We start from the raw sequence: 55601 nt of genomic DNA, 5'->3' as shown, positions 1-55601 counted from the left end.
TTCCGCCGCGGATGCGGGTGCCGCTCAGGAGCAGGTGCCGCCTGAGGACGACGCCGTGCGTCCGACCACGCTTGCCGGCCACGCCATCCTCATCGGTTACGGCCGGGTCGGCCGGATCGTCGGGCAGAATCTCAAATCGTCAGGCACGCCCTTCCTCGTCATCGAGGATTCCGACAAGCGCATCGGCGAATTGAAAGCGCAAGGGATCGAAGCCTTCATGGGCAATGCGGTGGCGCAGGAGACGCTCGATCTCGCCAATCTTTCGGCTGCGCGCAGCCTTGCCATCGCCATCCCGAACGCCTTCGAGGCCTGCCGCATCGCCGAGCAGGCGCGCAGCGTCAATCCCTCGATCCTCATCGTCGCCCGCGCCCATTCCGACGCCGAGGTCGACGAGCTGAAGCAATACGGCGCCGACACCGTCATCATGGGCGAACGCGAAATCGCACTTGGCATGGTTGACCGGCTGGCTCAAGTGCATCATGAGAGTGTTTCCTATGAAGACAGGCAGGAGCCTGCTACAATCATCCCGACGGGCACTGCTCCGCCGGAACGAGAATGAGAGATTGGCGCGCTTTTGAGCCGATACGGGAGTGACATCGCCGGGACGGAGGAGATGGAGCTGGATCAGCACCGTCTACAGAGCCGTATCGCTGCCTCCCTTCTCATCGCCATTCTTGCCTATATCGGCCTGCTTTTCGGCGGCAATCTCATCATTGCGCCGGCAACCGCCGTCAACACGCTTTCCTCTTCCGGCCGCGATCCGCAGCCGCCGCAACTGAGCGCGCGCGATGCCGTACGTGGGGTGCTTGCCGCCGAGCGCAAACTTGCGCCGAAACAGACCGCCTACGACGCTGGACCGCCGGCCCTTGCCGCCACCCCTGCCGTCGATTTTACCGGCTGGAACGTGACCGCTCCTCTTGCGGCATTCGAACCTCCGCTTCATCCGGCAGTTTCCAGGACCCATCAGCCGCGCGCACCGCCGATCGCCGCCTGAGGCTGGCGCCGCGCGGCGCTTCCGACCATTGACGACATGCCGCCAGCGCTCGCGCGCCGGCCCCCGATTATCTAAGGAATACAACATGCGCACTTCACCATGGCTGGTGTTCACCTATACGGTGATCATCGTGATCGGCCTATTCATCGCCCTGCCGAACGTCCTGCCGCAGTCCGTCCTTCAGCGCATTCCGGCATGGCTGCCGCATGATCAGGTGTCGCTCGGCCTCGACCTTCGCGGCGGCTCGCACCTCGTTCTGGAAGTCGACGAGGCTGATCTGACCAAGGAGCGGCTGCAATCGCTGCTCCAGGACGCGCGCCGCGTGCTGCGTGAAAAGGGCATCCAGCCGAAGGCCGTCGTGCGCAGCCAGAACCAGATCGTCGTGACGCTCGCCGATGCCGGGCAGAGCGATGCCGCTGTCACCGAACTTAGGACGCTCGCCAATCCGATCAGTACAGGCCTCAGCGCTGGGAAGGCCGATCTCGATGTCACCGCGAATGGCGCGACCATCACCGTCGGCTTCTCGCCGGCCGGCATCTCCGCCAATGTCGACAACGCCGTCCAGCAGAGCCTTGAAGTCATCCGCCAGCGCGTCGACCAGGTCGGCGTCTCCGAGCCGACGATCCAGCGTATCGGCGGCAACCGCGTGCTCGTCCAGCTTCCGGGCGCGCAGGATCCGTCGCGCCTGCGCGAACTTCTGGGCTCCACGGCCAAGATGTCGTTCCACATGCTGGCGCCTAACAACCAGCCCGGCCCCGGCGTCACCATGATGCAGGATGACGAAGGCCGATCCTATCCGGTGCTCGACCGCGTCGAAATCTCGGGCGACCGCCTTTCGGATGCCCGCGTTAGCTTCGATCCCAACACGCGCGAACCCATCGTCAGCTTCCGCTTCGACAGCGCCGGCGCAACCCGCTTTGCCGAGATCACCCGCCAGAATGTCGGCAATCCCTTCGCCATCGTCCTCGACGACAAGGTGCTGAGCGCCCCCGTCATCCGCGAGCCGATCACCGGCGGTTCGGGCCAGATCTCCGGCAACTTCTCGGCCGACAGCGCCACGACGCTTGCCGCCATGCTGCGCGCCGGCGCCCTGCCCGCCAAGCTGACCGTCATCGAGGAGCGCACCGTCGGCGCCGACCTCGGCGCCGATGCGATCAAGATGGGCATCTATTCCGGCATCGTCGGCTTCGTCCTCGTCGCGGCCTTCATCTTCGTGCTCTACGGCACCTGGGGCATTCTGGCCAACGTGGCCCTGCTGATCCACACGATCCTGACCTTCTCGGCCCTGACGCTGGTCGGCGCGACGCTGACGCTGCCGGGTATCGCCGGCGTCGTTCTCGGCATCGGCCTCGCGGTCGACGCGAACGTCCTCATCAACGAGCGTATTCGTGAAGAGACCCGCAAGGGCAAGGGCGCCTTTGCCGCCATCGATACGGGCTTCAATCGTGCCTATTCGACCATTATCGACGGCAACATGACGGCTCTGATCGCTGCGGCCATCCTGTTCTGGTTCGGATCCGGGCCGGTTCGCGGCTTTGCCGTGACCATGGCCCTCGGCCTGATCATCTCGATGTTCACCTCGGTCGCCTTCGTTCGCGTCGCGATGATCGAGATTACCCGCCGCCGCAGGTTCAAGGTGCTGAACATCCGGCCGTTGATCCCCTTCAGCCCTTATGACAAGCACATCCAGTTCATGAAGGCGCGCTTCTTCGGCGTCACCGTTTCGGCGCTGCTTTCGATCGCCTCCGTCGTGCTCTTCATCCATCCCGGCCTCAACTACGGCGTCGATTTCCGCGGCGGCATCCAGATGTCGGTCAAGACGAAAGAGGCGGCCGATCTTGCGAAGTTCCGCGAGGGTCTCGATAGTCTCGGCCTCGGCGAAATCACGCTGCAGACCTTCGGCGACAACAACAGCATTCTCGTTCGGGCGCAGCGGCAGGAAGGCGGCGAAGAGGCGCAGACGGCTGCGGTGACCAAGCTGAAGGCAGAAGTCGCCAAGATCGATCCGAGCGCCACTGTCGAAGGCACCGACGTCATCGGTCCGAAGGTCAGCGGCGAGCTTGCCTCGGCCGGCATCCTGTCGGTCGTAATCGCCAGCTTGGCTATGCTCATCTATATCTGGGTGCGGTTCGAATGGCCGTTTGCCGTCGGCGCCATCGTCACGCTGGTGCTCGACGTCACCAAGGCGATCGGCTTCTTCGCCATCACCGGGCTCGACTTCAACCTCACGGCCATCGCCGCCATCCTGACGCTCGTCGGCTATTCGGTGAACGACAAGGTCGTCGTCTACGACCGCATGCGCGAAAACATGCGGCTCTACAAGTCGATGCCGCTGCGCGAGATCATCGACAAGTCGATCAACGAGACCCTGGCGCGAAGCCTCTACACAAATGCGACGGCCTTCCTCGCCCTGGTGCCGATGGCGATCTGGGGCGGCAGCGCCGTTTCGAGCTTTGCGATCCCGATGGTCTTCGGCATTCTGGTGGCCGGCGCGTCGTCGATCTTCATCGCCGCACCGATCCTGCTGTTCCTAGGCGACTGGCGCCGCCGCCATGCCAAGGCGGCACTGGCAACCGATGCGGCAGCCGAAATCATCCCGCCGGAAGAGGGCCGCTCGCGCAAATCGGCGAGCTGAAAACGGGTTGTTAACGCATCCTTGAAGAGGGCGCCGGTTGCAGAGCCGGCGCCCTCTTTTTATTGTTGCCTATTGCCAGGATAAAATTATGCAGCAATTCAAGATATTACAGCGTCCGTCGCGTGGCTGAAAGAGAGCGCGACGCCGCAGCAGAGATCGGGGAAACCGCCAGATGTCACCCAACCCGACGAAACCGCTTGAGAGCAATATTGCCGGCGATAACGAGGAGCGCATCAAGCGCTTTCTCGCAACCGCCTCGCACGACCTGCAATCGCCGCTGCGCCATATCGCCATGTATGCCGAGCTGCTGCTCGACGACCTCGAGGAGACACTCGACGGCGAACAGCTTCAGAGCCTCAGGATGATCCTGGAAAAGGCGCAAGCCGCGCAACGCCTCACCAAGGCACTGATGAGCCTTGCCGGTGGAGCGCCGCAGGTAATTCCCGAAGAGGTCGAACTGAAGGCCCTGGCCGAAAGAATCTGGAGCGACCTCATCGAGGAGACGGGCGCGCGCGACGCGACGCTCGCCAGTCGGAGCCTCCCCTCCATCCGCACCGATCCCGCGCTGTTCGGCCTGGTGCTGAGGCAGATCATTTCCAACGCCCTCACCTATCGCAGCGCATCGCCGCTGCATGTGGCGATCGCGGCTGAGCAAGAGGGGGCGAACTGGTTCATCCGGATTTCCGATAACGGGACCGGCATCGATCCCGCCTATCGAGAGCGGATCTTCGAGCCGTTCTGGAAATTGCCGAAGGCGGGGGCAACCCCTGGCGCCGGTCTCGGCCTGACGACGGCGCAGGAACTTCTGAAGGCGCTTGGCGGCGATATCAGTCTCGAGCATTCGGACGAAACCGGCAGCCGCTTCACCATCCGCCTGCCCGCGGGCTAAGCAACGTATTGCAATCGCTCAGCTTCGTTTGCTGTCTTTGAAGCGCATCGCGATCTCAGATCCAGTGGACGTGCTTCAAATCCTTGTTTGCGCATGCCGCTATCGCGAACCGCGCCCGCTTTTGCGCTGCTCAAATGCTGTAATCGTCCTTCCAGAAATCCGGCACATCGTAGGTCACATATTCGCGGATGATGTGCTGCAGCGTCTGGACGTCGATCTCGTCCTTGCCGATGCGGAAGTCGACACCGTAATCCGGGAACTCCTGGAAATAGCCGCCCGATATGTCAGTCGAGACGACGCCGATCGGGCCGGTATAGCCGATACCGCGCAACTCCGGCACCGTCTCGCGGAAATCGGCATTGGGCAGAAGGCGATTGTCGAGCAGGATGAGATCGAAGCGCGCTGCGCGGATTTTTTCCAATGCGTCTCCGATCGACGGTGAATATTCGACTTCGACCGCCGGCTCGGAAAGATCGGCGATCTTCTTTTTGAGCGCGCGGAATTCGATGAACTCGTCGTCGACGAAGAGAACCTTGACGGCATTCTGTCGGACCGTTTTGGTGATCATTTCATTTTCCTCAGTCCCGAAGCCAATTTTCACGAAACCAAACCATTCCTCAGGGCGATTGCCACCATGTGGACGCGGTTCACGGCGTCGAGCTTACGCGCGGCCGCGGTGATGTGCGAATTGACCGTATGTTCGGATAGACCGAGAATGATGGCGATTTCGGCCGAGGTCTTGCCTTCGCTGGTCCATTTGACGATTTCCGATTCGCGCTGGGTCAACCGCCCGGACATCTCAGGCGTCAGGATTTCCTCGTAGAGCTTGTCGAAAATGCGCATGGCATCCAGAAGCATGTCGGCGATCTCGCCCTGATCCGGCTCTTCACGCTCACCGCTCAGCACGAGGCAATATCGCCGCCCTTCGGGTGTGAACAGCGGAATGAAGAGGAAGACGCCGCTGCGGAACTCGTTGAAAAGCCGATCGGAGGGATAGGTGTCCGGCTGCGTGCTCCTGCCATGGACGGGCGTCGCCAAAAACTGGGCGCTCTTTGCCCGAACGGTCCCGAGCGCCTCCCTCAACGTCGCAATGAAAAGGCCGATCCGTCGCTCGGCGACATTGGTGATGACGATATCGCGCTCGCCGAAAGGAGTCGAAGCCTCGGAAATGCGGGCAAGCGCGAAATTATCGAAGTGGTAATGCTGCGCCGCCGCTTTCAGCAGACGGAAAAAATCGGTGCGGTTGATCGCCCGGCTCAGCTCCGGTCCGGCATGAAAAGGAGTTGCCGCGGCATTGTTCATTCCCACTCTTCCTCTCCTCCCGCCATGCCCCCGATCCCCAAATCTTGGGATATACGTCTTAAACGCGAACAGCTACAAAAATTGCGAGACAGTTGATGAGAGATATCGAAACGGGGACTTTCGGTATACAAGGCGGATATCATCAAATGCCTCAACTACAGGTGATGCACGGGCAGATATACTGAGGGGCAGTAGTTCTTACCTGGGTATCGTAAATCTTCGCGCATTCAACATCCATGAATGCGAGAAGGCAGTGCCAGACGTAAGCGCGAGAGAGCCGATAGGCCCATTCAGCTAAGGGGTTGGCTGGAAGTTCGTGGCGGCGAACACGGGTCAATCGGTTCTCTCAGCGCTTATTTTTCGTTCCGTTCTTTTCGCTTCGGTTGCATCTTGAAATGCACACTCGGCCTTGTCAATTGCGGTTTGTCACTTCGCCCGGACGAACGCCAGGAAACGCACCATTCGGTTTCCGCCGTTTCCTACACTTCCAGATTGAGAAGGATCGCGCCAAGATCAAGCGGCTTCTCGAGGTAAAGATCGGCACCGGCTTCGAACGCCCGCGCGCGGTCCTCATCGGCATCCGACCCGCTGCAGATGGCGAGACGCATCGTTCTGAAACGATCATCCCCGCGCAGGCTGCTTACCAGGCCAATGCCGCTGTCGAGGGGCATGTAGAGATCGGCGACCAGCAGCTCCGGCGGAGCCCAGCCTTCCGCCACGCGCTGCTTCAGCGCCTCCAGCGCCGTCTCGGCCGTCGAAAAACAGAATAGATCGACGTCTATCTGCTGCTTCTTGCGGATATAGTCGAGATAAAAGAGATCATCCCTGCTGTCGTCGACGTAAACTATCGTAGGCATCCGGCACCGTGATTTGGGTATTGTTCGAATGAACCTGGTTGTCCTTCGACGTCACGATATCGCGATTTCACCAAAATTCGATCTGTTCGATCGAAAAATCATTTCGGAAAAAGCGCAGTGGCGGCGTTCGCTGGCTATTGAGTATTCCTCGATTTCGGAAAAAATGGCCGCGCGAACCGAGAGAGGATACACGGGTGCAGGATAAGGGCAACGTGGACCTGCAGGACCAGCGGAGGCGATGGCGCTACCGTGCCTTCGCGATTGCGGTCGGCTGCCTGCTGTTCCTTCTCGGGGTGAGCGCCCTTGCCGGCTGGCTGCTGCAGATCAAGGTCGTCATTTCGCTCTTCCCCGGCTTTCCGTCGATGGCCTTCAATACCGGGCTCTGCTTCATGCTTTCCGGCCTTGGGCTTGCCGCCTCGACGCTTGCTGCCCGTCGCTTTCTTACAATGGCAACGATCATGACAGGGGTTGCAGCGGCGATCGCGGCAGCCCGGCTCGCGGAAATCGCAACGGTCGGCCGGACCGTCCATTATGTCGACCAGTTGATCACCCGCTTGGTGATTCCGCCCGATTTCATTGCAGAAATCGGCGGCGGCATGGGACCCAATACGGCGCTGATCTTTCTGATTGCCAATCTTTCGCTGCTGCTCTCGCTCCACGTGGACAAGCCTGGAAATCAGGTGGTGCAGGAGCTGACCGCCTATGTCGTCGTCACACTCGGCATGATCGCGCTCGCCGGCTATCTCACCGATGCCGAACAGGGCTACCGCTGGGGTCCCTATGCGGCGATGGCGTTGCACACGGCGATCGGCATGGTGTTTTTCGGCGCGGGCCTGCTTGCCCGCTCCTGGTGGATGCAGCCGGCAAACCGGGCGCAGATTCCGCTCTGGATTCCGGCGGCGGTCTGCTTCACCGGCCTTGTCGTCGATCTCTATACGCCGCTCGGCCTTGCCAACGGCATTCTTTACGTGCCGCTAGTGCTGACGGCCCTCTGGTTCGGTAACAGGAATGCGCCGCTCTTCTTTGCCTTTGCCTGCACCATGCTCCTCATGCTCGGCTTCTTCGCCGTCAGACATGACGAGGCGGCATTTTGGCAGGAGATCGCCAACCGCACCATCACCGCCGCCACGCTCTGGCTGATCGCCATCCTCATCTTCTACTTCCTGCGCAACAACAACAATCTGGAAGCCGAACGCGTTCGCTTCGGCGCGCTGGCGCGCAGCACGCCGGATGCCGTCCTCGTTATCGACGGGCGCGGAACGATCAAGAGTTTCAATCCGGCAGCCGAGATCATGTTCGGCTATTCGCCGCAGGAAACGATCGGCCGGAACATCAAGATGCTGATGCCCGAGCCTTATCATTCCGAGCACGACGGCTATCTCTCCCATTACCGGCAGACCGGCGAGGAGCGTATCATCGGCACGACGCGGATGGTCTCCGGCCGGCGCAAGAACGGCATCGTCTTCCCGATCGAAGTGTCCATCAGCGTTGTCGTCAGCGGCGAGACCAAGACCTTCGTCGGCATCGTACGCGATATCAGCGAGCGCGTGCGGCAGGAAGAACGGATGAAAACGACGCTTGCCCAGCTCGAGGCCTATACGGCGGAGCTCGAGCGCAGCAACCATGACCTAGACGAATTCGCTTATATTGCCTCGCATGATCTGAAGGAGCCGCTGCGCGGCCTGCACAACCACTCGCGTTTCCTCCTCGAGGATTATGAGGACAAGCTCGACGTGGACGGCGTGCGCCGGCTGAACCGGCTCGTGCGTCTCAGCCAGCGGATGGAGAAGCTCGTCAACGACCTGCTTTACTTCTCCCGGCTCGGGCGGCAGCAGCTGGCAGTCAAACGCACCGATATCGGTCTGATCGTCAAGGATGTGGTCGCGACGATGGAGCTGCTTCTTGAAGAGCGGCATGCCAGGGTCGTCACCGACGGCAGGCTGCCGGAGGTGGTCTGCGACGCGCCGCGGCTGACCGAAGTGTTCCGCAATCTCATCACCAATGCGATCAAATACAACGACAAGCCGACGCCGCTGATTTCCGTCGGCTATCTCGAACGGTTCGTCGGCAAGGACGGCACGGTTGCCCGCAACGTGTTTTTCGTTAGGGATAACGGCAAGGGGATACCCCAGGAATTCCATGAGGATATTTTCCGCATTTTCAAACGGCTCGAAAAGTCGCAGGATTCCGACGACGGGACCGGAGCAGGCCTCACCTTCGTCCGCAAGATCATCGCGCGGCACAACGGCGATATCTGGCTGGAGTCCGAAGTCGGCGTCGGTACCACGTTCTATTTCACCTTGGGAAGAAAACGCGAGGGGCAGAATGCAGCAGCGTGATACGCAACCGATTTTGATCGTCGAAGACAGTGAAGACGATTTCGAAGCGACGATGCGCGCCTTCAAGCGCACCAATCTGCGCAACTCGATCCGATGGGCGGCCTCGGGTCAGGAAGCGCTCGACATGCTCGGCGTAATGGTGCCGAAACCAGGGCTGATCCTGCTCGATCTCAACATGCCTGGCCTCGACGGCCGCAAGACCCTGGAGGCGATCAAGTCGAACGATGGCTGGCGGAAGATCCCGGTGGTGATCCTGACGACCTCAGACGACGAACGGGACATCGAAGGCTGCTACGCGCTCGGCGCCAACACCTATGTGCAGAAGCCGGTCGATCTCGACGGCCTCTTCGCCGCGATCCAGCGGCTGAAGGAATACTGGTTCGAAATCGCGATCCTGCCGCTCGAGGACTGACCGTTTGGCGGAAGACTGCTGCATTCTCATCATCGACGACAACATCGACGACCGCGAGGTCTATCGCCGCATCCTGGGCCGCGTCTCCAGCACGGCCTATACCGTCCTCGAGGCGGAGACGGGTGAAGAGGGCCTTGCACTGAACAGCCGGAAACGGCCGAACTGCATCCTGCTCGACTATTCGCTGCCGGGGCGCGACGGGCTCGGCGTTCTTGCCGATATATTGGAGGACGATCCCGCCGCCAATGTCATCATGCTAACCGGCCAGGGCAGCGAAACCGTCGCCGTCGAGGTGATGAAGAGCGGCGCGCGCGACTATCTCACCAAGGATTCGCTTTCACCCGAAACGCTGCATCGCTGCATCCAGAACGCCATCATGCATGGCATGCTGGAAGGCCAGCTGGAGCAGAAGCGGCAATCGCTTGAGATCTTCACACGCGCCATGGCGCATGATCTGAAGGAGCCGCTGAGGACGATCAAGTCTTTCAGCCGTATCCTGCACGGCTCTGCAGTGCTTCCGGCCGAAGACCGCGAGCTGCTCGATTATGTCTTGAGCGCCGCCGACCATATGGAAGACCTGATCGTCAAGGTCTCGAACTTCACCAAGCTCGAAGCCTATGGCGGGCCGCAGCTGATGCCGGTCTCGCTGGCCGATGTGCTCAATCAGGTGGAGGACAATCTGCGCCAGCAGATGGAGAGCCGCGGGGCCGTCATCATCCGCGGGCCGCTGCCGGAGGTGATGGGCGATGCGACGTTGCTCGCCCAGCTTCTGCAGAACCTGGTGTCGAATGCCATCCGCTATTGCGATCAAAAAGCTCCGGAGGTCCAGATCTCGGGCGAAGCGCATGGGGATAGCTGCCGCCTGACGGTGCGTGACAACGGACCGGGCATCGACCCCCAGCACCGCGAGCTGATCTTCCAGCCGTTCAAACGGCTCGTCGGCCGCGGCATCGAGGGCACCGGGCTTGGCCTTGCGATCTGCCGCCGCATCGCGCAGTTGCATGGCGGCTCGATCTGGTGCGAACCGGAGAAGGGGCCCGGCGCCACCTTCATCATCGAGATGCCGCTCGCCGGGGCACGGCCCGCGCCGCCCGCCGCATCAGCCGTTCCGCCCAGCCTGAAGCCGGCAGAGCAGCCAGCCGAAGGTTCCGGCAGGCTTGCCGAAGTGCTGCTGGTTGAAGACAGCCCCGCCGACATCCAGATTCTGAAGATCAAGCTGATGCGGCGGGAGAAGGTGACCTTCAACCTGCATGTCGCCACCAATGGGCGCGAGGCGATGCGGCTGCTCGAAGAGCGCGCCGGCATCGCCGGCGTGCCGCAGATCGACCTGATGCTGCTCGACATCAACATGCCGATCATGGACGGTTTCGAGGTGCTGAACGCGCTGTCGGCCGATGCCCGTCTGAAACGGATTCCCGTCTGCATTCTCAGCACCTCAAGCGATGAGACCGACATGCAGCGAGCCAGAAATCTCGGCGCGAGGGCCTATATGGTCAAGCCGCCGACCCTGCAGCAACTGGAAGAGGCGCTCGAAGATGTCGATCATTTGGAACTGCTGCAGCGCGGCGATTCGCTTGCGCTTTGTGCGGAACAAAACTAAGCGGTGGTCATTGGCAACGGTATGACTTTCGCAGCTCTCATACTCGCGCTCCTGACGACGCTTCAATCAGGACTGCTCTCGATGGTATCAGGCATACATCACGTTACGGCCATCACCCGAAAGGTGCAGGCGAACGTGGATTTTTACGCCGGCTTTCTCGGCATGCGCCTCGTCAAGCAGACGGCCGGCTACGAGGATACGACCCAACTCCATCTCTTCTACGGCGATTCGGTAGGCACGCCGGGTTCGCTCGTCAGCTTCCTCGTCTGGGAAGATGGCGCGTCCGGCCGGGCGGGCTACGGCCAGATCAGCGAAATTTCGCTGGCGATCGATCCGGCGAGCATCGGCTATTGGCTGACACGCGCCATGAGCTTCGGCCTGCGTTCGGAGGGACCCGCCGATGAATTCGGCGAGCCTGTCCTCAGGCTGAAAGACCCCGACAATATCATCCTCAAGCTCGCGGGCGCAAAGGACCTCACATCGCCCGCTGTCTGGGACGGCGCCTCGATCCCGGTCGAGCATGCCGTCCAGCGGGTGCGCGGCGCAACCATGCTGACGGAAAAGCCGGCCGAGAGCCGCAGCTTCCTCGAGCGCCATTTCGGCTACCGCTTCCAGGCCAACCGCGGCACGATCGACAGGCTGGTTTCGCAATCCGGCGATGTCATCGACGTGCGCGATGCGCGCGGCTTCTGGTCCGGTGCGCCGGGAACCGGCACCGTCGATCATGTCGCATTCCGGGCCGCCGATGAGGAGGCGCTGCGTTCGGTTTCCGAGGCGCTGGAGAAGACCGATGCATCGCCGACCAACATGCACGACCGCAAGTATTTCCGCTCGCTCTATGCCCGCGAGCCCGGCGGAACGCTGGTGGAGCTTGCAACCGACAAGCCCGGCATGACTGTCGACGAAGAGCACGCGGCCCTTGGCACCAAGCTCTTCGCGCCGCCGGGAGCGATCACCAATCTCGACGACCTGAAGGTGGTTCTGCCGCAATTTTCGATGCCCGGCCAGCCGCGCATCAATTACCGCGAGCTGCCGTTCGTCCATCGCTTCTATACGCCGCCCAATCCCGACGGCAGTGTCTTCGTGCTGCTGCACGGCTCGGGCGGCAATGAGACGACGCTGATGCCGCTCCTCAACAAGGCGGCGCCGCGCGCGACCCTGCTCGGCGTCCGTGGCCGTGCGACGGAAGAGGGTTTTCCGCGCTGGTATAAGCGCATCACCCCCTTCTCCTTCGACCAGAACGACATCAAAACGGAGGCCGAAGCCTTTGCGGCCTTCATCGAGGGCGCCGTCAAATCCTACGGCCTCGATCCCAAGAAGATCGTCTATGTCGGCTATTCCAACGGCGCCAACCTGTTGAACTCGCTGCTCTACCTGCACCCGAACCTCGTTCACAAGGCGGTGCTGCTGCGCTCCATGCCTGTGCTCAGCGACTATCCGCATGCCGATCTGAAGGGCACGGATCTGCTGGTCATCAGCGGCAAGACCGATGCCTACGGCAAATATGCGAGCGAGCTGGAGGACAGGCTGAAGAGTTCGGGCGCCACCGTCGATTCCGACGTCATCCCCGGCGGCCACGATCTCGGCGACGCCGATGTGCCGATCATCCAGAAGTGGCTGCTCCAGAGAATGGGGGATGATCCACCGCCGCTGGAGCAGCAAGCGGTCAAGCCGACGAGCGAGCCGTTCGGGCAACCATGATGCCGGCGAGCACCACGCTGGCGCCCAGCGCCTGCATCGTCCCGATCGCCTCGTCCAGCAGCGCCCAGGCGAGGATTGCGGCGACGACCGGCTGCAACAGCAGCGTCAGCGATGAAAAGGCGGGCGGCAGATAGGCCAGCGCATAGGTGATCGCCACCTGCCCGCCGGCATGGCTGACAAAGGCGAGGCCGAAGAGGATCGACCAGCCATAGAGGGTCGCCGGCAGCATCTGCCCTTCGAAGAAGAAGGCGATCGGGAAGATGCAGACGGCAGCCGATGCCGTGCTCCACAGCATGATGCGGATCGTATCGAACCGGCTGCGCAACCTGCCGATCGCCAGGATATAACAGGCATAGAAGAAAGCGGCGATCATCGCGGTGCCGTCGCCACTCAAATCGCCATTGCCGAGCCCTGCCGGTCCGCCTTTCAAGATAACGACACCGGCGAGCGCCAGGACCAGCCCCAGCAGGAAAACGCCGCTGGTTCGCGCCTTAAAAAACAGGACGGCGATCAGCGTGACGAAAACAGGCGCGAGGTTTGCAAGCAGCGTCGCATTGGCGACCGATGTCATGGTAAGCGAAAGATGCCAGGCGGCGAGGTCGAGCGCCAGCATGAGGCCCGGAAGAACCAGCAAGCCATAATCGGAAAGGCTTTGCGGCTTCGGCCCCGCATCCGTCTTCACGAGCGAGACGATGAAGATCGGGATCAGCGCCAGCGTCACACGCCAGAAGGCGGTGGCCATCGGCCCGGTCTCGGACAGCCGGACGAAGATTGGCGAACCGCCGATCGCCGCCCCGCCGAGGACGAGCGCCGCAAGGGCCAGACGATTGGAAGGCGAGGCTTCGGAGAGGGTGGAAGCGGTCTGCGACATGGTCTCGATATTTTTGATTGCCCGAACATTGGCGGCGGGCCGTTGATTGGCGCGTGCATAGCAGAAGTCGCCCGCCGGCGACAGTCGAAGAGCGACATCGGGACAAGAATTCAGACCGGATGCCTGCTCTCCATGATCAATCGCAGCTTTGCGGCGATTTCACCTGCAACGAAGAAGGCATGCTCGGTCACCTGCGGCAACCCCATCAGTTCGCCGAAGGTGCCGCGCGCCAGCGGACCGGAGATCAATAACGAAGGATCCGCCTTTCCCGACGGACCGATCGCCTCCGAGCGCTCGGTGCAGGCAAGGCCGAGGCCTGTCGGATCAAGCGACAGGTGGCCGCTTGCAGCAAGCGCCGCGAGCCAGGGCTGAGTTTCGAGAATACCGCCATGCGCCGGCCCTGTGGTGACGACGACGGCGTCGCAGCGCCGCTCCAACGGCTGGCGCCGGTGGCGCGGCTGCAAGGTGCAAAGAATAAGATCGCCTTCGATGCGGACATCGGCGACCGAGCCGGCAAGGATTTCGAGACGGCCGGCGCCAATCGCCGCGTCGAGCACGGCTTCCACCTGCGGCGCGATGCGGAAACGATGCACATCCCAATAGGGACGCAGATGGCGGACGAGACGGCGCCGTTCGGCAACCGGCAGCGCCTGCCAGAGATCGCGTCCCTGCGCCCGCACCTGATCGATCACCCCATGCCAGCTTATGTCCTGCGCTTCCGCGACGCTGATGGCGGCGCGGATTGCTGCCAGCAGCGAAACGGCGGAATGGGCCGCATCGGCGAGGAAATCGCCGAACAGCGGCTGCGGCACCGGCGCATGCCCGCGCGAGCGCAGACCACGGCGCGAGATTGCCGTCACCGGACCGCGATGCCCGCGTTCAGCGAGCGAGGCAATGACATCGGCGGCGGTCAAGCCATTGCCTATGACGAGCACCCGGTCCTGGGGACGGATCACCTCAAGCGCAGCTGGTTTCGTGGTGTCCGCGACGAAACGGGGATGGGCGGCAAGCCGGGCCGCAAGCCGGCCGGGGGCCGCCGGCGGCGGATGGCTGGTGGCGATCGCAACGATATCGGCCAGCAACACGCCGCCTTTATCGTCGCGGATCGACCAGCGGCCGGCCCGGCGCTCGACATCGGTCACGGCGGCGCGGCAATGACGCACGCTGCCGTCTTCCAGCAGCGGCTTCAGAAGCGAGGCGACATAATCGCCGAACAGCCGGCGCCGGGGAAAGAGCAGCCCATCGGGCCGTCTTGCCTGCGGGTCGCAAGCGACGGCATCGCGGGCCTCGATCCAGGCCTGGAACTCGCCCTGGTCGTCGGGCTGCAGGCTCATCTTGGCGGCGGGAACATTGATGCGATGGGCCGGGTCGCCCGTGTCATAGGCAAGACCACGGCCGAGCTCCGCCCGCGGCTCGAAGACGACGATGACGGGACGCTCGCCACAGTCTGCACGGGCGAGATGATAGGCGACGCCCGCGCCGGAGAGGCCACCGCCGATGATGGCGACGACGGGCTGGTCGGACATCGACAGAGACTTGGGCTGCATGATGGCCGATACCGTTGCTTCGATGCCCCGAGCATAGAAGCCGGACATGGCTCGCGCAATCCTCCGGCCACAATTGTCTATAATAGTTATGAAGATCAGTCTTGTTTCGATATTACGGTCGAGAATTCGGGAGTGCCGCGGATGGTGTTGCTGACCGTGCAGATCTCGTCTTCGGCGGCATCGACGATCTTGCGGCGGGTCTCTTCGTCGATATCGCCCTTGATCGAGAAGACGATGTTGAATTTCGCAACACGTGAGAGCCCTTCCGCCGCCTTCTCGCCGGTGACATCGGCAGTGATCTCGCTGATCCGGTCGAGAACCCCCATCTGACTGGCTGCAATGCGGGCGCTGAGCACGAGACAGGCCGAGAGCGAGGCATAGAGCAGATCGAGCGGGCTGAAGCCCGGCTGCGACGGCGCAGTGACGATATCGATCTCACCCTTGGTCGTGGACGTGACATGCGGAAAGCCGGTGCGGCCGAGGGTGGCGGTAGCGCCGGTCGGACGGGGGCGTGCCTTAAGATCGGCCATGAAAAATCCTCTGAATAGCCTGGCAGAGATAGCGAGTTGCGCCTCGGCCCGCAACGGCGGTGTAATGACTGGTAACGGAACCTTTCCATCCGTCATCAGTTGACTACACCTGAACGAAATCAGTGACAAAGGTGCAGAGCGATGCCGCATGTCCGCAGCATGGATCGTCGGGGCCGGCGGATGGACGCCCGCGACCGGCTGATCGTCGCGCTCTATGCCCAGCTCAAGGCCGAGCGGGAGACGCGCGAGACGTTGGAATGGGCGATCCGCAACGGCGCCATCTCGCAGGAGGTGCTGGAGGCGATCGCGGCCGATCCGGTTCCCGTCGTCACCAGCGAGGATATCGCCTCCCTGGAAAAGATCATCGCGCTCGACGAAAGGCGCAAACCAAATCGGAACTAGGGCTTGATACCGAAAACTATGCGCGGTTTTCGGCTCCGCCGCCGAACTGAAAAGAGGAGATCCGAAATGGCCGATATCACCTATCAGGTCGTACCGCATGACAATGGTTGGGCTTACAAGCTCGGCGACACGCTGTCGGAGACCTATGCGACGGCTGAGGAAGCGATTGTCCACGCCAAGGATGCTGCGTCACGTCAGAAAATCGGCGACGGCGACGCGTTGCTCGCCTATCCTGCACCTGACGGCGGCTGGGCGTTCCAGGAGCTCGAAACCGACAAGAGCAGCAGTCGGCTCTGATTTGCAACGGAGGATGGCATGGCCGCGCGGGCAAGCTGGAAAGGTCATCTGAAGGTAGGCGACCTTGCTTGCGCCGTCGGGCTCTATACCGCCATTTCTTCCTCCGACCGCGTTTCCTTCAACATCATCAACCGCAGGACCGGCCACCGGGTGGAACGGCAATTCGTCGACAGCGAGACCGGCAAGCCGGTCGGGCGGGACGATCAGGTGAAGGGCTACCGGATGGAGAATGGCGATTACATCGTCATCGAAGGCGACGAGATCGCCGAGATCACGCCGGAAAGCGACAAGGTGCTCAACGTCAAGGCTTTCATTGCCTATGACGATATCGACAAGCTCTATTTCGACCGGCCCTATTACCTCGCGCCCGTCGACGAACATGATGAAGAAGCGCTGTCGTTGATCGTCCGCGGCATGCGCGACAGCAAGGTCGCGGCGCTCGCCGAAGCCGTGCTTTTCCAGCGCAACCGAACGCTGCTGATCCGGCCTCATGACGGCCACATGGTCGCGACCATGCTGAATTTCGACTATGAGGTGCGCTCAGCCGAGGCGGTCTTCAGAGACATTCCCGACATCAAGTTCGACAAGGAGATGCTCGAGCTCGCCGGGCACATCATCGAGACCAAGCACGGGAGCTTCGATCCGAGCGCCTACGAGGACCGTTACGAAGCGGCCCTCGTCGAACTAGTGAAGGCAAAGATCGAGGGCCGGGCGCCGCCGAAGAAGAAACCGGCGCCCGAAAGCAAGGTCATCGACCTGATGGAGGCGCTGCGCCAGAGCGCCAAGATGAGCGGCAAGGCGGCGAAGAAGACGCCGGCGCGCAGCGACAGCCAAAGCAAAAAGGCAGGCTGAGATGACCCTCGAAACCTATCAGGCGAAGCGCAATTTCAAACTCGCTCCCAAATCGAAAGACGGCAAGGCGGTTTCCGCCAAAAGACCGGCGGCAAAGGCCAGATCCCCGGCACCACGAGAACGCGACTGGCCGAAGGGTGCGCGCAAGGGCGCAATGCCCGATTTTATCGAACCGGCGCTTGCCAAGCTGAAGCCGAAGCCGCCGGCTGGTGACCGCTGGATCCACGAAATCAAGTTCGACGGCTACCGGCTGCAGGTCAGGGTCGAGAACGGCAAGGTCAGAATGTTGACCCGCAGCGGTCTCGACTGGACGGAGAAATTCGGCAGCGAGGTGGTCGAGGCCTTTGCCGCCCTGCCGGTGCAATCGGCGGTGGTCGACGGCGAAATCGTCGTCGAGCGCGATACCGGCGCCTCGGATTTCTCAGCGCTCCAACGCGATCTGAGCGAGGGCCGCGACGATCGCTTCGTCTTCTATGCCTTCGATCTTCTCCACCTCGACGGCCACAGCCTGGTCAATGTGGCGCTGATCGATCGCAAGCAGCTGCTCGAAAGCCTGCTGCCCGACGATAACGACAAGCTGCGCTACAGCGCGCATTTCAACGAAAGCGGCAGCCTAGTGCTCGACCATGCCTGCCGGCTCAGCCTCGAAGGGGTGATTTCCAAACTGCGCGACAGCAAATACACGTCGGGACGCAAAGGCGATTGGATCAAATCGAAATGCTCGCACCGGCAGGAATTCGTCATCGGCGGCTACGTGCCGTCGACATCGATGAAGAATGCGATCGGCTCACTGGCGATGGGCTATTACCAAGGCGGCGAACTCAAGCATGTCGGGCGCGTCGGCACCGGATATACGGCAGCAACCGCTCAACTGCTTTACGAGAAATTGTCGCGTCTGACGCAGAACGAAAACTCGTTCGACGACAAGCTGACGTCAGAGGAGCGGCGCGGGCTGATCTATGTCAAGCCGCAGCTGGTCGGCGAAGTCGAGTTCCGCGCCTGGTCGGCTGACGCCAATCTGCGCCATGCAGCCTTCCGCGGCCTGCGCGAAGACAAGCCTGCGAAAGACGTGACGCGCGAGACGGAAAAGATCATGGCCCCTCCCCTGCCGAAATCAGCGGTGGCGCTGACCCACCCGGACCGCATCTACTGGCCGGACGAGGGCGTTACCAAGGAGGGGCTGGCCAATTATTACGCCGAGGTCTGGCGCTTCATGGCGCCTTATGTCGTCAATCGGCCGCTGGCGCTCCTGCGCCTGCCGGACGGGATCAACGGCCGGCAGCGGTTTTTCCAGAAACATGCCTGGAAGGGCATGAATCCGCATATCGAGGAGATCACCGATCCCAAGGACAAGCAGGGGGAAAAGCTGCTCAGAATTAGCGATTTCGACGGTATCGTGGCGCTGGTGCAATCGGCCGTGCTTGAAATCCATCCCTGGGGCGCAACGACCGACAATTGGGAAAAGCCCGATATGATCACCATGGACCTCGATCCCGGCGACGAGGTGGAGTGGGAGGATGTGATCGCCGCCGCTTACGAATTGAAGGAACGGCTGGAGGCCGAAGGCCTCGCCGCCTTCGTCAAGACCTCGGGCGGCAAGGGGCTGCATGTGGTGACGCCGCTCACGCCGAAGGCCGGCTGGGTCGAGGTGAAGGGTTTCGCCAAATGGCTTGCCGACAGCATGTCCGCCGACGATCCCGACCGCTATCTGGCGACGGCGACGAAGGCCAAGCGCACGGGGAGGATCTTCATCGACTATCTCCGCAACGGCCGCGGCAATACGGCGGTCGCGCCCTATTCGGCACGGGCACGGCCAGGCGCCGCGGTCTCGATGCCGCTGGAATGGAGCGAGCTCACCGCCGACGTCGGACCGACCTATTTCACAGTGGACAATACACCGACCCGGCTCGACGCGCTGCCGCGAGATCCTTGGGACGGATTTTTCGCTGCAGCGAAACCGTTGGAAAAGAAGAAGCGGTAGAGCGTAAAATCATCCCGCTCTGACCTTTTGGATTTACGCAATTCCCGGCAAAGCGCTTCGCTTTGCCGGGAAAACCGCTTCGCACTTTCCTGGAATTGCTCTAACGCGACTTCCGCCCTCTTTCCGAAGCCAGGCTCTTCTTCAGCGCATCCATGATGTTGATGACGTTGCCGGTCGATTTTACCGGTGCGGGTTTTTTGGCGGGCGCCGCCTTCTTCAGGCTCTTCTGTTTGCCGCGGATCATCGATTTCAGGCGCTTCTGGATCGGATCCTGCACCATGGTCGGGCTCCAATCCTTCGTCTCTTCCTTCACCAGCCGCTTCATCAGCGTCAGGAGCTTGCTGTCGATCTCCGCCTTGTCGTCGATTTCGGCCGAGGGTTCGCGCACCTCGTCGCCATAGCGCAGGGTCCAGAGCACGATGCCTTTGCCTTGCGGCTCCAGGAGCACGGCGCGCTCGCGGCGATAGAGAACCAGGCGGGCAATGCCGACCACGTCGTTTGCCTTCATCGCTTCGCGGATGACGCAGAAGGCTTCCACGCCGACCTTGTCCTCCGGCGCCAGGAAATGCGGCTTGTCGTACCAGATCCAATCGATCGAGCCGCGTGGGACGAAGCTGTCGATATCGATGGTGCGGGTGCTTTCGAGCCCGACTTCCTCGATCTCCTCGTCTTCGAGAAGAACATAATCGTCCTCGCCGCGCGGATAACCCTTCACCTGGTCCCGGTCAGTCACCGGTTTATGGGTAACGCTGTCGACATAGCGGCTTTCGACGCGGTTTTTCGTCTGGCGATTGAGGACGTGGAAACGCACCTTGTTGCTTTCGGTCGTCGCCGGCGTCAGCGAGACGGAGGCGGTGACGAGCGAGAGCTTGAGATAGCCTTTCCAGAATGTCTGGCGTGCCATGGCGGTCCTTCCCTCCCGGACACGGTGGGATATGGCAATCAACGGCAAAACCGGCCTCTGGTTCCGGGCCTGGCATACCGGCAGTACTTGGTTCAGATCGAGAGATACCGCTTCTGCCACGGCAGCATCTTTTCCTGCCATGCGCGCGGCGTGAACTCGTCATAAGCGGTCTCGGCGATCGCCAGCATCCAATTGCGGCCCTTGCGGGCCAACAGCACACAGGACAGTTCCATCCCTGGCTCGACGGCAATGGAAGGGCGGTTGGCGTCAGGAATATCCAATCCCTTGTCGCGCCACTGGATGACGATCTCATCGGGCTCGGATGTCCATTCACCCGAGGCGACGGAGGCCTTGCCGTCGGGATTGAAGCGGAGCGGCGGCGCCACAAGGTTCAAGAAGCTGCCGTCATTGTGGTAATTGCCGTCGATCTCGCCGGCGGTGGCCTTGCCCTTTCCCGACAGAACCATGTCCTGGCCGCATCGCATGAATATGTTGCGCCGGAAGCTCCCCGACCATGGCCGATTGGCGAAGAAGGCGATGTCGCATCCGTTGATGACGTTGTCGTGGATGTCGATATCTTTGCGAAAGGCCCGCTCCTGGTCGGAAAAGCCGCTCAGGCTGATGCCGCGATTGTTGTTCTCGATCCAATTGTCATAGACGTGATGGCCGGTACGGTCTGCCTTGTCGCCGATGCCGTAGCCGAAGGAATAGTCGTTCATCCTGCCGTCGCGCATGATGTTGCTGCGCACCACGGCATCGTCGCCGACCGATGAAAAGGAGAAATTCTTGCCGCCGATGAAATTGTACTCGACGAGATAGTTGCGGGTTTTATCGCAGACCAGGGCGCCTTTGTTCGAGGTGCTCGTCGGCGATTGCAGGAAGAGGTTGCCGCGGATCACGACGTCCGAACTGATATTGTCGTCGCTGTTCTGATAGGCGAACTGGCAGCAGTCCGCGCCCTCGCCGGGAGCCGCCCCCATACGGTTGTTTTCCAGAAGGACGTTCTTCGTTTTCGTTAGGTAGATGCCGTCGCCCTTGACATTCTCCGTTTCGCAGCGCCTGACGACGAGGTTGTTGCCGTTGTGAAACTTGAAGCCACGAGGCGAGTTCTTGACGATGACGTCTTCGACCACCGTATCGGAAAACACCTGATAGGCGACGCCGATATCCTCTGCCCCGTCGATGACCTCAGCCCGGGTGGACGCGCCGTGAACTTTTTTTCGCAGGATTGCGGGCATCGGATCTCCATCGACGCGGTTACCGCAGCGCCGCGCATCTTCTCAGATGCGCCAAGGGTGCGGCTGGGCTTTGAGCTGCTGCAGCATTATCCTTAAATCAATTCCGATCATAAGACATATGCAGTCGCGTCGACTTAATGCAGGGCATGTGGCAGGAGTTTGACGGCCTGCCTCGACTTTGCACGCCGCCATGCGACCTGTAGAGGCCCGCGCCTGGCGATCGGTCACCGCGTTTCGAGTATCCGCATCAACCGGCCGCGATAGCTGTCCAGGATAACGGCAAGCACGATGACGGCGCCGATGACGATCGGCTTAATGTTGTCGTCGGCCCCCAGCAGCTGCAATCCCGTCGACAGCACCTGCAGAATGCAGGCGCCGACGAGCGTTCCGACGATCGAGCCCTTGCCGCCCGAGAGGCTGGTTCCGCCGATGATGACCGCGGCGATCGCATTCAATTCATAGCCGATGCCCGCAACCGGACTGCCGACATTGAGGCGGAGCAGATAGACCATGGCCGCGATGCCGGCGGTCAGGCCGGAGATGGTGAACACCGCGATCTTGTAGCGTTTCGGCTCATGTCCCGACAGCCGCACAGCCTCTTCATTGGTGCCGATCGCGAAGACAAAACGCCCGAACACGGTATAACGCAGCACGAACCAGCCGACGAGGACGACGACGATCGCAATCAGAAAGATCGATGGGAAGATGCCCCAGAAGATCAGATTTCCGAAATCGACAAAGGGCTGCGGCAGGCCGGTGATGGTGGAGTTGTCACTGACGACGCGGGCGAGACCGCTGGCGACATTCAGCATGCCGAGCGTGACGATGAAGGACGGCAGCTTCCACTTTTCGCAGACCCAGCCGTTGATGGCGCCAAGGATCGCGCCGGTGCCCATCGAGGCGAGCGACGCCAGCACGATCGCAGCCCAAGGGGAGAGCCTCGGGTCGATCATGATCGTCGCGCCGATAACCGTGCAAAGGGCGAGCAGCGAGCCGACCGAAAGGTCGATGCCGCCGACCAGGATGACGAAGGTCATGCCCGAGGCGAGTACCGTGTTGATGGCGATCTGCACGAAGATCTTCAGAAAATTCTCCGGCGTGGCGAAATAGGGCGCCGTCGCCGAGAAGAATATGACGATCAGGACGAGGGCGATGGCAACACCTGCCTCCTTCATCGAGATCCGGATGAGCTTGTCCCAGAAGCCTGTCTCTTTCGCTTCGATCTTGGTTTCAATGTTGCCGGACACGACTGTACTCCTTGTAAGCGAGTGAGAGGATCCTGCTCTCTTCGAATTGATCCCGCGCTATTTCGCCGGCGATCTTGCCGTCCGACAGGACGATGATGCGATGGCAGATGCCGATGAGCTCCGGCAGATCCGAGGATACGACCAGAACGCCCTTTCCTTCGGCGGCAAATTTCCACAGAAGCTCGTAGATTTCCGCCTTGGCGCCGACGTCGATGCCGCGGGTCGGCTCATCGAATATCAGCACCTTGGGACCGCGGAACAGCCATTTGGCGATCACGACCTTTTGCTGGTTGCCGCCCGAAAACGTCCTGACCATCTGGTGGATCGACGGGGTTTTGATGCGCAGCTCGCGCACGAGACGCTGGGCGTGGTCGTTCTCCGCCTTTCGGCTGATCAGTCCCTTGCGGGAGATCTTGCGGAAATCCGTCACCGTGGCGTTTTCCGCGCAGCTCATGTCGAGCATCAGGCCCTGCAGCTTGCGGTCTTCCGTCGCCAGGCACAGGCCGGCGGCAACCGCGTCTTTGGGCGAATTGATCGCAACCGGCTTTCCGTCGACGCGGATTTCGCCGCCGGCTTTGGCGTCGGCGCCGAATATGGCGCGCACCGCTTCCGTCCGGCCGCTGCCGACAAGGCCGGCAATGCCGACGATTTCGCCCTTGGCGACGGAAAAGGACAGTTCCGGGCTGCTGCGCGTCACCTTCAGGCCGGAGACGCCGAGCGCCTCGCCGAACACGGCGCTGTCACTGCGAAAGACGCCGTGATCCGAGAGCGTTCGCCCGACCATCAGCTCGACGATGTCAGGGATGGCCAATCCGGCCAGCGGACGCGTGATGACATGCTGGCCGTCGCGCAGCACCGTGACATCATCCCCGACTTCGAAAATCTCCTCGAGCCGGTGCGATATGTAAAGCGTCGTCACCCCACGCGCCTTCAGCCGCTTCAGAATTTCGAACAGCCGGTCGACTTCCTTGGACGTCAAGGTTGCCGTCGGCTCGTCGAGAACGAGCAGCTTGCTTTCATAGCAGAGCGCCTTGGCGATCTCGAGCAGTTGCAGCTGCGCGACGCTGAGGCGGCTGGCAAGCGTCGTCGGCGCCACATCGAGGCCGACTTCCGCCAGCAGTTCGGCCGCGCGGCTGTTCATTTTCCGGTAGTCCACCAGGCCGTATCGGCGCGGAAGATGCTCGAAAAGCAGGTTTTCGGCGACGGTGAGATTGGAAAGGGGATGGAGTTCCTGGTGGATGACGCGAATGCCCGCCTTGAAGGCTTCCAGCGGCGAGCCCGGATGATAGGGCTTGCCGTCAAAGGAAATCTGCCCGTCATCCGGCTTGAAGACGCCGCCCAGCAGGTTGATCAGGGTGGATTTGCCCGCCCCGTTCTCGCCGAGCAGGACGTGGCCCTTGCCGCGACCGATCCGCATGGAAACATTTTTGAGCGCGACGACGCCCGGGAAGCGCTTGCCGATCCCATCCAGCTTCAAGATGTAGTCATCTGCTGCGTCTGACACGTCCACCTCGTGCACGATCTGTTTGAAATTCGAGATGGCCACCCTCCGCACAAGACGCAAATCGGGTGGCAGCGGCCAGCGCCGGCTTGGCAGCCGGCGCTTCCTTTCGTCTTAAGCTAGTCGGCAATGTCGATTATTTGAGGTCGCCTGACGTCACGAGCTTGATGTCGGTCTTGACCCAGCCAGTGAATTTTTCGCCGGCAAGTTCACGCATGCCATAGTCGATGCCCATGACTGCCATCTGCGCGCCATATTGCTCGACGGTGGCAAGCATCTTGCCGTCCTTGATCAGCGGCTGCACCGGCGGGATGTTGTCGAAGCCGACGACCTTGATCTTGCCGGCCTGGCCGGTTGCATCGAGAGCCTTGACGACGCCAAGCGCCATGGAGTCGTTGGCCGCCATGACACCTTGAATATCCTTATACTTCGTCAGGAAATTCGTCATGACGGTGTTGGCTTCTTCGGTCTCCCAATGGGCGGTCTTGCTGTCGAGAAGCTCGAGCTTGCCCGACTTGACGGAATCCATGAAGCCTTCCTTGCGCTCCTTGGCGTTGTCGGCCTCAGGATTGCCCTCGAGAATGACGACCTTGGCACCCGCCCCCAGATCCTTGGCCAGCGCGTCGCCGGCGAGCTTGGCGCCTTCGCGGTTATCCGGGCCGAAGAATGCCAAGTCGATGCCGGCTGCCTTCTTGGCATCGGCGTCCAGCGGCACGTCGATATTGATGACCTTGACGCCTGATTTGACGGCCTTTGCAAGCGGCGTGGCCATTGCCTTCGAATCGGCCGGAGCGACGACGATGATGTCGTATTTCTGCGTCACGAAGTTCTCGACGGCATCGACCTGGGCGGCAAAATCGCGCTCGTCCTTCATGCCGACTGCCTTGAAGTCGAACTTGTCCTTGTTCTCGGCCGCATATTTATCGGCACCGGCCTTCATCTGCTTGAAGAACTCATTGGACAGAGACTTCATGATCAGGCCGACCTTCGGCTTGCCGGCTGCAAAAGCGGGCGACACGCCACAAGACAATGCGAGCACCAAGGTGCCGGCAAGTCCGAACTTCAGTGCCGCACGGCGCGGCGCACGCATCAGGACGGAATCATGCTTCGTAGATTGGGACATTTCTCTCCTCCGAACGGTTCCGGGCTTATCCTCACCTGAGTGCCTTCGCTGATGAACCGTTTCCAACACCACTTGGGTAACAACGGTCCGCGAGATTGTCAAGACGGCGAAAAATGGGCATATGCCGAAGGAAGAGGCATCCGCCCTGGCTTTTTCGAAGCTCAATGGTGAACCGTTTCCATTGAATGCCGGCATTCCTCGTGTTATGCAGACGCCGTCAAATTGATCGCGGCCTTTGACGAAGGCGATGGAGACCATTAGCTGAAGCCCGGTCGGGTGCCTCCGCGTCCCCGAGACTGAAATGAAGGGACATGTTCTTCGATTATGCCAAAGGTCGGAATTCGAGACGTTGCCAAACTTGCCGGCGTTTCCACCGGGACCGTCTCGCGGGTGCTGAATGACCACCCCGCCGTGACGGATGAGCTGAGGGCGCGCGTCAGGCGCATCATCGACGAGCTCGGCTATATGCCCGACCCGTCGGCCAGAAGCATGCGCAGCAAGGTCAGCCGGCTGATCGGCATCGTCATTCCCGATCTCACCAATCCGTTCTTCTCGGAACTCGTGCAGTCCGCCGAACAGGCGGCGGCAAGCCATGGCTACAACATCATCGTCATGACGTCGTTTGACGATGCGGCCAAGGAGGCAGACCGGATCGGGCAGCTGACAAGCCGGAAAGTCGACGGCATCATCCTCGTTCCCAGCAATGACTTCCATGCGCTCAAGCTGCCGAAGGGCTTGCCGATCGTCGTCGTCGACCGCCTGATGCCGGGATATTCCGGCATCGCCTCAAATCACCGCGCCGGCGTGCGCCTCGGCGTCGAGCATCTTTTGAAGCTCGGCCATCGCCGCATCGGTTTCATCTCAGGTCCCAGACATTCCGTGCCCGCCAATGACCGTCTCAAGGGTTACCTTGATGCCATGGGGCAGCCCGACGACGGCGGACAAGGTCAAGGGTCGCCGCTGATCGCCGAGGCGGCTTTCGATTATGAAAGCGGACGATCGGCGGGAAACTATCTGCTAGCGCGCGCCCGCAGCGAACGGCCGACCGCCATCTTTGCAAGCTCGGACCAGCAGGCGATCGGCTGCATGAGAGCGGCACATGATCTGGGAATACCGATACCCGCAGCCCTTTCGATCGTCGGATTCGACGGCATCCCGCTCTCGAGCATGACCACGCCGCGGCTGACGACCGTCAAGCAGCCGATTCAGAAGATTGCCGCAGCGGCGGTCGCCGTCCTGTTGAACAGGCAACCGACGCCGGACCTCGACCACCCCATCCTGCTCGCCTGCGAGCTAGCGGAGGGGGAAACGACCGCCCCCCCGCAACCCGATTGAGCGTCGGCGGCAGGCCGTTCGTATAACTTTCCGTTACCACTCACTCGGACACGAGCTGCGGATCCGTCGCAACGCGCTGCGATTCCTCCCATCACCACCATGACTACCGCCGGCGCTCCGAGCGTCCGCGTCCGACCTCACGCCGGCATCCTCAGACGAATCCATTTGACGGATATCCTACAAGTGGATATGTCTTTGGCGTCTCCATTGCAGACGGAAATGAGAAACGCATGTCGCTGAAAACTATGAAGCCCCTCACACGTGCGCCTCTTCTCCACGTCTCCGTCCAGGAAAGCCTGCGCGCCTATATCAGTGACAACGGATTGAAGCCCGGCACGCTGCTTCCGGCCGAATCCGACCTGGCGAACCAGCTCGGCGTCAGCCGCAATTCGCTGCGTGAAGGCATCAAGGCGCTGGAATCGCTGGGTGTGCTGGAATCGCGCCGTGGTGTCGGCATCTTCGTCAAGGCGTTCTCATTCGAGCCGCTGCTCGACAATCTCGCTTATGGCCTCGGCGGCGCTTTGCGCCAGATCGAAGAAGTGATCGAGATCCGCCGCACCCTCGAAGTCGGGCTGATCGGCAAGACGCTTGAGATGATCGGCGACGACGATATCGCCGAACTGCGCGCCACGGTGGAGCGCATGCGGGTGCATGCGGAGCGTGGACAATCCTTTGCCGACGAAGACCAGCTTTTTCATACCCTGCTCTTCCGCTGCCAGAACAACGTGACCCTTGCCCGGCTGATCGATGTGTTCTGGCTCGCCTTCTACAAGGCGTCCGATTTCGTCAACCTCGACAATGTCGACCCCGTCGCGACCTGGAGGGATCACGCGGCAATCGTCGACGCCATCGAGGCGAAGAACGTCGCGGAAGCGCAGAAGCGCCTGGACCGCCATTATGACGGCATTTCCCGGGTGATCGCAGCCAACAAGAAAAGTGCAAATCTGGGAGGAGCACAATGAAACGACTGCAAAGACTATCATCGGCCATCGCATTGACTGCTTTGATGGCGACGACCGTTGTCCCGGCCTTCACCGGCCCCGCGCAGGCAGCCACGCTGTCCGGCGGCTTCGATGTCGGGCCCGGCGGTTTCCAGGGCAATTTCAATCCGCTCGCCGCGACGGGCGGCTTCACGTGGCTCAGCGTCTATTTCGAGCCGCTGGTGACCTATGACGAGAAGCTGGAGAAGGTCGTCGGCCAGCTCGCCTCGTCCTACGAGGTCAGCTCCGACCAACTGGCCTACACCTTCACGCTCGCCGACGCGAAATGGCATGACGGCAAGCCTTTCACGGCAAAGGACGCCAAGTTCACCATCGAACTCGCCAAGAACGCCAAGACCGGCTCCGTTCTGGCGGCGCGGCTGAATGCCGTTTCCTCGGTCGAGGCCAAGGACGACAAGACGCTGGTCATCAAACTGTCGGCGCCGTCGGCCAGCCTGATGGATACGCTGACGAAGGTGATGATGCTGCCGGAGCACGCGCTTTCGCAGATCCCCGCAGACCAGCTCGCCAAGAACAGCTGGTGGTCGACCGCGCCGATCGGCACCGGGCCGTTCAAGTTCAGCAAATATGTCACCGATCAATATGTCGAACTTGTTGCCAACACCGACTACCGGGGCGGCAAACCGGCGCTCGAAAAGATCATCAACCGCTATTTCGCCAATCCGGCAGCGGCGATCGCCGCATTACGCGCCGGCGAAATCCAGTTCACCTATGTCGATTCCAACGATCTGAAGGCCTTCAACGACAATAAGGATTTCCGCGTCATCGAGGGCAACTCCTTCGTCGTCAACTATCTCGGCTTCAACCACGACTCACCCATCTGGAAGGATATCCGGGTCCGCCAGGCGGTGATGTACGCGATCAATCGCGATGCGATCATCCAGAGCCTTTACGGCGGCGCTGCCGAACCGGCAAACTGCGCCTATGTCGCCGATAAGGTGGTGCCGAAAGGCATCGAGACCTATGCCTACGATCCGGAAAAGGCGAAGCAGTTGCTGAAGGAGGCCGGCTGGGATGAGATCAACGGCAACAAGCCGATCACGCTTCTGACCTATTACACCACGCCGCTTGCCGCCAATGTCATGGCGGCGGTCCAGGCGATGCTCGCCCAGGTCGGCATCAACGTAACGCCGCGCGCCGTCGACACCCCGACCTATAACAGCATCGTGCTCAACCACACACCCGACGTCGCGCAGTTCCAGATGGTCTATGCCGGCCTGCAGAACGGCCCGGATCCGGGCAGCATCAATGTCGGCCTCAATGAAAAGCAGATCCCACCGGCGGGCCCCAACGTCGCGCGCGTGCGCATGCAGGTGCTGACGGCCGCTCTCGACGCAGCGCTTGGCGAGACGGATGCCGCGAAGCGTGACGCCCGCTATCAGGACGTCTGCAAGGTGATGAACAAGGAACTGCCCTGGGGTCCGCTGTGGGTGGCGAAACGGTATGGCGTCGCCTCCGCCAAGCTCAAGGACTTCATCTGGACGCCCGCCCCCGGCGGCGGCCCTTACCAGGCGCATCCGGAGAAATGGGCGATCGCCGAATAGGGCGTAACGCATCCTGAGAAGCAAAGGGCGGCCGGGTCACTGCAGCGCCGCGCGTCTTTCGAGGCGCTGTGGGCCGCCCGCACAGGAATGGATTTCATGCTGAGATACAGTCTCCGGCGCCTGCTGATCGGAGTGGGCATGCTGCTTGCACTGAGCGTACTGATCTTCGCCATGCTGCGCCTCACGCCCGGCGATCCGATCGACGCCTATATCGATCCCAATATTCCGATGTCCTCGTCGGATCTTGCCGAGCTGCGCGCCACGCTCGGACTCGATCAGCCGCTGCCGGTGCAGTACCTTGGCTGGCTGCGGCAGGCGGTGACGGGCAATCTCGGCTATTCGATCAAGCGGCCCGACCAGCCGGTGCTCGGCCTCGTGCTCTCGCGCGTCGGCCCGACAGTGCTCCTGATGGGATCGGCGATTGCGATCGCGATCGTTGCCGGCATCGCGACCGGCATCGTCGGTGCGGTTCGCCGCAATTCCGTCGCCGACCTATCATTGTCTGTCTTTGCAGTCACCGGTATTTCCAGCCCGCCCTTCCTCAGCGCTCTTGTCGGCCTCTATCTCTTTTCGGTCTATTTCAACTGGATGCCCTCCGGCGGCATGCTGACACCAGGCCAGGAATTCTCCGTCGCCGACCTTCTCCATCACCTGATCCTGCCCGCGACATTGCTGGCCGTCGCGCAGACAGCGCTGATCATGCGCTATATGCGCGCTTCCATGCTGGAGGTCCTGAACCAGGACTATGTGCGCACCGCGCGCGCCAAAGGCGTGTTCGAATTCTGGGTCATCACCAAGCATGCCCTGCGCAATGCGCTGCTGCCCGTCATCACGCTGATCGGCTCGACCATCGGCCTTGCGATCGGCGGGGCGATCTTCATCGAAAGCGTCTTCAACTGGCCCGGCATGGGCCTGCTGATGGTCGATGCGGTGGAAGGCCGCGACTATCCTGTCATCATGGGTTCGACGCTCATGATCGGCGCCTGCGTCATCGCCGTCAACCTCCTGACCGACCTCGCCTATGCGGTGGTCGATCCGCGGATCAAGGTGGGCTGAGCGATGCTGGCGCGAAGCCCTGCCCGCAGCCCGGGCCCGATCGTACGCTCCCTGCATCGCTTCCTGCTCAACCGGACCGCCCTGCTTGGCCTCTGCATGATTGCGCTGATGATCGTCGCGATCCTTTCCTATCCGCTGTGGTGGAGCTTCAAACCCAACGACATCGATCTGCTGGCGATGAATGCCCAGCCGGGGCCGACACACTGGTTCGGCACCGATGGAGTCGGCCGCGACATCCTCGCCCGCGTCCTGGACGGTGGCCGCATTTCGCTGCTGGTGGCCCTCACCTCGACCGTCATTTCCGCCATTATCGGCTTCCTGATCGGCGCCGTCTCGGCGCTTGCCGGCCGCTGGGCGGATGCAGTCACCATGCGTTTCGTCGATCTCGTCATGACGCTGCCGCCGGTCATCTTCCTGCTGGTGCTCGCCTCGATCGCCGGCACCGGCATCTGGCCGACGGTCTTCGTGATCTCGCTGCTCTCCTGGCCTCTGCTGGCGCGAATGGTGCGCTCGCGGCTGCTGGAACTTCGCGAACGTGACTTCGTGATGGCGGCAAGAGGCATGGGGGCGGGCCTGCCGCATCTCCTCCTCCGCCACGGCCTGCCGAATTCGATCGACATCCTCGTCGTCTTCGCGACGCTGCAGATCGCCAATGCCATCCTGCTCGAGGCCGGACTTTCCTTCCTCGGGCTCGGCATTGCGCCGCCGGCGGCAAGCTGGGGCAACATGCTGAATGCGGCCCGCTCTACCGCCGTGCTCGAACAATACCCCTGGCAGTGGCTGTTTCCCGGCGGGTTCCTGGTGCTTGCCGTCCTTGCAATCAACTTCATTGGCGATGGTCTTCGCGATGCCTTCGACCCTCGCGCCGAATTAAACTGACGATCGAAAGAAAGCGAAAATGAGCAAATTCAAGGGTGTCGTTCCTCCCGTCATAACCCCGCTGAACAAGGATTACACGGTCGATTACCCGTCCTACACCCGGGTGCTCGAAAACCTGATCGAAGCCGGATGTCATGGCCTGTTCGTGCTCGGCTCGACCAGCGAGGTGATCTTCCACGACGAAAAGACCCGGCAGGACATCATCGAGCATTCGGCAAAAGTCATCGACGGTCGCGTACCGCTGATCGTCGGCGTCATCGACCCGACCACCGACAGGGTCATCAACCATGCCAGGACCGCGAAATCGGCCGGCGCCGACGCGGTTGTCGTCACGGCGCCGTTCTATACGGTCACCAGCCAGGCCGAGATCATCGATCACTTCCGCTATATCCGCGATGCCGTCGACGTACCGCTGATTGCCTATGACATTCCGGTCTGCGTGCATGTGAAACTGCAGCGCCAGACCAGCGTGACGCTTGCGAAAGAGGGAACCATCATCGGCATCAAGGATTCGAGCGGCGACGACGGCAATTTCCGTTACGTGCTGCTCGATCTCGCCGACCACAAGGACGTCTTCCTGATGACCGGCTCCGAAATCGTCGTCGATACGGCGCTGCAGATGGGCGCCCACGGCGTCGTGCCCGGCATCGCCAATGTCGATCCGCATGGCTATGTCAGGCTCTGGAATGCTGCCCAGCGAGGGGACTGGGTCGCGGCCCGCGAGGAGCAGGAGCGCCTCTGCCGGCTCTTCGAGATCGTTTGGGTCGGTGCGGGCCGTGTCAGCGGCGGCGCCGCCGGCATCGGCGCCTTCAAGGCGGCGATGAAGAGCCTCGGCATTATCGAAACGGCGCTGATGCCGCGCCCGCGGGCGGCGCTCAACGAGGCCGAAACCGCAAGGATCGACGAGATCCTGCGCGCGACCGGCCTGCTTGCCTGATGGATGCCATGCCACAGAGCGCCGCCACCATTCTCGACATCAAGGGGCTGCGGACCGTCTTCCGCATCCGCTCGGGCGAGGTGACGGCGGTCAACGGCATCGATCTCAGCGTGGCTGCGGGCGAGACGCTGGCGCTGGTCGGCGAGTCCGGTTCGGGCAAATCGGTCACCAGCCTTTCGGTCATGCGGCTCCTGACCCGCAATATCGGCGCGATCGCCGCCGGCCGCATCGATCTGAAGCGCAAGAATGGCAGCGTCAGCAACCTTGTCTCACTCGGCGAACAGGAGATGCGCGCCATCCGCGGCAATGATATCGGCATGGTCTTCCAGGAGCCGATGTCGAGCCTCAACCCGGTCTACACCATCGGCGACCAGATTTCCGAGCCGATCCGCATCCACCGCGGGGCGGACCGGAAGGCCGCGATGGATGCGGCGGTCGCCCTTCTCGATAGCGTCGGCATTCCCGATGCCCGGCGCCGCGCCGGTCAATATCCGCACGAGCTCTCCGGCGGCATGCGCCAGCGCGCCACGATCGCCATGGCCCTCGCCTGCGACCCGACGCTGCTGATCGCCGACGAGCCGACGACGGCGCTCGACGTCACCATTCAGGCGCAGATTCTGGCCCTCCTGCAGAAGCTGCAGCGCGAACGCGGCATGGCCATGCTCTTCGTCACCCATAATCTCGGCGTCGTCGCCGAAATCGCGCATCGGGTGGCGGTGATGTATGCCGGGCGGATCGTCGAGACCGGGCCAGTGGCCGAGGTTTTCCGCAATCCGAGACATCCCTATACGATCGGCCTGATGGCCTCGATGCCGAAACTCGGCGATGCAAGCCGGATGAAGCAGGCGGGTGAAAGGCTGGCGGCCATTCCTGGCGTCGTGCCGAGCCTGATGAACATGCCGGCCGGCTGCGCTTTCCAGCCGCGCTGCCGATTTGCCGTCGACGCCTGTCGCGCGGCTGTGCCGCCGCTTGCCGAGGTCAATCCGCGCCACCAGAGCCGCTGCATTCGCTGGCAGGAGATCCGATGAGCGAACCCCTTCTCTCCGTCCGCGGCCTTGGGAAACATTATACGTCCCGCGGGACCAGACTGACCATTCTGCAGGCCGTATCCTTCGATATCGGCAAGGGCGAGGTCGTCGGGCTGGTCGGCGAATCCGGCAGCGGCAAGACGACGATCGGCCGATCGGTCCTGCGGCTGGTCGAGCCGTCGGCCGGCAGCGTCCGCTTCGATGGCGCCGAACTCACCACCTTGTCCTCATCCGAAATGCGGCGTCTGCGGCCGCGGATGCAATATATTTTTCAAGACCCGTTCGCGAGCCTGTCGCCGCGCATGACGATCGGGGAAATCCTGACCGAGGGATTGAAGATCCAGGGCCTGGGGACGGCAAGAGAGAGATTGGAACGCGCCCGCCGGGCGCTCGAACAGGTCGATCTTCCGCCGGAGGCCGTCAACCGGTACGCCCACGAATTCTCGGGCGGCCAGCGGCAGCGGATCGGCATCGCCCGCGCGCTGACGCTCGCGCCGGAATTTATCGTCGCCGACGAGCCGGTCTCCGCACTCGATGTCTCGATCCAGGCACAGGTGATCAATCTTCTGCGCGACCTGCAGCAGCGCCTTGGTCTGACCATGCTGTTCATCAGTCACGACCTCGCTGTGGTCGAATATATCTGCGACCGGGTGATCGTGCTCTATCTCGGCCGGATCATGGAAATCGCGCCCAGTGCCGAGCTTTATGCCAGGCCGCTGCATCCCTATACGCGGGCGCTTCTCTCGGCGATCCCCTCGCCCGATCCCGATGCGCCGCGCGATCGCCAGATCCTGAAGGGCGATATTCCGAGCCCCGCCGATCCGCCGAGCGGTTGCGTCTTCCGCACGCGCTGTCCGAACGCCCTGCCCGCCTGCGGCGAGACCGTGCCGGAGCTGCGCGAAATGCAGCCCGGGCATTTCAAGGCCTGCATCCGTGATGACCTGAACTGAAGGACGTGCAATGACCACCACAACCCGCCGCCACCCGATCGCGGGCAACTGGGCTAGCCTGCTGCTACCGATCGCCGAAGACGACAGCATCGATTTCGAAAAGCTCGCCGAGGAAATCGACATACTGATCGCCGCCGGCGTCGACGGCATCTATTCGAACGGTACGGCGGGAGAATTCCACAATCAGACGGAAGCCGAGTACGAGCGAATTCAGGACGTGCTGGCGTCGCGTTGCCACGCGGCCGGAATGCCGTTCGTCATCGGCGCCTGCCAGCCGGATCCGATCATCATGCTCGATCGGCTGCGCCGCGCAACTCTTCATAAGCCATTGGCGATCCAGGTGATCCTTCCCGACTGGTGGCCGCTCACCAATCTCGAAGCCACCGATTTCCTGAAGCGCGCATCGGAGGCGGCGGAAGGAATCCCGTTCATCCTTTACAATCCGCCGCATGCGAAACGTGTCCTGTCGCCAGCCGAGCTCCGTGACGTTTGCGGCCCCTGCCCGTCAGTGGTCGGGATGAAGATCGCCGATGGAGACGACGCCTGGTATGCGCAGGCACGAGCGCATCTTTCCGAATTTTCGCTGTTCATTCCCGGCCACCATCTCGCAACCGGCATAAAGCAGGGCGTTGCTGCCGGGGCGTTTTCGAATGTTGCCTGTCTTCATCCCTGCGGCGCCCAGGCCTGGACAGAGCTGATGCACCGGAATCTGGACGCAGCGCTTGATATCGAAAGCCGCATCTGCGCCTTCATGGACGATCACATCGTCCCGTTTCGCCGTGACCGCGGCTATTCAAATGCCGCGCTCGACAAACTGCTCGCTGCGATCGGCAACTGGGGTCCGGTCACCACCAGGCTGAGATGGCCTTACCGCTTTATCGACGAGCAAGAAGCGGCAAGTCTGCGCGATCATGCGCGCATGATCATCCCGGAGCTCTTCGCTCAGTAGGTGACAAGACGGGGACCGAACGGAGCCCTGCCGGATCATGCCGGAATGCGGGCGATGACCTTGATCTCAAAATCGAAGCCCGCCAGCCAGTTCACGCCGATCGCGGTCCAGTTCGGATAGGGCGGCTTGCTGAAAATCTCCTGCTTGACGGCCATGATCGTTTCAAACTGGTTCTCGGCATCGGTATGGAACGTCGTCACATCCACTATGTCGTCAAAGCTACAGCTTGCAGCTTCCAGTGTCGCCTTGAGATTTTCGAAAGCCAGCCGGACCTGACGCGGGAAGTCCGGTTCAGGTGTTCCATCGGAACGGCTGCCGACCTGGCCGGAGACGAACAGAAGATCGCCGGTTCGGATGGCGGCCGAATAACCATGGTCCTCGTAAAGGGCATGTCTGTTCGCCGGAAAGATTGCTTCGCGTCGGTTCATTGTCGATCTCGCTTCCTCATCGTTGATAAGACACCGCCAGCGCAGCAGGGCTTTGCAAGAGCTTCACAGATCGCCTCGCCATGTGATATACGGTGCGTATGTGAAATAGTCGCATACGCACCGTATGTCAAAATTATTATACGGCCCGTATGTGAAATTGGAGATGAGATGGCAAAGAAACGCAGCGAGACGATGGAGGAAAATCGTGTGAAGCTGATCGCGGCTGCCCGAAAGGCCTTTGCCGAGAAGGGATATGCCGCCGCTTCAATGGACGAACTGACTGCCGAAGCCGGCTTGACGCGGGGAGCGCTCTACCACAACTTCGGAGACAAGCGTGGGCTGCTTGCCGCCGTTGTCGATCAGATCGACACGGAAATGGCGTCGCGCGCAAAGGAGATCGGCGCCCGCGCGAGTGATGATTGGCAGGGCCTGCTCGCCGAGGGCGCAGCTTATATCGAAATGGCGCTTGATCCGGAGGTCCAGCGCATCGTCCTGCTCGATGGGCCTGCAGTGCTGGGTGATCCTTCACAATGGCCGAGCCAGAGCAGTTGTCTTCAGGCAACCAGGCAGACAATCGAGCGCCTGATCGTCCAGGGCGCCCTCAAGCCGGTCGACGCGGAAGCAGCCGCTCGGCTGCTCAACGGCGCTGCGCTCAATGCCGCTCTCTGGATCGCGGCGAGTGACCGGCCGCAGGATGTGTTGCCAAGAGCTGTCGAGGCCTTCGACGCCTTGGCTGCCGGCCTTCTCAAGATGTCCGCGTGAGCTTCCGATATACTGGCGGCAAACTTGGAATCTTGTTGGGGGAGATGCAGTGCGGATTGGCTCACACCATCGTCTGTCACCAATAGCTCCCGAAAACCAGAAGAATTGCGCCGACCGCGATGACAACCATCGCCGGCCAGTTGCGCGCCAAGCTGAGGAACCTCAGGCCTTGGCGCCGCGGTTCGAGCGTGGCGCCGCCCTGCGGCCTCAAGTGCGGATCACTCGGCTTTCGACGAAGCGCCGGCCGAAGGAGAAAAAGAAGGCCGCCGATTATGAGAGCGGCACCGATCAGAACTGCCCACATCGTCGCCTCCGCCGGGGACACGGATGTGAGTTAAACCGCATCCGGCCTCAATTGTTCCGTAACATGCTCAAATCGCCAGCGACGCGCAGGGCGGCATACCCTCGAGCGGCTTCCGTTAAAAGGTGAACCGCTCTAAAGGGATTTGTCACCGCCTGAGCAAACATGTATTCGAACTCAAAAATCCTTGCCTGACCGTGGCGGCTGTTCTGCCGCGCACAAACCGAACGCGATTGCAAATGACTGAACATGCCATGACCTGGGGGATCGCCGGCCTCACTGCGATGGGCGTCGTCGTCCGTCCCTTCCGGTGGCCGGAAGCGATCTGGGCCGTCTTCGGCGCCCTGCTGCTGCTCGCCTTCCGCCTGCTTGGACACCATGATGCCCTGGCGGGCGTCGCCAAGGGCGGCGACGTTTATCTCTTTCTGATCGGCATGATGCTGCTCTCCGAACTTGCCCGGCGCGAAGGCCTCTTCGACTGGATCGCCTCCATTGCAATCGCGTACGCCCAAGGATCACCCCGGCGTCTCTTCGTGCTCGTCTATCTTGTCGGCGTGATTGTCACCGTCTTTCTTTCCAACGATGCGACGGCCGTGGTGCTGACGCCGGCCGTCTATGCCGCCTGCCGGACGGCGCGTGTCAAAGACCCGATGCCTTATCTGCTGATCTGCGCCTTCATTGCCAATGCCGCGAGCTTCGTCCTGCCGATTTCCAACCCGGCCAATCTGGTTATCTTTGCCGGCGGTGATATGCCGCCGCTCTCCCGCTGGCTGTCGACATTCATGCTGCCGTCGATCATTTCGATCGTCGCCACGTTCCTCTGCCTCTACTGGACGCAACGCCGCGCCCTTGCAGAAGACACTCTTGCCGCCGACACGCAGCAACCGCCCCTCTCCCGCAGCGCCCGCCTCGCGGGATGGGGAATCCTGCTGACGGCCATCGTTCTTATCACGGCGTCGGCCATGCATGTCGACCTCGGCGTGCCGACCTTTGTTGCGGGCACGATCACCACCGCGATCGTTCTGATGCTGACGCGGCAAAGCCCGGCCGAGACGATGAAGGGCATCAGCTGGAGCGTTCTGCCGCTGGTCGCCGGCCTGTTCGTCATCGTCGAATCGCTCGATCATACCGGGCTGACGAACATTCTCTCCGATCAGCTGGCTGCGCTTGCCTCGGCCTCGCAATCGCAGGCGATCGGCGTGGCGGGCCTGCTCGTCGGCGTGATCTGCAACCTCGTGAACAATCTTCCTGCCGGCCTGCTTGCCGGCAGCGTGGTGCAGGCCGCAGGTGTCTCCGACAAGATCGCCGGCGCCGTGCTGATCGGCGTCGATCTCGGACCCAATCTGTCGGTGACGGGGTCGCTGGCGACGATCTTGTGGCTGTCTGCCCTGCGCCGCGAAGGCCTGCATATCGGCGCCTGGACGTTTCTAAAACTCGGAACCGTCGTCATGTTCCCCGCACTCATTCTATCTCTGGGGTCGCTCCTCCTGTTTTGAGTCCAAGCTCGCTAGAAGATGGCTCAACGAGGGAAAAGAAAGCGTCATCCCGAAGATAGCGAAATCTGCTCTGCGGCGTACCCTAGAGCGGTTCAGCTTTTCACGGATGCGCAGAACCGCTACCTTTTAGTTTAGGCAATTATCCGGTGAAACGGCGCGAGAGCCTTCGTGCGGGCAGTTTCCGAAGCATGGATGACTGCGCACCGAATGCGACGTATTCAAACGACTGACGGTCATTCAGCGGGAGGATCGATGATGGGCATCATCGACGAGCGTGAAGAAGCACTCGAGAAAGAGTACATCGTGAAGCTCGAGCGTTCGTTCCATATCCAGGCGAGGCGCGACCGGATGCTGGCACGCTGGGCGGCCGAGCTCATCGGACGAACCGACTTCGACATCTATTTCGACGAAGTCATTTCCGCCGGGTTGCTGGAGTCAGGGGATGAGAACGTCTTCAGAAAGATTCTCAGCGACCTGCAATATGCAGACGTCGCGATCAGCGCTCAGACGGTTCGCGAGAAAATGAAGCAGCTTCTGCCTGAAGCGGCAAGGTCCCTCGACGAGGCCGGCTAAAGCCTTTCAGGGTGAGTGCGCCAGGCTGCCGGCACTTTCGTGCAGGAGACATCTCATGACAGCTGCCATTCCGGTGGCGTCTCCAGACATACCGGTTTCGCCACCGGCCGCTCTTTGATTGCTGTCAGGACAGTCTCCCTCTTCCCTCTGGGTCAACGGGACTGCTCTTTGCGATGGATCAACGTGCGCGGCGTGCATCACCTGCATTATCCGCGCCGGACAATCATCGTGAAGGGACGAAGATCATGACGAGCAAGATGATGAAGGCGGCAGTGGTTCGGGAGTTCGGCAAGCCGCTCGCAATCGAATGCGTGCCGGTGCCTGTTCCGGGCCCGGGGGAGATCCTGGTGAAGGTCGTTGCCTGCGGAGTATGCCATACCGACCTGCACGCCGCCGAGGGCGATTGGCCGGTCAAGCCGCTGCCGCCCTTCATTCCCGGTCACGAAGCGGCCGGGGTCGTTGCTGCTCTCGGTCCCGGCGTCACCGAATTCAAGGAAGGCGATGCCGTCGGCGTCGCCTGGCTGCACGATGCCTGCCTGCGCTGCGAATATTGCGAAACCGGTTGGGAAACCCTCTGCGAACACCAGCACAATACCGGCTACAGCTGCAATGGCGGCTTTGCCGAATATGTCATCGCGTCGGCCGCTTTCGCCGCCCGCCTTCCTGCAGACGTCGACTTTGCCAAGATCGCGCCAATCCTCTGCGCCGGTGTCACGACCTATAAAGGGCTGAAGGAAACCGAAGCGCGGCCCGGCGAATGGGTGGCGATATCGGGCGTCGGCGGCCTCGGCCATGTCGCGATCCAATATGCCAAGGCGATGGGTCTCAAGGTGGTCGCTCTCGATGTCGCTGCCGCCAAGCTCGACCTTGCCCGCCAGGTCGGCGCCGATCTCGCGCTCAACGCACGCGCCGAAGACACCGTCGAAAAGGTGCTGAAGGCAACGAGCGGCGGTGCGCATGGCGTTCTCGTCACCGCCGTCTCGCCGCCTGCCTTCTCGCAGGCACTCGGCATGGTGCGTCGCAAAGGCACCGTCAGCCTCGTCGGCCTGCCGCCGGGCAACTTCCCGACGCCAATCTTCGACGTTGTGCTGAAGCGCATCACCGTACGCGGCTCGATCGTCGGCACGCGCCGCGACCTCGATGAAGCGCTGGCTTTCGCCATCGAAGGCAAGGTTCACGCCGAAATCTCCAAGGCGCCGCTCGATAACATCAACGATATTTTTGCCGATCTCAAAGCGGGAACGATCGAGGGCCGCACGGTGCTCGATATCGCAGGAGAGGCGAGCATCTTCGCAGCGCGGGACCAGTCCGCAGCATAGCTGGCGCGCTGCGCGTCTCCGCCGCGCGGCGGAGACACCTTCGCTTCGAAAACCAGAGCGCCTCGGCCCGGCCGATCCGGTGAGCGGGGCAAGGCGCCTACGCTTTGGGCCGAGATCGAAGCGCTGGGCCGGGAAGGAATTCAAAGGCCATGAGATGGTCGAGCGCGTGGTCGCCGCTGACGCCTTGACGACGGACGGTTCTACGCCAGCGTCTTTCCCGTCCAGCGCAGGCCTTTCATGCCAGCTGAGCGTCTCCTCGGGGAAAGGAGGCGTGTGGCCGCCGCGTCATTTGCGGCGCTGCAAGACAAACGGATCAACTGCAATCTTGCCCCCGCCGAACACGACCAATGCCAGCGCCATTGCCGCCCAGGGCAGGTGAAAGTTGGCCCAGCCCTCCGGGATGGTGAGCTGGATGATCGCCGTCATCAGCAGCAGACCGAGGGCAGCGAAGCGTGTGGCCAAGCCGAGGATCAGCAGAATTGGCAGAACCAGTTCTCCAATTCCGGCGGCCGTCGCCATCGTCAGAGGAAACGGGTAGGCGACTGCGCTGCCGAAGATATGAAGCTTGAACTCCTGCTCGAAAAGATATCTTGCGCCCGATGAAAGCGTCAGGAAGTCGTCCCATTTCGTCAGCCCCGACTTGAAGAAGGGAATAGCCAGCGCAAAACGCAATGCCAGCAGCGGCAGCGACCTGGGAACTGAGGCGAGCAGGCCTTCCGCGCGTGTGACGAGGGAGGCAGCGGCAGCGCCAAAGCCGTGCGAAGGGGCCACTTCAGTTTTCATGTGGAGTTTCCTTTATACTGTTGAAAGGCTCTAAACGCGCCGAGACCGGCAAGGCCGACCAGCGCCGTTCCGAAATCGAATTCCGGGGCAGCCGCACATGCCGCCTCTGCCGCCTCGCCGAGAGTGGCGGCGTTGAACAAGGCGGCAGCAAAGACAGCGTCCCGCGGCGGCAGGACATGAACATTGACCGACATCTCCGGTCGCACGACCAGGACCGCTTGCCCGTCCCAGTCGGAGACCGGCGAAACCATCTCCTCTTGATGTGCGCTCCAGATCGAACCAACCGGAAAATTCGACGGGATCAGGTGCGCGGATGGGTGTGGGACGAGCCGCAAATCCGAAAGCATCTCGGGCGCCACGGCTCTGAGTGCCGCAAGATCGAGAGGCGTGCTGTCGGCGGCGTGGTAAGCCTCTGTCCAGGCGGCCTCGAGCCGGGCAACATCGGGCAGATAGACAAGCATGCCTGCAGGCTCAAAAGCTGCAATGAAGTCGGGGAAATCGTCGCCATATTCCATGATCAGCGGCGAGGCCGGCTTGTGATCCTGGGCGTAGGCTCGCGCTACGGCCGAAAAGAACTCCGAACCGACGAGCCTCTCAGTCACCGGAAAACGTTGCGCCAGCGCCTTTGTCAGCCCGACGAACACATTGTTGCGGTATACGGCAAACCGCGCCGCGTCGGGCTTGCCGCGTGCGTTGATGATGCCCTCCGGCACCGGCCGCTCGGCATGCAGCAAGGCATCGGCGAAGGCGGTTTGGCGGGTTGCGAAATCCATTGTCACGCCGCCCGGATCCGGCGCCCGCCGCGGCAAGACGTTTCGGCGGCGAGCATCGCATCCGCGCGTTTTGCCTCTGAATACAGTGTGGCGAAATCCGGAACATTATTGTCCCATTCAATCAGCGTCGGGAGTGCGCCGGTGCGCGCGAGGGTATGTTTGTAGAGCGCCAATACGTCGCTCTTCACCGCCGTCGCGTGCGCGTCGATCAGCAGCCGGTCGCCGGCGGGGTCGACGGTTTCGTCGTAACCGGCAAGGTGAATCTCACCGACGGACTCGACCGGAAAACGATCTATATAGGCGGTGGCATCGAGCCGGTGGTTTACCGCCGAGACCATCACATTGTTGACGTCGAGCAGAAGGCCGCAGCCCGTCCGCTCGGCGATCGTTGCCAGAAAATCCACTTCATCGATCGTACTGTCGGCGAACAGTATATATGTGGAAGGGTTTTCCAGCAGCAGTTGTCGCCCGAGCGCCTGTTGCGTTTCATCGACATGGTCGACGACGCGCGCCAGGGTTTCTTCCGTGTAGGGCAGCGGCAGCAAATCATTGAGAAATCCCGTGTCATGCGTCGACCAGGCCAGATGTTCGGAAAAGCTCTGAGGCCGATAGCGGTCGAGCAAGCTGCGAAGCCGCTTCAGATGCGCCTTGTCGAGCCCACGCGCCGCGCCGATCGATAAGCCGACGCCGTGCAGCGACAGCGGATAGTGTTCCGTGATGGCTTGGAGATAGCGATGCGGCGGCCCGCCTGCGCCCATGTAGTTCTCGGCATGGACCTCGAAGAAGCCGACGTCCGGCAGATCGGCCAGAATGGTGTCATAATGCTCGGGCTTTAGGCCGAGGCCGGCCCGCGCAGGCAGGAGGACAGGTCGGTTTGTTGAAGCGGTCATCGCAATTCTCCCGATTTGACGAGAAAAGATAGAGGCCCGGGCATCGGGCCTCCGCTTTCCGGTCAGCCTTTGGTCGGCTCGAGCTTACCCATGTGCCCGTTGACATTCATGCTGACGCAGGTACCGGCCGGGACGGCCTTCCAGGCGTTGCCCTGATAATCCATCGTCGATGTACCTGCGCAGGTCGTGCCGGCACCGGCGGCACAATCATTGTGACCCTTGAGCGCGATGCCATAGCATTTCTCCTTGCCCACCATTTTCTCCGCCGGCAGCGGTGCGGCGAAGGCAGCAGATGAAATCGCAGTGGCGAGCGAGCCTGCGAGGGCGAGGCTGAGAGTGGAACGGTTCATGGATGGTCTCCTCTTGCAAAGATCCGCGCACCGGTCATCGGCCGCGTAATCCCTCTTTCGAGACGACGATCCCGCTTGTTACAGGCATAAGGAACACGAATTGGTGATCGGCCTTCGCACGATGGTATGGTTTTGTTCGTGGGACGGTGGCGGCGCTCGTTTGGCGCAGGCGCGCCGGAGGATTTCGCGGCACTCAGCTTATGGGTATTCACCTGTGACGGCTTCAAGGACCAGTGGTCCTTCCGCCTCCAGCCTGACACGGCCCCTGCCGACGCGCGCGAGGCGGATGGGCGCCTGCTTTTCTTCGAGCCGGCGGCGCAACAGCAAGAGCCGGGTTTCGAGATTGTCCTTGATCTCCGGCATGCGTGCGCCGGCCGTCAACCGCATTTCCCGGTTGGTGAACTCGCTTCTGCCGTCGCTCAGATGCCAGTCGAGCATCAGGCGCAGCAGAGTGCCGGCAACGCCCTTCACGATGTAAGTGCCATCGATGAAGACGCTGTCATCGAAGCGGTGATGAACAACGCGGATTTCTCGGCCGGCGGCTACAGGCTCGGGCGTGCTGGTCGCAGGTCTCTGTTCGGCGGCAGCCGCTGCGCGCTCGCTGGCCCTGAGGGCGCCGGCAGCCTGTCCCGCCAGTATCTCGAGAGCAGCTTCGTCCTCTTCTCGGAAGGCGAGTCGCTCCGTGCTCTCGATGAAGAGCACGCCCGTCACCGCGCCGCCGGCGATCATGGGAACGGCAATCTGGCTCATTGCCGTCGGCAAATGCGGGAAAGCGATCGTGCGCGTCGTATTTTCAGCCCCTTCCGCCTCCAGACCGATCGCTTCGCCAAACCGGCGCACACGGCTCATGTCACTGACCTTGATCGCCTGTCCACCCGCTGCCGCAGCCCCGATCAATCCGTCGCCGCCTGCGATTTCGGATCCGAGGCCCGAGCGCTCGTAGCCGATGCTGCCCATCGTGATCAGGCAGCCGCGATGGCTGTCGTGGATGAGCACGAGCGCATTGCCGCATCCGAGGACTTGCTTGACGCCGACGAGCAGGCTGTCGATGATCTCATCGGCCTCCGACTGTCGCTCGATCGACTTGATCGCCTTGGAAAGATCAGGGAGGCTGACAGGCGCCCGGCTGCTCGGCGGCGAAGCTGTTTCCACCGGCGAGGGAACCTTCTCAATTCCGTACACCCGGAAAATATCGGCGCTCCTCAGCCGCATGACATCCGACATGCCGATCTGCGCGCTGCTCGCCTTGAGCTGGCGAGCGATCTTGTCGAACAGCGCGCCGGCATCGACCGAACGAACGAAGCCGACGTCGAGCAGGAACTGATCGCCGGTGAACCCGTCCACCAGGATCAGCGTGACCTTTGGATTGGCGCGCACATTCGCCGCCGTCTTGGCGAAGAACTGGTTGGAGAGCGCGACATGCTCCTCATCGACCCGCACCACATGGGAGAGATAGGATATGTTCGGCATGCCGTCGGCCGAGGCCGTGGCGATGATGGAGGGAATGACACCCTCGAAGCAGGCGGAAAGATCGGAAAGCCGCAGGTTCATTGGGACCGCGCGCCAACATGGGTGCCCGCCAGCATGCCGGCGAGCGGGCCGGGCGTCTGGACATATATCTCACTGATCACCAGCCGGGCGACCCGCGCCTCGCGCGCCGTCAGCCATGGCGCGATAAGACGCCGGGGGACGCCGAGCGATTCGAGCTCGTTCGTCGCCGCGGTGATGAAATGATCGGCGCGAGCGAGGTCAGAACTCTGGATCTCTTGCATGCCGGCGCTCCCCTTCAGCTGGAAACTTACATAATCCGCGGGGGTTACGAAGGTGGCGGCAACCCGCCCGGTCTGCCGGATACCGATTTCGAGCCGCGGCCACTGCCAGGCTGAAAAGATGACGTCGATCGTTTCGCGGTCTTCCAGAAGATGGAAGCCGACGCCGCGTCCCGCCGAAGGACGGCCGGTCTCGTCGGCCGCCGCGATGATGCACATCAGCGGCCTGTTGAAAAAATCGAGAAGCCTGTCGTCAAGCCTCACTGCCGTCCCCCATTGCTTGCCCCAATCCTCCTTAGCAAACTTTTAGGATTCCCGGTACGGCTTGCACATTCATTTAGGAACGCCGTTTTTTTCGCTGCGCTATAGAAGCGTACCGGCTGAACGGCCTCGATTATCACCATACCCCAGTGTTCGGCGGCCCCGTGCCGCCGGGCGAAAGACAATCGCGCCCGCCCCGCATGCCGGAGCGGGGCACGGATCTCTGCGTTTTGCCTCAGGCGAAACCGCCGGCGGTCGATGCGGGACGAATTTGGAGAAAGAGAAATGGAGAAGTTTGATCATGCGGCAGTTTCGCCGCCGGGGCATGGGTTGCCGGCAATGGCTTTCGGCACGCATGTCATCCGTTTTATGGCGGGCAATACTGGCGGTTCGCTCGGCATGTTCGAAGCCTGCGTGCTGCCCGGCGAAGGTCCGCCACTACATGTGCATGAGCGCGAGGACGAGTTGTTCCGCGTTCTTTCCGGCCGCTTCGGCTTCTGGTGTGCCGGCGATTATGTCGAACTCACGGAAGGCGGCTCTATCGCTTTGCCGCGCGGTGTGCCGCACCGGTTCCGCAATGTGGGACAGACGGAGGGCCGCCTCATGGTCGTCGTCACCCCGGGCGGGTTCGAGAGCTTCTTTCCGATCGTCGAACTCTGCAAGCCCGAAACACCCGAGCAGATCGCCTCGATCGCCAGGGGCTTCGGCCTGACCTTCCCACCCGAGGACGATCGCAAGGTCACCTGAACCACCAGAAACACGTCCCGAAACTGAGCAACGGTCCATTTGAAAGGAAACCGAACGATGACACATGTACCTTCGAACGAAAACGCAATGACCCTGACAGCCGCGCAGCTCGATGCCTATTTGGCCCGGATCGGCGTCGGGCGGCCGTCGCGCCTCGACATCGACAGCTTGTCGCAGTTGCATCGCGCCCATCTCATGAGTTTTACATGGGAGGCACTGGACGCCTTCATGGGATGGCCCTCCGCGATCACCCCGGCTGCGGCATTCGCCAAAATGGTCGAGAGGCGGCGTGGCGGCTGGTGTTATGAGATGAACGGCCTCTTCGGCGCCGCGCTTGCAGCACTCGGCTTCCGTGTGACCCGCCTTTGCGGCGCCGTCGACCGGGAAAAGCTCGGCGACATCGCCATCGGCAATCATCTGACGCTGCGTGTCGATCTCGAGCGTCCCTATCTCGCCGAGGTCGGCATAGCGGACGCCATCATCGAGCCGGTGCCGCTTGTGGCCGGGCCGATCAGCCAACGCGGCTTCGATTTCTCCATCATGCCGGCCGACGGGAGCTGGCTGCGCTTCAATAATCATGTGCTCGGCATCGCGAAAAGCTTCGATTTCCGGCTCGACCACAGCGACGAAGCCGCGATGGCCGCAACACAAGGCTGGCTGATGCAAGATCCCGGCTCTCCGTTCACCAATGCGCTCGCGGTGTTGCGGCACACGGCGGACGGCTACGTCGCCCTCCAGGACGACCGTCTGCGCCGTGTGACGGCGAACAGCCTCAGCGAGGAGCGCATTACGAGCGCCAGCCATCTCGGCGACACGTTCGAGACGGTATTCGATCTCGACATTCCCCTGCCCGACCGCGTCTGGGAGCGCCTCCAGACGATCCGCCGCGACAAGGCGGCGTGAGCCCGACACCTCATCATTTCACATCCGAGGAATTATCAATGTTTCGCATAACTGCACTCGCCCTTGCTCTTACCTTGAGCACGACCTTCGCCCTTGCCGCCGCCACCGATCCTGCGCCGGGCGGAGCCTACAAGACCGATCCCTCGCATTCGAGTTTCAATTGGTCGTTCGACCATTCCGGCCTGTCCCACTACACGGCGCGCTTTACCGGAGTCGATGCGCGGCTCGACTGGAAGCCGGAAAAGCCGGAAACTTCAACGCTTTCGGTCACGATCGATCCGCTTTCGGTCCGCACCGACTATCCATGGCCTGAGAAGGTCAACTTCGATGCGGAGATCGGTGGAGACGAGAGCTTCCTTGCAGCCAAGCCGATCACCTTCGTTTCCAGGACGATCCATGTGACGGGCAAGAAGACCGGCACCGTCGAAGGCCTCCTGACCCTGCGCGGCGAGACGCACCCGGCAAAACTCGACGTCACCTTCAACGGCTCAATGGCGGAGCACCCGATGATGGGCGTCCCGAAGATCGGTTTCTCGGCGACCGGCAGCATCCGTCGCAGCGATTGGGGACTGGATTTCGCAATCCCCGAACTCGGCGACATCGTCACCTTCGCGATAGAAACGCAGATGGTGCCGGCTGGTTATTCATTCCAGTGAGAAGCGAAGCGGGGCGGCAGGTCCAACGGACCTGCGCCTCTTTGCCGATTTCGCTGGAAATGGCGATGCGACCCCTTTATCTTGCAGGGATGGCGTGTGCTGCGTGCGCCACGGGCTTTCCCGAAATCGACGGAGACTGAAGATCAACCTTCCAAAACACAGGGAGCGCTGACCGGTGTCGCAGCCTATCTCTCCAGGTCTCATCCGATCCACCCTTCGCCAGTTCCTCGATAGCGAAGCTTCAGGCGGTCTCGTGCTGATGGCAGTCGCCTTGGCTGCAATCGTGACGGCGAACTCACCGCTTGCAGAGGGTTACTTCCACGCTCTTCACATCTATCTAGGGCCGCTCAGCCTGCTGCACTGGATCAATGACGCGCTGATGGCGCTGTTCTTCCTCCTCGTCGGGCTCGAGATCAAGCGCGAAATGCTGGACGGCCAGCTCTCCAGCTGGAGTCGCCGCATTCTGCCGGGTGCGGCGGCACTGGGAGGCATGCTCTTCCCCGCCCTCTTCTACATCCTGTTCAACCGGGAAAACCCGGCCGCCCTGCGTGGCTGGGCGATCCCGACGGCGACGGACATCGCATTCGCCCTGGGCGTCATCTCCCTGTTCGGCCCGCGCGTACCTGCCTCGTTGAAGATCTTCCTGGCGGCACTGGCGATCATCGATGACCTGGGGGCCGTCATGATCATTGCGCTGTTCTACACGAGCGATCTCAACTTGCTGGCGCTTGCAGGGGCTGCGGTGGTGCTCGCCGCGCTCTATGGCATGAACCGGGCCAGGATTCTGAAGCTGTGGCCGTATCTGGTGCTCGGCGCCGTGCTCTGGGTGCTCGTCTTCGCGTCTGGAATCCACGCGACATTGGCCGGTGTTCTTCTCGCACTGACGATTCCGTTGAAGGCAACGCCGGGAACGCGCGAGGCGAGCCACGAGCAGTCGCCGTTGCACCATCTCGAGCACATCCTACAGAAGCCCGTCGCATTCATCGTCGTTCCGATCTTCGGCTTTGCCAATGCCGGCGTCTCCTTCTCCGGCGTCTCGGCAGCCACGCTGACGGAGCCATTGACCCTCGGCGTGGCGGCGGGACTTTTGCTTGGAAAACTGGTCGGCGTTCTCAGCACGGTCTTCCTGCTCGTCAAAATCGGTCTCGCCGACCTTCCAGCCAAGGCGAGCTGGGGGCAGATGACCGGTGTGGCCGCCCTCTGCGGCATAGGTTTCACCATGAGCCTTTTCATCGGGCTGCTTGCATTCAACGATCCCAGCGTCCAGGACCACGTGAAGATGGGCATCCTGCTGGGGTCTCTGCTGTCCGGTCTGGTCGGCGCGGCGATGCTCGCAACATTCAATCGCCGATCCTGAGAGAGCGGGCTGCAGTTCTCCATGAAGAACCCGGCCGATAGCGCCCTTTGTTTCGGCCGAAAGAGACCTCCAGTCAAAGCTTTGGGGTCAAACATCTGCAACAAAAGCCTGCTCGAATTGTACGCAAATTTTCGATAAAGTCGGCCAGTCGCTGGCCTAGCAGTGACATTTGTCTATTCGCTATTTTTATTATCCCGAACCAGCATCGCTTACACTTCGGTTTTAAATGTCGATACCTTTACGTTCAGCCTCACTGCAGAATAGATGCCGCAGCTACAGTGTTGAAGATCTCATGACGGACGCCGCTTTTGCCGCTGCTCTGCGTGAATCCGCCTCCGAGCTACTGGCAATCCATCGCAGAGCGCCGAGAATAGTGCGTTATGTTGCCGATCTGCAGAAGTGGCTGCTCAGCCAGGCGGCGTTGGCATTGCATTTTGAGCGGAAGCTCAACCCGTCCTGCCCCCCGTTGACCGCTTCCAACCTCGCAAAATTTCTGGTCGAGAACCACATCGCCAGCCACAACACCGTCGTCGCACATATGAAGGAGATGGCGTATTACAAATTATTCGAGCCGGTGGAGACGACGGATCGGCGCGCCAAACCGTTACAGGCGAGCGCCTATGCTGAAACCTTGATCCGGCAATGGTTCGAAGGGCACCTTCGTTCCTTGGACGGCATAGACGCGGGAGATCGCTGTCGGTGGTCGGAGGCGGATGAGACAATTCTGTATCGCGCTCAGCCGCGTATTGCACGTCGGCTGTTTAACCATCCGGATTGGTATAGCCCGCCCGAAAGCGTTGCGCTGTTCGTAAGGTCCGAATCCGGAAGCAACATATTGCACGACCTCATGTCGCGTGTGCCACTGGCACCGGTCGTAGGTGAACGCACCTGGGTGGGCGATGTCTCTGCACGACTGACCGCGGCCGAATATGTCATTTCCCGCAGTCATGCCAGCAGATTGCTGGCGGCCGCGCAAAATCAAGGATTGCTGGGATGGGAGGCGCCCCAAAAAAGTGGGGATTGCTGGATTTCGGCGAAGCTCGTGCTCGACTACAGACGCTGGCAGGCCACGAAATTCTCTGTTATCTCCGAGGTTTTGGCGAGTATCGAGTAGGCGCTTGGGATAGCGTTCCCGCAGGAACGCTGAACCGATGAGACTGTTTTGGGAACCATGTGGTGCCCAGGGGCGGAATCGAACCACCGACACGCGGATTTTCAATCCGCTGCTCTACCAACTGAGCTACCTGGGCCAACCTGCTTCGCTGCGGTGCTCTTGATGAAAAGAACCGCGGGGCCTTGGTTCGCCCCGGAAGCGAGCGGGGTTATAGCATCTTGTTCGCCCATGGCAAGCGTCAAATGACTCTTTTTTGACGGTCTTGCCAATTTTGCCGATTCATGTGGAAAAATAAGAGCTTCGGGGAGGAAATCTGCTAGTTTTCCTCGTCGGGATAATCGGCCTTCGTTTCGTCGTCGGCCACCGGAATGGCGTATGAGCCGGTCAGCCAGCGGGAGAGATCGACCTCACGGCAGCGGTTGGAGCAGAAGGGGTAATGTTCTCGGTTCGATGGTTTGCCGCATTCCGGGCAAGGGCGCGTCTTGCGCAGGGGCTCGACCTTGGCGGCGGCTTTCTTGTCTTCGGGCATCATCGGTCCGTCCTAAAGCATGGCGCCGTGGGTCAGCCCTCGGGCCACCGGCTATGCACATCGAAGCCCTCGCCGGTCAGAAGCAGAATGGTTTCATATAGCGGCAGGCCGACGACATTGGTGTAGGAGCCCACCATCTTCTGCACGAAAGTGCCGGCAAGGCCCTGGATGCCGTAAGCGCCCGCCTTGCCGCGCCACTGGCCGGAGGCTAGGTAGTTCTCGATCTCGAAACCGGAGAGCCGCTTGAAGCGCACCTTGGTCTCGACGATCTTCTGGCGAATCTTGCGATCCGGCGTCACCAGGCAGATGCCGGTATAGACGAGATGGTTGCGTCCCGACAGGAGATGCAGCGAACTCAGCGCCTCGTCGGCGAACTCGGCCTTGCCGAGAATGCGCCGGCCGACGGCGACCACCGTATCGGCGGAGAGGATATAGCTCCCCTTCCAGGTGATATCGCCCTTGATGGCGGCAAGTGCTGCCTCGGCCTTCTCGGCCGACAGCCTTCGGGCGAGCGAACGCGGATGCTCCGACTTCTTCGGCGTTTCGTCGATATCCATCGGCATCAGGCGCGAAGGCTCGATGCCGGCCTGGTTGAGCAGGTCGACGCGGCGGGGCGAGCCCGAGGCCAGAATGAGCTTGTATTTCAGCGCCATGAAACCTCGACCATCGGCGGACGGGAGCGGGCAGACTTACTTGAAACGATAGGTGATGCGGCCCTTGGTCAGATCGTAGGGCGTCATTTCCACAAGCACCTTGTCGCCCGCGAGAACGCGGATGCGGTTCTTGCGCATGCGGCCGGCGGTGTGAGCGATGATCTCGTGTTCGTTTTCAAGCTTCACGCGAAACGTCGCATTCGGCAGAAGTTCGGTGACGATTCCCGGGAATTCGAGGACTTCTTCTTTCGGCATATAGTGGTTTTCTTCCTGTGGGTTGCAGAGGCAGCGCAACGCGCGCCTTTAAAATTTGGGCGGAAACTACACAATCAACGCAGGTTTGTGAACCTTGTTGATCAGGCTTTCCTTTATTTGTTTTCATGCCGATTGCGCGGCAATGCCATTTCGTTTGAGCAGCCGGCTCTCGATGAGGCCGGCCAGGTGATCGCGAACCTCGCGATAGCTGTCCAGTATCTGCTCGCGCGTGCCGCTGACGACCGTCGGATCCATGGTCGGCCAGTAGACGACGTCGATCGCGTTCGACCGCGTCAGCTCGAGTGCGGCGTGATGGGCCTGCGGCGACAACGTGATGATCAGATCGAAATAATCGTCTTCGAGTTCTTCCAGCGTCTGCGGCTGGCGGCGCCCGAGAGAAAGCCCGATTTCGTTAAGCACGACATCGACGAACGGATCGCGCTCGCCGGCGCGAACGCCGGCGGACCTTATATAGGTATTGGCAGGCAGAATGCTACGGGCGATCGCTTCGGCCATCGGCGAGCGGATGGCGTTCAGGCCGCACATGAAGAGGATGGCGCCCGGCCTTTTTGCATCCCCGACGTCGGCGGCGAGCTCCATCGCCGTCATCCGCGCCAGTAGAGCACGCAGACCAGCGTGAAAAGGCGCCGGGCGGTGTCGAAATCGACCTCGATCTTGCCGGCCAACCTGTCTTTCAGCGTCTGCGAGCCTTCATTGTGGATGCCGCGCCGGCCCATATCGATCGCCTCGATGCGGCTTGGCGTGGCCGATCGGATCGCTTCGTAATAGCTTTCGCAGATCATGAAGTAATCTTTGACGATCCGCCGGAACGGGGTGAGCGACAGGATATGGGTGGCGACATCGCCGCCTTCTTCCGTCTTGATGGCGAACACCAGCTTCGAATCCATCAGCGAGATGTTCAGCCGGTAAGGACCGCCGGAATGGCCGAGCGGCTCGAACCTGTTCTCCTCGATGAGATCGAAGATGGCGACGGCGCGTTCATGCTCGACATCGGGTGTCGAACGGCCGATCGTATCGTCCAGGACGACGTCGCAAAGCCGGAAATTGCCCGCCGCCATGCCCTCACCTAATCGAGGTTGAGGCGGATCGCGACCGACCGCGCATGGGCATCGAGGCCTTCGGAGACGGCAAGCGCGATCGCCGCCGGGCCGAGGGTGCGCAACTCACCCGGCCCCAGGCGCAGGATCGAGGTGCGCTTGACGAAATCGAGCACCGACAGGCCGGAGGAGAAGCGCGCCGAACGCGCCGTCGGCAGCACATGGTTCGAACCGCCGACATAATCGCCGATGACCTCGGGCGTATGAGCGCCGATGAAGATCGCGCCGGCATTGCGGATGCCGTCGAGCAGCCGGTCGGGATCGGCAAGGGCGAGCTCGACATGCTCGGCTGCGATGCGGTTGGCGAGCGGAATGGCCTGCTTCAGATCGGCAACGAGGATGACTGCACCGAAATCGCGCCAGCTTGCCCCTGCCGTCTCGGCGCGGTTCAGCGTCTTCAGCTGGCGTTCGACCGCCTGCTCCACCGCCTTGCCGAATTCGACATTATCGGTGATCAGGATCGCCTGGGCGCTGGCATCGTGCTCGGCCTGCGCCAAAAGGTCGGCGGCGATCCAATCAGGATTGTTGTCCTTATCGGCAATCACCAGCACTTCGGAGGGGCCGGCGATCATATCGATGCCGACGGTGCCGAAGACATGGCGCTTGGCGGCGGCGACATAGGCGTTGCCGGGACCGGTGATCTTGGCGACGGGAGCGATGGTCTCGGTGCCATAAGCGAGAGCCGCGATCGCCTGGGCGCCGCCGACACGATAGATCTCGGTCACGCCGGCAAGCTTGGCGGCGGCAAGCACCGCCGGATTGACGGCGCCGCCGGTCGCGGGAACGGCGATGACGATGCGGTCGACACCAGCGACCTTGGCCGGCACGGCATTCATCAGAACAGAGCTCGGATAACTCGCGGTGCCGCCCGGAACATAGAGCCCGACCGCCTCGATCGCCGTCCAGCGCGAGCCGAGACCGACGCCCATGTCGTCCTCGTAGATATCATCCTTCGGCAGCTGGCGGCGATGATGGCTCTCGATGCGCAATGCCGCGAGCTTCAGAGCGCCCAGCACCTCGGCGGGCACCGCCTCGATCGCGGCGTCGATCTCCTCAGGCGTCACGCGCATCGGCACGGCGGCGAAATCGATGCCGTCGAACTTCAGCGAATATTCGGCCAGCGCCACATCGCCGCGTGCCCTGACATCATCGATGATGGCGCGGGCGACGGCATTCACATCCTCGGACACTTCGCGCTTCGTCGTCAGAAAAGCGGCAAAATGCTGCTCGAAACCTTCCGATGCCTGATCCAGCCAGATTGCCAAGAGCTATATTCCTTCTCAACTCGAACCGCGATGTTCAAACTTCAGGGGTGGCGGGGTTTGGAAGCCGCCTGCCATGCGCCACCGATATCGGCCATCTGGACCTCGATGCATTCGACGTCGAGCGCAATCGAGGCCGTGCCCGACAGCGCCAGCTCGATTGTGCCGTCCGGCCCCTCGCCCTTTTTCTCGAAACGCAGCGCCAGCAGCGACAGAACCTCATCGCGTTTGCCGCGATCGATGCCGAGCGAACGGACGGCAAGCACGCGCTTGAACACCAGAGCGGCGCGGCGGCGCTCGAAACCTCTGCGCTTGCGCGCGGCACTCTCCCAGACGAAGCGATTGGCGGCAAGCGCGAACTGGGCGCCGCGCGGCGACCAGTCGATGTCGCCGACCTTGAAGACGCTGTCCTGCATATGCGCAGAAATGATCGCGAGGTCTTCGTCATCGAGCGCAACAAGCTTCAGGTCGGTCATTCAGGCTCAATCCCTAGAGCAGGATGCCGAAAAGCGCGAGCGGTTTTCGGACGACATCATGCTCTTGCTATTTAACAGGCATCGCCGGAATGGCGATGCGTCAAACAAGGGAAATAAGATGCTGCGACCGATTACGCAACTGGAATGAAGGTGTCTCTTACTCGCTGATGCGCTCGACGACGGCGCCGCAGCGGGTCAGCTTCGCTTCGAGCCGCTCGAAGCCGCGGTCGAGGTGGTAGACGCGGGAGACCGTAGTTTCACCCTCGGCGGCGAGACCGGCGATGACGAGCGAGACGGAGGCGCGCAAATCGGTCGCCATGACGGGCGCGCCGCGCAGGCGCTGGACACCTTCGATCTTCGCGGTCTGGCCGGAGAGCGTGATCCTGGCGCCGAGCCGGGCAAGCTCCTGCACGTGCATGAAGCGGTTTTCGAAGATCGTCTCGGTGACATGCGAGATGCCGGAGGAGCGGGTCATCAGCGCCATAAACTGTGCCTGCAGATCCGTGGGGAACCCCGGGAAAGGATCGGTGACGATATCGACCGGCTTAATGCCGGCGCCGTTGCGCCTGACGCGCATGCCGTTATTGGTCGCGGAGATGTCGGCGCCGGCGCGGCGGAGCGTCTCCACCGCGGTTTCGAGCAGCGCCACATCGGTGTTTTCGAGCACGACGTCGCCGCCGGCCATGGCGACGGCCATGGCATAGGTGCCGGTCTCGATGCGATCCGGCAGGACGCGGTGGCGGGCGCCGGAGAGCGAGGTGACGCCCTCGATGGTGATCGTCGAGGTGCCGGCGCCGGAGATCTTGGCGCCCATGGCGTTCAGGCAGTTGGCGAGGTCGACGACTTCAGGCTCGCGGGCGGCATTGCCGATAACCGTCGTGCCGCGGGCAAGGGTCGCCGCCATCATCAACACATGGGTGGCGCCGACCGAAACCTTCGGGAAGGTGTAGCGCGCGCCGATCAGACCGCCGTCGGGCGCCCTGGCGTTGATGTAGCCGGCGTCGATCTCCATGGTCGCGCCAAGCGCCGTCAGGCCATCGATGAAGAGATCGACCGGGCGCGTGCCGATGGCGCAGCCGCCCGGCAGTGACACGCGGCAATGGCCTTCGCGCGCCAAGAGCGGCCCGATGACCCAGAAGGAGGCGCGCATCTTCGAGACCAGCTCATAAGAAGCGGTGGTATCGACGATGGTGCGGCAGGTGAAATGGATCGTGCGGGCGTAGGAGTCCTCCTGGCGCTCGCGGCGGCCGTTGACGGCGACATCGACGCCATGATTGCCGAGGATGCGCATCAGAAGCTCGACATCGGCCAGATGCGGCACGTTTTCCAGCGTCAGCGTGTCACTGGTCAGAAGCGAGGCGATCATCAGCGGCAGTGCGGCATTCTTGGCGCCGGAAATCGGAATGATGCCATTCAGCTCATTACCGCCGACAATTCTGATACGATCCATGTGCGCTTACTTCCTGAAAGTTCTGCCTTGAAAGAAGGTGAGGTGTTTAGGGGATTTATGAAGAGGCTTCAATTCGTCCGGGACGGAACATTACGATTCGTCCATTTTTGCGGCGGGCAGCCCGTTTGTTTCGTCGGCCTGGCCGGAACGGCGGGCGCGCACCTGCTGTTTGCGTCTCGAAAGATTTTCCCTGAGCTTTTCGGCGGCGCGCTCGCGGCGCAGTTTCGCCTGTGCCTCGATTGCCTCTTTACGGCTCTTCTGGCCGGTTTCGGTCTTGTCGTTCATGCATATAGAATTAGCCGAATTCGCGCCGATCCAAAAGGCCCTTGCACCTCTATCCACGCGAAGTTGGATTTTGCGGCTTGCGCTTGTCGTCAAGCTGTGGCAATAGCCGCCCCGTTCCCGCAATTGAGCCGCCCGGCTCCACGCGGATCTGGTCCTGCTGCCGTAGCTCAGTGGTAGAGCACACCCTTGG

At 61.7% G+C, this 55601-nt stretch carries 59 protein-coding genes and 2 tRNA genes (2 of these 61 only partly in view); 32 read left to right on the top strand and 29 right to left on the bottom strand.

Features of this window, described 5'->3' with window-relative positions; translation table 11 throughout:
* The 4 genes from ybaL to AMK00_RS03345 form a co-directional block, all read left to right on the top strand.
* On the top strand, positions 1-559 hold the 3' end of the coding sequence (gene ybaL / locus AMK00_RS03360; RefSeq protein ID WP_064809593.1) for a YbaL family putative K(+) efflux transporter. It extends 1259 nt beyond the left edge of the window; the window shows 559 of its 1818 coding nt (coding positions 1260-1818); its start codon lies off the left edge, out of view; its stop codon occupies positions 557-559.
* Between the two features lie 54 nt (positions 560-613).
* The gene (locus AMK00_RS03355; protein WP_064800655.1) at positions 614-994 is read left to right on the top strand and encodes a hypothetical protein; all 381 of its coding nucleotides are present in this window, start codon (positions 614-616) and stop codon (positions 992-994) included.
* 85 nt (positions 995-1079) lie between these two features.
* The gene (gene secD, locus AMK00_RS03350) at positions 1080-3629 is read left to right on the top strand and encodes a protein translocase subunit SecD (RefSeq protein WP_064800654.1); all 2550 of its coding nucleotides are present in this window, start codon (positions 1080-1082) and stop codon (positions 3627-3629) included.
* Positions 3630-3801: 172 nt separating this feature from the next.
* Complete coding sequence (locus AMK00_RS03345; protein ID WP_064809592.1) at positions 3802-4518, top strand: sensor histidine kinase; 717 nt, start codon at positions 3802-3804, stop codon at positions 4516-4518.
* A 130-nt stretch (positions 4519-4648) separates the two neighbouring features.
* On the opposite strand, the gene AMK00_RS03340 is transcribed toward AMK00_RS03345, so the two are convergent.
* The 3 genes from AMK00_RS03340 to AMK00_RS03330 all read right to left on the bottom strand — a co-directional run bounded on the left by AMK00_RS03340 (position 4649) and on the right by AMK00_RS03330 (position 6677).
* Positions 4649-5086 (bottom strand): response regulator, encoded by a 438-nt coding sequence (locus tag AMK00_RS03340; RefSeq protein WP_064809591.1) that lies wholly within the window; start codon positions 5084-5086, stop codon positions 4649-4651.
* Positions 5087-5115: 29 nt separating this feature from the next.
* Complete coding sequence (locus AMK00_RS03335; RefSeq protein ID WP_064809590.1) at positions 5116-5820, bottom strand: helix-turn-helix transcriptional regulator; 705 nt, start codon at positions 5818-5820, stop codon at positions 5116-5118.
* 479 nt (positions 5821-6299) lie between these two features.
* Positions 6300-6677 (bottom strand): response regulator, encoded by a 378-nt coding sequence (locus tag AMK00_RS03330; protein WP_064809589.1) that lies wholly within the window; start codon positions 6675-6677, stop codon positions 6300-6302.
* Between the two features lie 28 nt (positions 6678-6705).
* Here AMK00_RS03330 and AMK00_RS32380 point away from each other — a divergent pair, with 28 nt between their 5' ends.
* From AMK00_RS32380 to AMK00_RS03310, 5 genes are read left to right on the top strand one after another with little or no spacing between them, the layout of a single operon-like run.
* The gene (locus AMK00_RS32380; protein WP_164517754.1) at positions 6706-6882 is read left to right on the top strand and encodes a hypothetical protein; all 177 of its coding nucleotides are present in this window, start codon (positions 6706-6708) and stop codon (positions 6880-6882) included.
* Positions 6872-9016, top strand: coding sequence for a sensor histidine kinase (locus tag AMK00_RS03325; RefSeq protein WP_064809588.1), 2145 nt, complete (start codon positions 6872-6874; stop codon positions 9014-9016). Before AMK00_RS32380 ends, AMK00_RS03325 begins: the two co-directional genes overlap by 11 nt.
* Entirely contained in the window at positions 9003-9428 is a 426-nt protein-coding gene (locus AMK00_RS03320; protein ID WP_064800648.1) for a response regulator, read from the top strand. Before AMK00_RS03325 ends, AMK00_RS03320 begins: the two co-directional genes overlap by 14 nt.
* A 4-nt stretch (positions 9429-9432) precedes the next feature.
* Positions 9433-11028 carry a response regulator gene (locus AMK00_RS03315; RefSeq protein ID WP_064809587.1) on the top strand — a complete coding sequence of 532 codons (1596 nt, stop codon included), beginning with the start codon at positions 9433-9435 and terminating at the stop codon, positions 11026-11028.
* A gap of 21 nt (positions 11029-11049) precedes the next feature.
* On the top strand, positions 11050-12729 hold the full coding sequence (locus tag AMK00_RS03310; RefSeq protein ID WP_237350429.1) for a VOC family protein: 1680 nt from the start codon (positions 11050-11052) through the stop codon (positions 12727-12729).
* Here AMK00_RS03310 and AMK00_RS03305 read toward each other — a convergent pair.
* The 3 genes from AMK00_RS03305 to AMK00_RS03295 all read right to left on the bottom strand — a co-directional run bounded on the left by AMK00_RS03305 (position 12695) and on the right by AMK00_RS03295 (position 15677).
* Positions 12695-13600 (bottom strand): DMT family transporter, encoded by a 906-nt coding sequence (locus AMK00_RS03305; protein ID WP_064809586.1) that lies wholly within the window; start codon positions 13598-13600, stop codon positions 12695-12697. The two genes, AMK00_RS03310 and AMK00_RS03305, sit on opposite strands and share 35 nt — an antisense overlap.
* Before the next feature lie 110 nt (positions 13601-13710).
* Positions 13711-15195 (bottom strand): FAD/NAD(P)-binding protein, encoded by a 1485-nt coding sequence (locus tag AMK00_RS03300; RefSeq protein ID WP_064809585.1) that lies wholly within the window; start codon positions 15193-15195, stop codon positions 13711-13713.
* A gap of 47 nt (positions 15196-15242) precedes the next feature.
* Positions 15243-15677, bottom strand: a complete 435-nt coding sequence (locus AMK00_RS03295; protein WP_064800644.1) for an OsmC family protein — start codon at positions 15675-15677, stop codon at positions 15243-15245.
* Positions 15678-15818: 141 nt separating this feature from the next.
* Between AMK00_RS03295 and AMK00_RS03290 the strand changes: the two genes are divergently transcribed.
* From AMK00_RS03290 to ligD, 4 genes are all read left to right on the top strand, one after another.
* Positions 15819-16079, top strand: coding sequence for a hypothetical protein (locus tag AMK00_RS03290; RefSeq protein WP_011423984.1), 261 nt, complete (start codon positions 15819-15821; stop codon positions 16077-16079).
* A gap of 66 nt (positions 16080-16145) precedes the next feature.
* Positions 16146-16376, top strand: a complete 231-nt coding sequence (locus tag AMK00_RS03285) for a DUF2188 domain-containing protein (protein WP_064800643.1) — start codon at positions 16146-16148, stop codon at positions 16374-16376.
* A gap of 18 nt (positions 16377-16394) precedes the next feature.
* Entirely contained in the window at positions 16395-17228 is an 834-nt protein-coding gene (gene ku, locus AMK00_RS03280) for a non-homologous end joining protein Ku (RefSeq protein ID WP_064809584.1), read from the top strand.
* Between the two features lies 1 nt (position 17229).
* Complete coding sequence (gene ligD / locus AMK00_RS03275) at positions 17230-19209, top strand: DNA ligase D (protein WP_064809583.1); 1980 nt, start codon at positions 17230-17232, stop codon at positions 19207-19209.
* Between the two features lie 100 nt (positions 19210-19309).
* On the opposite strand, the gene ku (AMK00_RS03270) is transcribed toward ligD, so the two are convergent.
* The 5 genes from ku (AMK00_RS03270) to AMK00_RS03250 form a co-directional block, all read right to left on the bottom strand.
* Positions 19310-20113 (bottom strand): non-homologous end joining protein Ku, encoded by an 804-nt coding sequence (gene ku / locus AMK00_RS03270; RefSeq protein ID WP_064809582.1) that lies wholly within the window; start codon positions 20111-20113, stop codon positions 19310-19312.
* 92 nt (positions 20114-20205) lie between these two features.
* Entirely contained in the window at positions 20206-21351 is a 1146-nt protein-coding gene (locus AMK00_RS03265) for a right-handed parallel beta-helix repeat-containing protein (RefSeq protein WP_064800639.1), read from the bottom strand.
* 224 nt (positions 21352-21575) lie between these two features.
* A complete protein-coding gene (locus tag AMK00_RS03260) occupies positions 21576-22598 on the bottom strand; it encodes an ABC transporter permease (RefSeq protein ID WP_016734809.1) in 1023 nt (340 codons plus the stop codon).
* Positions 22582-24102 carry a sugar ABC transporter ATP-binding protein gene (locus tag AMK00_RS03255; protein WP_064811631.1) on the bottom strand — a complete coding sequence of 507 codons (1521 nt, stop codon included), beginning with the start codon at positions 24100-24102 and terminating at the stop codon, positions 22582-22584. The genes AMK00_RS03260 and AMK00_RS03255 overlap by 17 nt, the downstream gene beginning before the upstream one ends.
* 133 nt (positions 24103-24235) lie before the next feature.
* Entirely contained in the window at positions 24236-25222 is a 987-nt protein-coding gene (locus tag AMK00_RS03250) for a sugar ABC transporter substrate-binding protein (protein ID WP_064800637.1), read from the bottom strand.
* 324 nt (positions 25223-25546) lie between these two features.
* On the opposite strand from AMK00_RS03250, the gene AMK00_RS03245 reads away from it, so the two are divergent.
* From AMK00_RS03245 to AMK00_RS03205, 9 genes are all read left to right on the top strand, one after another.
* A complete protein-coding gene (locus AMK00_RS03245; protein WP_064800636.1) occupies positions 25547-26557 on the top strand; it encodes a LacI family DNA-binding transcriptional regulator in 1011 nt (336 codons plus the stop codon).
* A gap of 230 nt (positions 26558-26787) precedes the next feature.
* The gene (locus AMK00_RS03240) at positions 26788-27519 is read left to right on the top strand and encodes a FadR/GntR family transcriptional regulator (protein ID WP_064809581.1); all 732 of its coding nucleotides are present in this window, start codon (positions 26788-26790) and stop codon (positions 27517-27519) included.
* On the top strand, positions 27516-29102 hold the full coding sequence (locus AMK00_RS03235) for an ABC transporter substrate-binding protein (RefSeq protein WP_064809580.1): 1587 nt from the start codon (positions 27516-27518) through the stop codon (positions 29100-29102). Before AMK00_RS03240 ends, AMK00_RS03235 begins: the two co-directional genes overlap by 4 nt.
* 96 nt (positions 29103-29198) lie before the next feature.
* Positions 29199-30158, top strand: a complete 960-nt coding sequence (locus AMK00_RS03230) for an ABC transporter permease (RefSeq protein WP_064811630.1) — start codon at positions 29199-29201, stop codon at positions 30156-30158.
* A 3-nt stretch (positions 30159-30161) separates the two neighbouring features.
* Positions 30162-31037, top strand: a complete 876-nt coding sequence (locus tag AMK00_RS03225) for an ABC transporter permease (protein WP_064809579.1) — start codon at positions 30162-30164, stop codon at positions 31035-31037.
* Positions 31038-31056: 19 nt separating this feature from the next.
* Positions 31057-31974, top strand: coding sequence for a dihydrodipicolinate synthase family protein (locus AMK00_RS03220; RefSeq protein ID WP_064809578.1), 918 nt, complete (start codon positions 31057-31059; stop codon positions 31972-31974).
* Positions 31974-33002 (top strand): ABC transporter ATP-binding protein, encoded by a 1029-nt coding sequence (locus tag AMK00_RS03215; RefSeq protein WP_406869897.1) that lies wholly within the window; start codon positions 31974-31976, stop codon positions 33000-33002. Before AMK00_RS03220 ends, AMK00_RS03215 begins: the two co-directional genes overlap by 1 nt.
* Positions 32999-33952: an ABC transporter ATP-binding protein gene (locus AMK00_RS03210; protein ID WP_064809577.1), complete on the top strand. Its 954-nt coding sequence runs from the start codon at positions 32999-33001 to the stop codon at positions 33950-33952. The genes AMK00_RS03215 and AMK00_RS03210 overlap by 4 nt, the downstream gene beginning before the upstream one ends.
* Before the next feature lie 10 nt (positions 33953-33962).
* Complete coding sequence (locus AMK00_RS03205; RefSeq protein WP_064809576.1) at positions 33963-34901, top strand: dihydrodipicolinate synthase family protein; 939 nt, start codon at positions 33963-33965, stop codon at positions 34899-34901.
* 35 nt (positions 34902-34936) lie between these two features.
* Here AMK00_RS03205 and AMK00_RS03200 read toward each other — a convergent pair whose 3' ends face one another.
* The gene (locus AMK00_RS03200) at positions 34937-35329 is read right to left on the bottom strand and encodes a RidA family protein (RefSeq protein ID WP_064809575.1); all 393 of its coding nucleotides are present in this window, start codon (positions 35327-35329) and stop codon (positions 34937-34939) included.
* A 168-nt stretch (positions 35330-35497) separates the two neighbouring features.
* Between AMK00_RS03200 and AMK00_RS03195 the strand changes: the two genes are divergently transcribed.
* Entirely contained in the window at positions 35498-36091 is a 594-nt protein-coding gene (locus AMK00_RS03195) for a TetR/AcrR family transcriptional regulator (RefSeq protein WP_064809574.1), read from the top strand.
* 76 nt (positions 36092-36167) lie between these two features.
* Here AMK00_RS03195 and AMK00_RS32835 read toward each other — a convergent pair whose 3' ends face one another.
* Positions 36168-36395, bottom strand: coding sequence for a hypothetical protein (locus AMK00_RS32835; RefSeq protein ID WP_064809573.1), 228 nt, complete (start codon positions 36393-36395; stop codon positions 36168-36170).
* A gap of 236 nt (positions 36396-36631) precedes the next feature.
* Between AMK00_RS32835 and AMK00_RS03185 the strand changes: the two genes are divergently transcribed.
* From AMK00_RS03185 to adhP, 3 genes are all read left to right on the top strand, one after another.
* Positions 36632-37888 (top strand): arsenic transporter, encoded by a 1257-nt coding sequence (locus AMK00_RS03185; protein ID WP_064809572.1) that lies wholly within the window; start codon positions 36632-36634, stop codon positions 37886-37888.
* Positions 37889-38140: 252 nt separating this feature from the next.
* Positions 38141-38461, top strand: coding sequence for a DUF1476 domain-containing protein (locus AMK00_RS03180; RefSeq protein ID WP_167377175.1), 321 nt, complete (start codon positions 38141-38143; stop codon positions 38459-38461).
* 245 nt (positions 38462-38706) lie between these two features.
* Positions 38707-39780, top strand: a complete 1074-nt coding sequence (gene adhP, locus AMK00_RS03175; RefSeq protein WP_064800624.1) for an alcohol dehydrogenase AdhP — start codon at positions 38707-38709, stop codon at positions 39778-39780.
* A 285-nt stretch (positions 39781-40065) separates the two neighbouring features.
* Here the strand turns inward: adhP and AMK00_RS03170 are convergent, their stop codons facing one another.
* The 6 genes from AMK00_RS03170 to AMK00_RS03145 all read right to left on the bottom strand — a co-directional run bounded on the left by AMK00_RS03170 (position 40066) and on the right by AMK00_RS03145 (position 44609).
* Positions 40066-40563, bottom strand: a complete 498-nt coding sequence (locus AMK00_RS03170) for a DoxX family protein (protein ID WP_064800623.1) — start codon at positions 40561-40563, stop codon at positions 40066-40068.
* Positions 40560-41336 carry an HvfC/BufC N-terminal domain-containing protein gene (locus tag AMK00_RS03165; protein WP_064811628.1) on the bottom strand — a complete coding sequence of 259 codons (777 nt, stop codon included), beginning with the start codon at positions 41334-41336 and terminating at the stop codon, positions 40560-40562. Before AMK00_RS03165 ends, AMK00_RS03170 begins: the two co-directional genes overlap by 4 nt.
* A 2-nt stretch (positions 41337-41338) precedes the next feature.
* A complete protein-coding gene (bufB, locus tag AMK00_RS03160) occupies positions 41339-42226 on the bottom strand; it encodes an MNIO family bufferin maturase (protein WP_064809570.1) in 888 nt (295 codons plus the stop codon).
* Positions 42227-42288: 62 nt separating this feature from the next.
* Complete coding sequence (locus tag AMK00_RS03155; protein ID WP_064800621.1) at positions 42289-42576, bottom strand: BufA1 family periplasmic bufferin-type metallophore; 288 nt, start codon at positions 42574-42576, stop codon at positions 42289-42291.
* Positions 42577-42774: 198 nt separating this feature from the next.
* Positions 42775-44127: a pyridoxamine 5'-phosphate oxidase family protein gene (locus AMK00_RS03150; protein ID WP_064809569.1), complete on the bottom strand. Its 1353-nt coding sequence runs from the start codon at positions 44125-44127 to the stop codon at positions 42775-42777.
* Entirely contained in the window at positions 44124-44609 is a 486-nt protein-coding gene (locus AMK00_RS03145; RefSeq protein WP_082240262.1) for a pyridoxamine 5'-phosphate oxidase family protein, read from the bottom strand. The genes AMK00_RS03150 and AMK00_RS03145 overlap by 4 nt, the downstream gene beginning before the upstream one ends.
* 282 nt (positions 44610-44891) lie before the next feature.
* Between AMK00_RS03145 and AMK00_RS03140 the strand changes: the two genes are divergently transcribed.
* From AMK00_RS03140 to AMK00_RS03120, 5 genes are all read left to right on the top strand, one after another.
* A complete protein-coding gene (locus tag AMK00_RS03140) occupies positions 44892-45353 on the top strand; it encodes a cupin domain-containing protein (RefSeq protein ID WP_064809568.1) in 462 nt (153 codons plus the stop codon).
* An 87-nt stretch (positions 45354-45440) separates the two neighbouring features.
* Positions 45441-46256 carry an arylamine N-acetyltransferase family protein gene (locus AMK00_RS03135; protein ID WP_237350428.1) on the top strand — a complete coding sequence of 272 codons (816 nt, stop codon included), beginning with the start codon at positions 45441-45443 and terminating at the stop codon, positions 46254-46256.
* A 38-nt stretch (positions 46257-46294) separates the two neighbouring features.
* Complete coding sequence (locus tag AMK00_RS03130; RefSeq protein WP_064800617.1) at positions 46295-46912, top strand: YceI family protein; 618 nt, start codon at positions 46295-46297, stop codon at positions 46910-46912.
* Between the two features lie 175 nt (positions 46913-47087).
* Entirely contained in the window at positions 47088-48269 is a 1182-nt protein-coding gene (gene nhaA / locus AMK00_RS03125; protein WP_064809567.1) for a Na+/H+ antiporter NhaA, read from the top strand.
* Between the two features lie 292 nt (positions 48270-48561).
* Entirely contained in the window at positions 48562-49383 is an 822-nt protein-coding gene (locus tag AMK00_RS03120) for a hypothetical protein (RefSeq protein ID WP_082240261.1), read from the top strand.
* A gap of 60 nt (positions 49384-49443) precedes the next feature.
* Here the strand turns inward: AMK00_RS03120 and AMK00_RS03115 are convergent.
* The 10 genes from AMK00_RS03115 to AMK00_RS03070 form a co-directional block, all read right to left on the bottom strand.
* Positions 49444-49519 (bottom strand) — tRNA-Phe (locus AMK00_RS03115).
* Between the two features lie 180 nt (positions 49520-49699).
* Complete coding sequence (gene yacG, locus AMK00_RS03110; RefSeq protein ID WP_064800614.1) at positions 49700-49912, bottom strand: DNA gyrase inhibitor YacG; 213 nt, start codon at positions 49910-49912, stop codon at positions 49700-49702.
* A 32-nt stretch (positions 49913-49944) separates the two neighbouring features.
* Entirely contained in the window at positions 49945-50565 is a 621-nt protein-coding gene (locus AMK00_RS03105) for a Maf-like protein (RefSeq protein ID WP_011423951.1), read from the bottom strand.
* A gap of 36 nt (positions 50566-50601) precedes the next feature.
* Positions 50602-50820, bottom strand: a complete 219-nt coding sequence (gene infA / locus AMK00_RS03100; protein WP_003545338.1) for a translation initiation factor IF-1 — start codon at positions 50818-50820, stop codon at positions 50602-50604.
* A 123-nt stretch (positions 50821-50943) separates the two neighbouring features.
* On the bottom strand, positions 50944-51429 hold the full coding sequence (locus tag AMK00_RS03095) for an arsenate-mycothiol transferase ArsC (RefSeq protein WP_189637622.1): 486 nt from the start codon (positions 51427-51429) through the stop codon (positions 50944-50946).
* Complete coding sequence (locus AMK00_RS03090; protein WP_064800612.1) at positions 51426-51899, bottom strand: UPF0262 family protein; 474 nt, start codon at positions 51897-51899, stop codon at positions 51426-51428. The genes AMK00_RS03095 and AMK00_RS03090 overlap by 4 nt, the downstream gene beginning before the upstream one ends.
* An 8-nt stretch (positions 51900-51907) precedes the next feature.
* A complete protein-coding gene (gene hisD / locus AMK00_RS03085) occupies positions 51908-53203 on the bottom strand; it encodes a histidinol dehydrogenase (protein ID WP_064800611.1) in 1296 nt (431 codons plus the stop codon).
* Positions 53204-53244: 41 nt separating this feature from the next.
* Complete coding sequence (locus AMK00_RS03080; RefSeq protein WP_064800610.1) at positions 53245-53676, bottom strand: DUF2948 family protein; 432 nt, start codon at positions 53674-53676, stop codon at positions 53245-53247.
* Positions 53677-53833: 157 nt separating this feature from the next.
* On the bottom strand, positions 53834-55126 hold the full coding sequence (gene murA, locus AMK00_RS03075; RefSeq protein WP_064800609.1) for a UDP-N-acetylglucosamine 1-carboxyvinyltransferase: 1293 nt from the start codon (positions 55124-55126) through the stop codon (positions 53834-53836).
* Between the two features lie 90 nt (positions 55127-55216).
* Positions 55217-55411 (bottom strand): hypothetical protein, encoded by a 195-nt coding sequence (locus tag AMK00_RS03070; protein ID WP_011423945.1) that lies wholly within the window; start codon positions 55409-55411, stop codon positions 55217-55219.
* A 156-nt stretch (positions 55412-55567) separates the two neighbouring features.
* Between AMK00_RS03070 and AMK00_RS03065 the strand changes: the two genes are divergently transcribed.
* A tRNA-Thr gene (locus AMK00_RS03065) sits at positions 55568-55601 on the top strand (it continues 41 nt past the right edge of the window).

The sequence above is a fragment of the Rhizobium sp. N621 genome, from assembly GCF_001664325.1.
Taxonomy (GTDB): Bacteria; Pseudomonadota; Alphaproteobacteria; order Rhizobiales; family Rhizobiaceae; genus Rhizobium; species Rhizobium esperanzae.
Note: the sequence above shows the minus strand (reverse complement) of the source record. Positions and strands in the feature narration are given on the sequence as shown.

Bases quoted from the DNA above. Each gene is read 5' to 3' on its own strand.
- AMK00_RS03355 (WP_064800655.1), top strand. From the start codon at position 614: ATGGAGCTGGATCAGCACCGTCTACAGAGCCGTATCGCTGCCTCCCTT.
- secD (WP_064800654.1), top strand. From the start codon at position 1,080: ATGCGCACTTCACCATGGCTGGTGTTCACCTATACGGTGATCATCGTG.
- AMK00_RS03345 (WP_064809592.1), top strand. From the start codon at position 3,802: ATGTCACCCAACCCGACGAAACCGCTTGAGAGCAATATTGCCGGCGAT.
- AMK00_RS03340 (WP_064809591.1), bottom strand. From the start codon at position 5,086: ATGATCACCAAAACGGTCCGACAGAATGCCGTCAAGGTTCTCTTCGTC.
- AMK00_RS03335 (WP_064809590.1), bottom strand. From the start codon at position 5,820: ATGAACAATGCCGCGGCAACTCCTTTTCATGCCGGACCGGAGCTGAGC.
- AMK00_RS03330 (WP_064809589.1), bottom strand. From the start codon at position 6,677: ATGCCTACGATAGTTTACGTCGACGACAGCAGGGATGATCTCTTTTAT.
- AMK00_RS32380 (WP_164517754.1), top strand. From the start codon at position 6,706: ATGAACCTGGTTGTCCTTCGACGTCACGATATCGCGATTTCACCAAAA.
- AMK00_RS03320 (WP_064800648.1), top strand. From the start codon at position 9,003: ATGCAGCAGCGTGATACGCAACCGATTTTGATCGTCGAAGACAGTGAA.
- AMK00_RS03310 (WP_237350429.1), top strand. From the start codon at position 11,050: ATGACTTTCGCAGCTCTCATACTCGCGCTCCTGACGACGCTTCAATCA.
- AMK00_RS03305 (WP_064809586.1), bottom strand. From the start codon at position 13,600: ATGTCGCAGACCGCTTCCACCCTCTCCGAAGCCTCGCCTTCCAATCGT.
- AMK00_RS03300 (WP_064809585.1), bottom strand. From the start codon at position 15,195: ATGTCCGGCTTCTATGCTCGGGGCATCGAAGCAACGGTATCGGCCATC.
- AMK00_RS03295 (WP_064800644.1), bottom strand. From the start codon at position 15,677: ATGGCCGATCTTAAGGCACGCCCCCGTCCGACCGGCGCTACCGCCACC.
- AMK00_RS03290 (WP_011423984.1), top strand. From the start codon at position 15,819: ATGCCGCATGTCCGCAGCATGGATCGTCGGGGCCGGCGGATGGACGCC.
- AMK00_RS03285 (WP_064800643.1), top strand. From the start codon at position 16,146: ATGGCCGATATCACCTATCAGGTCGTACCGCATGACAATGGTTGGGCT.
- ku (WP_064809584.1), top strand. From the start codon at position 16,395: ATGGCCGCGCGGGCAAGCTGGAAAGGTCATCTGAAGGTAGGCGACCTT.
- ligD (WP_064809583.1), top strand. From the start codon at position 17,230: ATGACCCTCGAAACCTATCAGGCGAAGCGCAATTTCAAACTCGCTCCC.
- ku (WP_064809582.1), bottom strand. From the start codon at position 20,113: ATGGCACGCCAGACATTCTGGAAAGGCTATCTCAAGCTCTCGCTCGTC.
- AMK00_RS03265 (WP_064800639.1), bottom strand. From the start codon at position 21,351: ATGCCCGCAATCCTGCGAAAAAAAGTTCACGGCGCGTCCACCCGGGCT.
- AMK00_RS03250 (WP_064800637.1), bottom strand. From the start codon at position 25,222: ATGTCCCAATCTACGAAGCATGATTCCGTCCTGATGCGTGCGCCGCGC.
- AMK00_RS03245 (WP_064800636.1), top strand. From the start codon at position 25,547: ATGCCAAAGGTCGGAATTCGAGACGTTGCCAAACTTGCCGGCGTTTCC.
- AMK00_RS03240 (WP_064809581.1), top strand. From the start codon at position 26,788: ATGTCGCTGAAAACTATGAAGCCCCTCACACGTGCGCCTCTTCTCCAC.
- AMK00_RS03235 (WP_064809580.1), top strand. From the start codon at position 27,516: ATGAAACGACTGCAAAGACTATCATCGGCCATCGCATTGACTGCTTTG.
- AMK00_RS03230 (WP_064811630.1), top strand. From the start codon at position 29,199: ATGCTGAGATACAGTCTCCGGCGCCTGCTGATCGGAGTGGGCATGCTG.
- AMK00_RS03225 (WP_064809579.1), top strand. From the start codon at position 30,162: ATGCTGGCGCGAAGCCCTGCCCGCAGCCCGGGCCCGATCGTACGCTCC.
- AMK00_RS03220 (WP_064809578.1), top strand. From the start codon at position 31,057: ATGAGCAAATTCAAGGGTGTCGTTCCTCCCGTCATAACCCCGCTGAAC.
- AMK00_RS03215 (WP_406869897.1), top strand. From the start codon at position 31,974: ATGGATGCCATGCCACAGAGCGCCGCCACCATTCTCGACATCAAGGGG.
- AMK00_RS03210 (WP_064809577.1), top strand. From the start codon at position 32,999: ATGAGCGAACCCCTTCTCTCCGTCCGCGGCCTTGGGAAACATTATACG.
- AMK00_RS03205 (WP_064809576.1), top strand. From the start codon at position 33,963: ATGACCACCACAACCCGCCGCCACCCGATCGCGGGCAACTGGGCTAGC.
- AMK00_RS03200 (WP_064809575.1), bottom strand. From the start codon at position 35,329: ATGAACCGACGCGAAGCAATCTTTCCGGCGAACAGACATGCCCTTTAC.
- AMK00_RS03195 (WP_064809574.1), top strand. From the start codon at position 35,498: ATGGCAAAGAAACGCAGCGAGACGATGGAGGAAAATCGTGTGAAGCTG.
- AMK00_RS32835 (WP_064809573.1), bottom strand. From the start codon at position 36,395: ATGTGGGCAGTTCTGATCGGTGCCGCTCTCATAATCGGCGGCCTTCTT.
- AMK00_RS03185 (WP_064809572.1), top strand. From the start codon at position 36,632: ATGACTGAACATGCCATGACCTGGGGGATCGCCGGCCTCACTGCGATG.
- AMK00_RS03180 (WP_167377175.1), top strand. From the start codon at position 38,141: ATGATGGGCATCATCGACGAGCGTGAAGAAGCACTCGAGAAAGAGTAC.
- adhP (WP_064800624.1), top strand. From the start codon at position 38,707: ATGACGAGCAAGATGATGAAGGCGGCAGTGGTTCGGGAGTTCGGCAAG.
- AMK00_RS03170 (WP_064800623.1), bottom strand. From the start codon at position 40,563: ATGAAAACTGAAGTGGCCCCTTCGCACGGCTTTGGCGCTGCCGCTGCC.
- AMK00_RS03165 (WP_064811628.1), bottom strand. From the start codon at position 41,336: ATGGATTTCGCAACCCGCCAAACCGCCTTCGCCGATGCCTTGCTGCAT.
- bufB (WP_064809570.1), bottom strand. From the start codon at position 42,226: ATGACCGCTTCAACAAACCGACCTGTCCTCCTGCCTGCGCGGGCCGGC.
- AMK00_RS03155 (WP_064800621.1), bottom strand. From the start codon at position 42,576: ATGAACCGTTCCACTCTCAGCCTCGCCCTCGCAGGCTCGCTCGCCACT.
- AMK00_RS03150 (WP_064809569.1), bottom strand. From the start codon at position 44,127: ATGAACCTGCGGCTTTCCGATCTTTCCGCCTGCTTCGAGGGTGTCATT.
- AMK00_RS03140 (WP_064809568.1), top strand. From the start codon at position 44,892: ATGGAGAAGTTTGATCATGCGGCAGTTTCGCCGCCGGGGCATGGGTTG.
- AMK00_RS03135 (WP_237350428.1), top strand. From the start codon at position 45,441: ATGACCCTGACAGCCGCGCAGCTCGATGCCTATTTGGCCCGGATCGGC.
- AMK00_RS03130 (WP_064800617.1), top strand. From the start codon at position 46,295: ATGTTTCGCATAACTGCACTCGCCCTTGCTCTTACCTTGAGCACGACC.
- AMK00_RS03120 (WP_082240261.1), top strand. From the start codon at position 48,562: ATGACGGACGCCGCTTTTGCCGCTGCTCTGCGTGAATCCGCCTCCGAG.
- yacG (WP_064800614.1), bottom strand. From the start codon at position 49,912: ATGCCCGAAGACAAGAAAGCCGCCGCCAAGGTCGAGCCCCTGCGCAAG.
- AMK00_RS03105 (WP_011423951.1), bottom strand. From the start codon at position 50,565: ATGGCGCTGAAATACAAGCTCATTCTGGCCTCGGGCTCGCCCCGCCGC.
- infA (WP_003545338.1), bottom strand. From the start codon at position 50,820: ATGCCGAAAGAAGAAGTCCTCGAATTCCCGGGAATCGTCACCGAACTT.
- AMK00_RS03095 (WP_189637622.1), bottom strand. From the start codon at position 51,429: ATGACGGCGATGGAGCTCGCCGCCGACGTCGGGGATGCAAAAAGGCCG.
- AMK00_RS03090 (WP_064800612.1), bottom strand. From the start codon at position 51,899: ATGGCGGCGGGCAATTTCCGGCTTTGCGACGTCGTCCTGGACGATACG.
- AMK00_RS03080 (WP_064800610.1), bottom strand. From the start codon at position 53,676: ATGACCGACCTGAAGCTTGTTGCGCTCGATGACGAAGACCTCGCGATC.
- murA (WP_064800609.1), bottom strand. From the start codon at position 55,126: ATGGATCGTATCAGAATTGTCGGCGGTAATGAGCTGAATGGCATCATT.
- AMK00_RS03070 (WP_011423945.1), bottom strand. From the start codon at position 55,411: ATGAACGACAAGACCGAAACCGGCCAGAAGAGCCGTAAAGAGGCAATC.